Consider the following 54,244-nt stretch of genomic DNA (forward strand, 5'->3'; position numbering starts at 1 on the left):
ACGCCGTGCGGTCAACGCCCCGTGCTCTCGTGACCTGCGGAGACCTTCATGAACCCTGATATGCTGCGCGGCAATCTCGATCTGATCCTGCTCACCATTCTGGAACGCGGGCCACTCTACGGCTTCGCTACCCTTCAGGCCGCCAGGAGCGCACTGGCGGCTACTTCGACTTCAGGGAGGGCAGTCTCTACCCGGCGCTGCACCGCCTGGAGCAGGACGGTCAGCTCGCCGGTCAGCTCGGCGAGACGGGGCGCAACGGCAAGCCGCGCAAGTACTACGTTCTCACCGACGCCGGGCGGCAGACGCTGGAGGCCAAACGCACCGAGTTCAACGCGTTCACCGGGGCCGTGCAGCGCCTGAGCGGCCTGTGAACGCTGCTGCCAGCACCACACCGACCTTTCACCCGCTCTCCACGCTTACCTGCGCCGCGCCACCTGAGGGCTCCCCAGAGCGCGGCAGCAGGAGCTCTGGGACGAGCTGGAAGAACACCTGCTGACGCGCGCCGGACAATTTCAGTTGCTCGGCGCGTCCCCACCCGAAGCCCTTGCTCGTGCGCTCGCGGAGCTGGGTTCGCCCGCCCGCGTGAGTGCCGGAATGACCCAGGTGTATCTGATGCCCAAACTACTCATCGCCGCCGGAGCCGCCGCCCTTGCCCTGAGCGGCGTGCTGTATGCGGCTGCCGGTGGCAACGACGGCCTCACCTTGTCATTGCCGGTCTTAACGACTCTTCCGATGACACCTTCTTGCGTACGCGGTACGGCACCAGCCAAAGCTGGCATCACTATCGTCAGTCGCAAAGACGGCGTGACTTGCTATACCTTCACTGATCCAAAGTTCTACCAGGGCGCTTACCTGAGCCTGACAAGCCTTAAGGACGCCGTAAATAGCCAGGGTGGAACAGTTGAAATATTGAACTCTGGAAAGGTCAGGCTCCATTTACCAACGTCAACAGGAATGTACGAAGCCGACTTGCTGCCGGGTTTCAACGTCAACAGTGAGGAATACTTCCCCGCCGCTTCGATCGCTACCAGCCTTTACCAAAATCAGGAAAGCTCAGTCCGTTTTCAAGGCTATCACCGCCCAACCATTGTGGTTGACCATCTGAGAATTCAATTCGGCAACGGAACCCAGGCTGAAGTGGGACCGAGTTTTTACCGGGGCGTGGTGCCCGAACTTCTCGGCTATATTTTGCCCGCTGGCACGCCAGGCAGCATGTTGATGTACAGGGCTTCTTCAAGCGTTCCGGTCAGCGGCGGCAGAACGCACAAGGTCACAACGACACTCAACGGCGACGAAGTGGCCATGCTGGTGACCCGCCGCGCCGGACAGAATTACGATCTGGATGTTGCTCCAGTAGGATCAAACGGTCAGGTGACGTTCAGCAGCGCTCAGCAACGCCTCCACTTTGTCTCCGATCCCGCTCAGCTTGGCCCCGATCCAGTCGGCGGGCGCATTAATGCTCTCCTCATGCGCGTCACCAACATTCCGCTCAGCAATCTCAAATCCGGCATCTTCGTTCCGGCCCAGCCCAACTCGGACGCTCAGTAATTGATTGACGCCCCAAACTGCGCCCGTGCCTGTGCGCCGGGATTGGCTGGCTTGCTGGGCAGTGTGCCTCCGTCCTCTGGGCCGTCTGGGTAGGCGTGCACGCCAGCCGACACCGGGAAGACTGAAGCACCGGTTCGGCACACGAAAAAGCGCCCACCTTGATGGATGGGCGCTTCTGCATTACCGGATTCAGAGGCCGAAAAACTCGTGGTTCTTGGCGATGAAGAGGGTCTCGCCGTCCGGCACGTCTTCCTCGGGGAAGATGGCGCTGACCGGGCAGGCGGGCACGCATGCGCCGCAGTCGATACACTCGTCGGGGTGGATGAGGTACTGGTCGCCGCCGTCGTAGATGCACTCGACGGGGCACACTTCGGTGCAGGCCTGATCTTTGACACCGATGCAGGGGCTGGTGATGATATGCGTCATGGAGCCATATTGCCGGATTCACCTGCGCCTGACAAGGGCCAAATCCTAAGCTGGCGCGCGGGTGAGTACCTCTGCTGCCAGTGCCAGATCGCCGGGCTTGTCGATGTCGGTGCCGACGGCGGCGTGCGGCGTGATCAGCGCCCGCGCCTCCACCCCCAGAATCTGACTGACCCGCGCCTCGAGTTCGGCGATTTTCAGTTGCCCCAGCAGCATCTTGACGATGAACACCGGGCCGACGATGCCCGCCAGCTTGAGCGGTTGCTTGCGGGCGTCTAGCACGGCCCGCAGGCGTGGCAAAAACTTGCCGATCAGCGCGGGGTCGAGCAGAAACAGGTTGCCGCCGGTAAAGGTGCCGTCCTTCAAGCGGGCGTAGGTGCGCTTCACACCGGGATAGCTGGCCTCACAGACCGACTTCTCGACCACCGGGTAGACTAGGCCCACGTCGGGAGCGCTCTCCAGCACACCCCGCACCTGCTCGCCGCTGAGCATCGGGATGTCTGCCGTGACGACCAGCACCCGGCGCGTGGGGGTGCCGCCTTCGGCCCGGCCCGGTTCACGCAACGCCGCCACCCCCGCCTCCAGGTTGGCGATCAAGGTGCCCCGGTCCGTGACGCGCACGTCCACAAACTCGGCCATCTCGGGCGTCAGCGGCCCCACGTAGGCCACCCGCGCCACCTGCCCGGAGTCGCGCAGGGCACGCAGCACCCACGCTCCCATCGGGCGGCCCGCCACCTCGATCAGCGGTTTCACGGCCACCCCGTGGGCGGCGGCAAAATCGTCACCGGGGTCGCCGCCGCCCAGCACCACCGCGTTCCAGCTCGTGTTCGGACCCTCATTCATGAGGAGTAAGGTAGCATCCCGGCGCGGCCCTACAAGTTGCTCAACAGACGTGTCAGCGCGTAGATCAGCACCCCCACCAGCAGCAGGCCGCCCAGCACAGACGGCCACAGCCAGGGCAGCCGCGCCACCCGGCCCCGCGCCTGAAGCAGCACCGGAGTGGGCAGGCGGCGGGCCGCGTAGGCCAGCACGGCGGGCACGATCAAGAGATCGTCGGTGACGCCCAGCAGCGGAATGCCGTCGGGAATCAGGTCGATGGGGCTGAGGGCGTACAGCAGGGCCAGCGCCGCGATCACTTTGGCCTGAAGATTGGTGCGCTTGTCGGTCAGCGAGAGCAGCAGCGCTAGCGCGTCTTGCCAGACACTTTGAAAGCGCCCCAGCGGGACCGGGCGGGCAGGCGAGCGGTTCATGTCAGGGAATACGCGGTGGGCAGGCAAAAGTTCCATTCTAGAGAGAATTCCGGCCGAGGCGCTCAGGTGAACTGCGCCTCAGCGCTCCACCGTCACCTCGCCGTCGCGCACCCGCAGGTGGTGGTCGGCCAGCGCAGCCACGTCGGCATCGTGGGTGATCAGCACCACCGTCTTGCCCTCGCGGGCCGGGCGGGTCAGCAACTCCAGAATGATCTCGCCGCTGCGGGTATCGAGGTTGCCGGTGGGTTCGTCGGCCAGCAGCACCGCCGGATTGCCCACCAGGGCGCGGGCAATCGCCACCCGCTGCGCCTCGCCGCCCGACAGGTGCGAGGGCAGGTGGTGGGTGCGGCCTTCCAGCCCGACCTGCGAGAGCAGCGCCCGCGCCCGCTCGCGGCGCTCTCGGGGCGGCACCCCAGCCAGCATCAGCGGAAATTCCACGTTCTCCTGGGCGCTGAGAATGGCGACCAGATTGTGGCTCTGAAACACGAAGCCGTAGTGCTTGAGCCGGAAGTCGGCCCGGCCCGCCTCGCTGAGGCTGTGGATGTCGGTATCGCCTACCCGCACCGCACCGCTGCTGGGCGTGTCGAAGCCCGCCAGCAAGTTGAGCAGGGTGCTCTTGCCACTGCCCGACGGCCCCACCACCGAGGTCATGCCCGCCGCGAAAGTGTGCGAGAAGGGCCGCAGCGCCGTGATCTGGCCGTCGCCGCTGGGATAGGTGCGGCTCAGGGCCTCGGTCTGGAGCTGAATACTGGACGTGACCAGGAGAGCGGACGGCGAAACAGCGCTCATACCCGCCCCAGCGCTTCGTTGATGCTCAGCCGCGAGGCCGAGCGGGCGGGCAGCAGCCCGGCGATCAGGCCCAGCAGCAGCGAGATGACCAGTGCCAGCAGTGTCAGGCGCGGGGTCAGGGCCGCCGCGTCGAAGCCCGCCAGGTTTTGGGTATACAGGTTGACGCCCCAGATGCCCACCAGCCCCAGCAGCAGCCCACCGACGCCGCCCACCAGCGAGAGCAGCAGCGACTCGGTGAGCACCAGTTCGCGCACGAAACCGGGCCGCGCCCCGATGGCCCGCAGGGTGCCGAACTCGCGGGTGCGCTCGAAGACGCCCATCATTACGGTGTTGGTGACGGCCAGCCCGCCCACGATCAGCGAAATCAACGAGATGCCGAAGCGCACCGCGTCGCTGATCTTGAGTGCCCTATCGGCAAAGCTCAGGAAATCGCCCTGGGTCTGGGCCTCGAGGTTGAGCGTCTTGGCGAGCTGATCGGCCACCCGGCGGGCCGCCTTGGGGTCGTCCAGCTTGACCGCCACCATCGAGACGCGGTTTTGCGCGCCCTCAGCGGCCTGCATGGTCACGAGTGGCATGAAGATGAACGAATCGTTGAGGCCACCCGACTTGGCCAGAATGCCCACCACCTTCACGGCACTGCGGCGGTTGAGCCGCAGCGTGCTGCCGAGGCTCAGCTTGAGGTTGGTGGACGCCTTGGCCCCCACCACCGCCACGCCGCTGTCCCCGGCCCTGAGCAGACGGCCCTGGGCAATCGCCACGTTCGAGAACACCGCGTTGATGCCCTGCTCGGCGGGCAGGCCGTAGAGGACGGCACTCTGTGAGGGGTCGAGGCTGCCCCGCACCGACATGATGACCGGCGTGACGCGGGTGATACCCAGCTCCGGCGCGAGCTTCTCGATGTCGCCCACAGTGCTCTGCGGCAAATTGGGCTGCGGCGCGAAGCCCTGGGTAAAGCCGCTCAGCGATACCTGCACGTCGGGGCCGATACCGCCGAGTTCGTCGTTGAAGACCTTGCGGATGCCCTCGCCCAGCGACAGGAAAATCACCATGCTGGCGACCGCCACCACGATCCCCAGGGTGGTCAGCAGTGTTCTGATGGGCCGCCGGGTCAGGCCGCGCCGCGCCAATATCCACAAATCTCGCCTCTGCACGCCAGCCAGCCTAGCGCCTGGGCCACGCCGGGATGTAGGCCAAATGCTACCGACTCTGCTGGGCCGCTTTGCAGTCAGAGTGCAACTTGCAGTTTCCCTGACCTGTCCGAAAAGTGCTAGAAGAAGGGCACCATGACCCCATCTTCCAGCACTGCTCCGTCCAGGACTGCCGCGTCCGGCCTGACCCTCCGCTTTCTCGGCCACTCGGCCTTTCTGCTGAGCGCGGACGGCTTTCAGGTGCTGATCGATCCGTTTCTCCAGGGCAATCCCAAAAGCCCGGTCAGCCTGGAAGAAGCGCTGGCCTGGAAGGTGGACGCCGTGCTGATCAGCCACGCCCACGGCGACCACTGGGGCAACGCCCTCGACTTCGGCAAATCGGGCACGCCGATCATCGGCACGGCGGAAATCGGCGGCTACGCGGCAAAGCACGGCGCGGCCAATGCTGTCGGGGCCAATATCGGCGGCACGGTGCGCGGCGAGTGGGGCGCGGTGACGTTCACCCCGGCCTGGCATTCCAGCAGCTTCCCCGACGGCAGCTACGGCGGCATGCCCACCGGCCTGATCATCGAGATGGGCGGCAAACGGGTGTATTTCGCGGGCGACACCAGCCGGTTTTCCGACATGGCCCTGATCGGCGAGGGCGGCCTCGACCTGGCGATCTTGCCCATCGGCGACCACTACACCATGGGTCCCGTCGAGGCGGCCAAGTGCCTTGATCTACTCAAGCCCACAGCGGCCATGCCAATGCACTACGGCACCTTCCCAGGGCTGACTGGGGACCCACAGGTGTTCGCCATCGAGGCCGGGCAGCGGGGCGTACAGGTGTACCTGCCCCAGCCAGGCGAGGAAATCAGCTTGTAGGAGGAGCTGCTCCCTTGGCCCGGCTTCATCCGGGCATTATGTTCATTTCGGTCGGTGCACGTTTCGTGACAGAGTGCTGTAACCTGCTTCTTCCTAGACTCAGTGGTCCCAGACCCCGTCCTCGATCCCCCACTTCCTCTGCCGCTTCAGGACCCGCCTTACTATGACAATGCCCGATCTGCCACAACTCAGCGGTTACACCCTGACGCGCTCGATCGGCCGCGGCAACACGTCGCTGGTGTTTCTGGGCAGCGCCAACAACGCCCCGGAGCGCCAACTCGCCGTCAAGCTGCCGCTGGGTACCACCCTGGCCAACCGCACAGCAGCCGAGCGCTTCGGCAACGAGGTGCGGCTCTCGCTGCAATTTCGCCATCCCTACCTGGTGCGCGGCCACGCGGGCACACCGTTCGGACCGGGCGCCTACCTCGCCATGCGCTACTTTCCGGCAGGCACCCTCTCCGAGCGCCTCGAGAGAAGCCTGCTGCCCCACGACGCGGCCCTGCGGGTGCTGGCCGACGTGGCCTCAGGTGTGGCCTACCTGCACCATCAGGGCGCGGTCCACCAGGATATCAAGACCCAGAACGTGTACCTGGACGGGGAGCGCGCGGCGCTGGGCGACTTCGGCAACACCTATTTCGTCTCGGCAGGCGGCAACGTGTCGGGCAGTCCCTTCTACATGGCCCCGGAGATCTACCACGGCGAGGCCAGTAGCGCCCAGAGCGACGTGTACAGCTTGGGCGTACTGGCCTACGAACTGCTCTCGGGAACGCGGCCTCACCTGGGCAAGAACTACGAGGAGCTGATGATCTCGCATTTGACCCGGTTTCCCTCGCCGGTGACGGCCAGTAACCGTCAGGTGCCGCGCCCGCTCTCGCGCCTGATCGAGCTGGCGATGGCCAAAAAAGCGCAGGACCGGCCCAGCTCGGCGGCGCTGCGCCGCGCCCTTCTGGAAGCGCTGGGTGAGGAAGACGAGCAGTTGGAGCCGGAAGAACTGCACCTGCCCGAGGCCGCCTCGGCCCCCGCCGCCCGCGCCATCATGGGCCGCCACCAGCATCTGCCCACCGTGACCGCGCCGCGCGACCTGACCCCTGGCGAGCCGGAGAGCCGGGACAGCAAGCCCGAGCCGAAAAGCTGGAATCCCTTCAAGCGCAAAAAATAAGCTTCAGCGGTGGTACGGCTCGCCCGCCGAGATGGTCGCCGAGCGGTAGAGCGCTTCCGCCAGCACGACCATCGCCAGATCGTGCGGCAGGGTCAGGCGGCCCAGGCTCCACAACACCCTGGCCGCCGCCCGCAGCTCATCACTGTGCCCGTCGGGGCCGCCAATGCAAAAGGCCAGCTCACCGGTGCCCTGCACGCCCTGGCGCTCGATGTAAGCGCTCAGCTCCTCACTGCTCCACTGCTGGCCGCGCGGATCGAGGGCGATGATGGGCGCGCGGCCTGCCGCTTTGAGCATCGCCTCGCCCTCCTTCGTCGGCGTGCTGCCCGCCAGCTGGGTCACCCTGAGTTTGTGGTAGTGGCCCAGCCGCCCGGTGTACTCGGCCCACCCGGCGCGGGCGTAGGCGAGCTTGGGCGCGCCGACGGTGATCAGGTGCAGACGCATGGCGAGCGGTTAACGTAGCCCTCTAGCGTTCCGGGGCCTTTGCGGCAGGTGAAGGTGCTCGCGGTGCAGGGCTTCGAGTTCAGTCAGCTCGGCGCTGTAGTCGTGATCGGCGGGCCTGGCAGGGTCGTAGGCGAGTTCGTCCAGCACCTCCAGCCCGAAGGCGTCCGGGCCATCTGCTGTCCAGCGCCGCTGAATGTCCTTGTCGGGATACAGCCCGGCGTCGAGCTGAAAGCGCAGGCGGTTGAGGCTGCCCTCCACGTGCGGACTCCAGTCGGTCAGTACCTGGCCCGTCGAGGCAAAACGCAGCGCATACACGCCCATTCTGGGGGTGAAATTCTTGTAGGCGCGGGGGCGGGGCGTCTGGTCAATCCGGTCTGGGGTCATACGGCAGGCTCCTTGGTGGCTCAGTTCAGCGGCACTCAGAGGGTCAGGCCCTTGACGGCCCACTCGCCGCCGCGCATCAGGACTTCGCGGCGGCCATCAGCGTGCAGGCCGTCCACGCTCATGCTGGGCGTGCCAATCATCCAGTCCACGTGAATCAGGGAATCGTTGCCGCCGCTGGCGGCCTTGTCGGCACTGAAGGTAAATTCGTAGGCGCGGCCCAGGGCGAGGTGCGAGGCGGCGTTCTCGTCGAAGAGGGTGTTGTAAAAGAGCCGCCCGGTCTGGGCGACCGGCGCACTGGCCGCCACCAGGGCCACCTCACCGAGGCGGCGGGCACCCTCGTCGGTGTCGAGGAGCTTCAGAAAGGTGGCCTCGCCCTGGCTGGCACTGGCCTCCACCACCTTGCCGCCCGCGAAGCGCACCCGGATGCCCTCCACGATCTCGCCGCGCACCAGCAGCGGCTTACTCGCCACCGCCACTCCGTCCACCCTGTCGCGGTGCGGCGCAGTGAACACCTCGTCGGTGGGCAGGTTCGGCACGATCCGCACGCCTGCTGCCGTGGTGTCCTCCACCCCGGCCCACACGTGGCCGTCGGCCAGGCCCACCGTCAGATCGGTCTCGCCTTTAGGGTCGGAGAAGTGCAGCGCGTGGAAGTGACGGGTGTTGAGCCAGTCGCGCACCTGGCCCAGCCGCGCGATGTGGGCCTGCCACGCGGCCACCGGGTCGGGCACGTCGGCCCGCGTCACCTTGAAGATGTCGCGCCACAACGCCGACTCCGCCTGCGCCTCATCCAGTTCGGGATACACCTTGGTGGCCCAGGCCGGAATGCTGACGGCCCCGATGCTCCAGGCGGCCTCGAAGCCCATCATCTTCTGGCTGACCACCTGCATGGCCTGCGCGCGTACCTTGGCGTTGATGGCCTGGCGCTCGGGATCGGCCCCGGCCATGACATTCGGGTCCGAGCCGTCGAGCGTCAGAAATGAATACCCGTCCTCGATCATCTTGAGGCTCTCGTCGGCCAGCCAGTCCGGCACATAAGCAATCGCCGCGTCCGATGCCTCGTCAATTCGCAGGCGGGCCAGCTGCTCGTCAATGTAGCGCACCACCACGCTCTCGGCCCCCGCGCGGTAGGCGCTGCGGGCCACCAGTCGGGCCAGTTCGGTGGCCTCCAGCGGCGCGTTGACCAGCAGCTTGCCGCCCGGCTGAAGGTTGACGCCCACCCGGACAAGCAGTTCGGCGTATCCGGCGAGCTGGAGCTGGAAGTTCTGGTCGGCGGACACATTCGGAGCAGTCATGTTGTTCATGCTACCCGCCTTGTACCGTGCTGAGGGGTCGCCGGTAGATGCCGCTGTCGCGTTCCAGCCAGCCGCGCATGACGAGTTCGCGCCGCAGGGTGAAGAAATCGGGGTGAAACGCGCCCAGCAGTTCGTTGACCTCACGCTCCGGATACGCGCGGCCCGGCTCGAAGGCCGAGCGCAGCACCTCCAGAATCACGTCCCGCTTTTTACGCTGGGCAGGAATGGAAATCAGCGTGCCGCCCTTCATGAATGTCCGCAGCACCCTGGCCCGGTAGCGCTCATCCTCGGTCTGCACCTCGGTTGGCGCTGCGCCCGGCACGGTCAGCGGGGGCCGCAGCAGCTCTGCCAGTGAGGGCGCGAGCGCGGCCACCTGTGCCCGGTAAAGCCGGTGGTGGCCCTGCTGCTGCGCCGTCATCAATCCCGCCGCGTCGAGCTGCGCGAGGTGGTGACTGACGGTGGCCGCCGAGAGGTTCAGGAGCCGGGCGAGGTCCTCGCCGCTGCGGGCCTCGTTCCAGGTCGAGCGCAGCAGCATCACGCGGGCCGGGTGCGCGAGCGCCTTGAACAGTTCGGCGGTGTCCTGGGCCGTGCTCACGATCCTGCCTGGGAAGCGGGTTCGGGAGTGATCTGGGGTCGTGTCCGGGCTCGGTCGGGATGTTTGGTCATTTCGATATTCCTCGAAACGAATCTAACTCACTTCGGACTTTATCGAAATGAGCCGACTGGCTTAGCCGGGGCGACGCTAGGCTGGCATCATGTGGCACCAGACCGAACTGACTCTGCGCCCGCAGCCGCGCGGCTTTCACCTGATCACCCGCGAGGTGCTGAGCGCCCTGCCGGAGCTGGCTGGCCTGCGCGTGGGCCTGCTGCAGGTGTTTATTCAGCACACCAGCGCCTCGCTGACCGTCAGCGAGAACGCCTCACCAGACGTGCGGTGCGACTTCGAGCGTTACTTCAACCACGCGGTACCGGACGGCTGGACCGACTTTACGCACACCCTGGAGGGCGACGACGACATGGCCGCGCACATCAAGGCCAGCGTGCTGGGAACCAGCCTGAGCCTGCCCATTCGGAGCGGCAGACTGGCGCTCGGTACCTGGCAGGGACTGTATCTGTGTGAGCACCGGGACAGGGGCGGCCCGCGCCGCTTGGTGCTCACGCTCACCGGCGAGCCTTGAAGGCGTGATAAGCTCAGGGAGCCGCGCCGCACCATGCGCCGAGCCGCTTTGCCCGTGACAATTCAGCCGTTTTCCCGCTCCCGGCTTCTCCTACATCCAAGCGGGCCGGGACACCACGCTCCTCTGCTTGCTGACGCCGTTCGCTTGGCCGGACACCTGCAGCCACTGCTCCTAACCGACCCACCGGGTGCGCCCCAGGCCGCGCTGCCCTCTCGCCTGGCCCCCGCCCCTCCCCTCATTTCCCGCGCCATTCCCAGGAGGAAGACGCCACAAGGAGCCTTGCCATGTCTCACCCCACTGAGCCGACCGCCCCCGAAACCGCCGCCACCCGCACGCCGGGCCGCGCCCCGCTGCGCAAACTGCGCGGGAATTACCGGGCCACCCAGCGCAACGGCGGGTACTACCTCCAGATTCCCGAGGCGTACTCGCCCGCCGGAGTGGACACTGACGATTGGGCCGCCGATCTGCTGACGCTGCGCGAGACGCTCGACGCCCGGCTCGATCCGCGCGTGGAAGTCAGCACCCAGGTGGGCGAGTTGCTGTGGCGCTTCAGCGCGACCAACGGCAGTCTCAACACCAGCGCCAGCTTCCAGGGCCGGGCGCAGGCGTTGCCCAAGTCGGTGGCGTAAACCAGCTCAGCCGCCCGCGCCCAGCTTGCCCAGCCACACGCCCACCGCAAACACCACGCCGCCGCCCACGATGACCTGCCAGATGGTCTGAGCCAGTGGGCTTTTCATAAAGTGGAATCGGATGTAGGCGATGATCAGCAGCTCGACGACGACCACGCCGTAGGCCAGCATCAGGGCAGTGTGAAGATCGGGCAGCAAGAAGGGCAGTGTGTGCAGCATCCCGCCGAGCAGCGTCGCCACGCCGGTGATGACCCCGCGCCCGATCGGCGTGCCGCGTCCCGAAACCACCCCGTCGTCGGACAGGGCCTCGGCCAGCCCCATGCTGATGGCCGCGCCCACAGAGGCGGCCAATCCCACGAAGAAAGCGTCGATCGGTTTGCCGGTCAGCCCGGCGGTGGCGAAGATCGGCGCGAGGGTGCTCACGGAGCCGTCCATCAGACCCAGCAGGGCAGGTTGCACCTTTTGCAGCACAAAGGTCTGGTTCTGGCTGGGCAAAACAGGCGAGGCGTCCAGGGAAGGGGCGGCCTCGACTTGGGGCGGCTTGTCAGTCATGCTCCGATTCTATGCTTGTTGGGAATCATTCTCAATAAGACATTCCGAGCGGATTAGGGCGGATTGAGTGCAAATCGTATGGGGCGTATAGAGCAGCAGCAAACCGGCGCGGTCCTTCAACGGGACCGCGCCGATTCATTGCGCTGGGTTGGGTGACACGGTCTGGCTTCTCACTCCGTTCAATGCCCTCTTAGGCCTTGCCCAGCGAGATGCTGCTCAAGGTTCCCCCGGCCAGCACGGTGGCGAACTCGTCGCCCGATAAGGTCTCGTGCTCGATTAAGGCCGTGACGATGTTGTGGGTGCGGTCGAGGTGGGTGCGCATCAGCTCCAGCATCCGCTGGTACTGCGCCTCGATCAGCGCCGAGACCTCCTCGTCGATGAGGCGGGCGGTGCGCGGGCCGTAGTTGCCGCTAATTGAGCCGCCCATGTACGGGCTGGCGTCGCTGCTCAGGGCCACCTTGCCAATCTTCTCGCTCATGCCCCACTCGGTCATCATCCGGCGGGCGATGCTGGTGGCCTGCTGGAAGTCGTTCTGCGCCCCAGTGGTCACTTCCCCGAAGACGATTTCCTCGGCGGCCCGACCCGCCAGCGCCACTGCGATCATGTCTTCGAGCGCCGCCTTGACGTAATGCACCCGGTCTTCCCGCAGCGGCATCATGTAGCCTGCGGCCCGGCCACGCGGCACGACGGTAAGTTTGTGAACGCGGTCGGCGTGCGGCAGCAACTGGGCCGCCAGCGCGTGTCCGACCTCGTGGTAGGCCGTCACCCGCCGGTCCTTCTCCCCGATCACCATGCTGCGCCGCTCCGGACCCATCAGCACCCGGTCCCTGGCCTCGTCGATGTCCTTGTTGGTGATCCGGCTCCGCTGCTCTCTGGCCGCCCCCAGCGCCGCCTCGTTCAGCAGGTTCTCCAGGTCCGCCCCCACCATCCCGGGCGTCTGCTTGGCGATGGCCGCCAAGTCCACGCTCAGATCGAGGGGCTTTTTACGGGCGTGGATCTTGAGGATGGTTTCTCGGCCCTTGACGTCCGGCGCGTCCACCACCACCTGCCGGTCAAAGCGTCCTGGGCGCAGCAGAGCCGCGTCCAGGACGTCGGGTCGGTTGGTCGCCGCCAGGATGATGATCTCGTGCGTCGTGCCGAAGCCGTCCATCTCGACCAGCAATTGATTGAGGGTCTGCTCGCGCTCGTCGTTGCCGCCCTGCATCCCCGAACCACGCTTGCGCCCCACCGCGTCGATCTCGTCGATGAACACGATGCAGGGTGAGGCCTTGCGGGCCTGCTCGAACAGATCGCGCACGCGCGCCGCACCGACGCCGACGAACATCTCCACGAAGTCCGAGCCACTGATCGAGAAGTAAGGGACTTTGGCTTCCCCAGCGACCGCACGGGCCAGCAAGGTCTTGCCACTTCCAGGGGGACCGACCAGCAGGATGCCGTGGGGGATGCGGGCGCCGAGAGCATGGTACTTCTCGGGATGCTTGAGGAAATCGACGACCTCGGTGAGATCGGCCTTGGCCTCGTCACACCCGGCCACATCGCCGAAGTTCACCTTGATCTGCCCTTCCTGAATCACGTTGGCCTTCGACTTCCCGAACTGACTGGCCCCGCCGCCCTGGTTGCCGCGCGCGCCGCGCCACACCAGCAGCAGCACCAGCCCGATCAGGATCAACGGCAGCAGCTGGGTGACCCAGCCGAACGGCGAGCCGCCGCCCACGATCTGGGTCGGCACATTGGCAGCCCGCAGAATGCCCAGCGTCTGGCCGGTGGGCGGCACGACCACGTCAAGCGGGCGGCCCTCACCCTGCACAGTGGCGCGCAGATTGCCGTCGCCGTCGAGCACCACGTTGCTGACCTTGCCCGCCCGCACGTCGGCCAGAAACGCCGAGGCGCTGTAGCCCTGCTCGTTCTGCGACGCCTGAACCGCTTGCTGCACCGGAGAAGTCTGCGCCTGTGCCGCGCCCGGCCCCAGGCTGCTCAGCCCCACACTGCCCAGCAAGGCCGCGCCCAGCAGCACTCTCCGCAAAACGCAGCGGCTGCGCCCGCCCACTTCGCCCGTTTGCCACCTGCTGCCGCTCCGTCCGCCCCGTGTCATACGCCATACTACGGCGCAGGGTGGCCCGGCGGCGAACCAAGTATGACAATTGCTGCCCGCCGAGAACGGCGGCCCTGACTGAAATGTGTGGGAAAACCCTGAGCACGCTTCAGATTGAAATCAGCCCGGCGGCATATGCTGATTGTATGCGTACTGCCTTTTTGCTCGGCTCACTGGCCCTCGGCCTCAGCGCCTGCACCGTCTCGGTTCAGTCCAACACGGGCCTCAGCGGCTCGCGCAGCAACCTCATCAGCAGCCTGCGCCCGGACCGGGGCGAGGGAGCCAGCTACGCGGTGGGCAGCCAGGTGCGTTTCAGCCTGACCACCCGCACGCCCGGCTACGTCACCCTCATCTCGCTCGATCCCAGCGGGCGCGGCAACGTGCTGATTCGCGGCGCGGCCGTGAACGCAGGCACGACCACCTTTCCGCGTGCCGAGGACGGCGTGAGCTACGACGTGGCGCCGCCGCTCGGCCTTCAGCGGGTGCGGGCCATCTTCACGCGGGTGCGCCCCACCGTAGACGTGGTGCTGCAAGGCCAGTACAGCGGCGACAGCTGGAACACCGTGACCACCTCGTACCTGCGCCCTTACGCTGCGCCCGACCGCGACGTGCAGGAGACCTTCTTCTACATCCGCTGAGCCTGCCGCCTCGCCAAGCGCCCCCACCCTTTTGCGGCTGGGGGCACTTTTTCGTGGCCCGCAGCGCAGGCGCTAAACTGAACGGATGACCGCGCCCGAGAATTCTGCTCCACACCCGCTCAGCTTTGCCGCCGCCAGTGCGCGGGTCGACGCCTACGTTTCGCAGTTCGAGGAAGGCTACTTCCCACCGCTCTTGCTGCTGGCCCGCCTCAGCGAGGAAGTCGGCGAGGTGGCCCGCGTGCTCTCGCACGAGAACGGCAAGACGCCCAAGGCCGGCGAGGCGGTGGGCGACTTGGAACTCGAACTCGCCGACGCCCTGTTCGTGATGATTTGCCTAGCCAACCAGCGCGGTTTGAACCTGGAGCAAGGCTTTGAGCGAATGATGCAGAAGGTGGAAACGCGCGATGCCCAGCGCTGGACCCGCAAGGACGCCAGCGAACCAGCCGGCACCCATGTGGCCGAGCCGCTGCACCCGCAACCCGCCGCCGATCCCCGCTACCCGATTGGCCCAGCGCCGGAACTGTCGGAGGTCTCGCCACTGGCCCGCGAACAGGCGGTCCGGGCCATCGCCGCGCTGCCCGCCGGGTTGCGCGCGGCGGTATCAGGCCTGGGCGAGACGCAGCTCGACGTGCCGTACCGGGAGGGCGGCTGGACGGTACGCCAGCTCGTTCACCACGTGGCCGACAGTCACATGAACGCCTACACCCGGCTCAAGCTGGCACTGACCGAGGAGCGGCCCACCATCAAGCCCTACGAGGAGCAGCTGTGGGCTGAGCTGGCCGACTCGGCGCTGCCGGTGGACCTCAGTTTGAAGTTGCTCGACAGCCTGCATCAGCGCTGGGCCAGCGTGCTGGAGAGCCTGAGCGAGGCGCAGTGGCAGCGCGAGTTCGTGCATCCGGGCAGCGGGCAGACCTTCACGCTGGCGCAGGCCGCCGTGCTGTATGAATGGCACGGCCAGCACCACACCGCCCACATCCTGCGGCTGCGCGAGCGGCGCGATTGGCGGTTGGAAGTCGGCTCGGCGAACGGATGACCGATCGACAGGTGGAAAGCAGGTGAACTACGACGATTTCGCCGATCTCTACGACCACCAGTACGACCTCTACCGCGACGATCTGCATTTCTACGGTCAGCTCGCTGAGCGCGTCGGCGGCGCGGTGCTGGAAATCGGTGCGGGCACGGGCCGGGTCACCGCTTACCTGAGTCGGCGCGGTGCGGACGTGACGGGCCTGGAGCCGAGCACCCGAATGCTGGACAAGGCCAGGACGCGGGCCGAGCGGGAGCAGCTGAGCCTCAAGCTGGTGCAGGGCGACGTCAAGACCTTCCAGCTGGAGCAGCGCTTCGAACTCATCATCGCCCCGTTCAATGCCCTGATGCACCTCTATACGCCCAACGAGCAGTTGCAGGCGCTGGAAAACATTCATGCCCACCTCGCACCCGGCGGCCAGCTGGTGTTTGACCTGAGCGTGCCGCGCTACGGCGCTCAAGCCACCCTGCGTCACGAGGGCGAGACCTTCTACGTGGGCCGCGAACGCACTGACGTCTTTCTGGTGCAGCGACTCGATGAGGTCAAGCAGCGCGTGACCACCGATTACTACGTGGATACGGTGGGCGACGACGGGGTGCTGCGCCGCCGATTCTTCAGCCTGGAGCAGCGCTACTTCAGCCGCTACGAGGTGGAATGGCTGCTCAGGTGCGCAGGCTTCGAGTCGCCGCGCGTGCAGGGCGGCTTTCAGGGTGGCCCGTTGACGGCGGCCACCGAGACCATGGTGTTTCTGACGCGGCGCAAATAAAGACCGGGAGCCGCCCAGCGCGCGAGCGGCTCCCGGTCTTTCTCAGGCAGCCTACTTTTTCTGCAACAGCGCAATATACGCTTTTAGGGCGTCGGCCTGCCGCCCCTGCTTGAAGGGATTGAAGGGGCCGCTGCCGGGACTGCCCCGTCCGGCCTGCTGGCCCTGGCCGTTCTGGCCCTGAGCGGTCTGACGCGGGCGGTTCTGGCCGCCAAACGCCCCGCCCGGCAGCCCCGGAATCCGGAAGCCGCCGCCCTGGCCGCTGCCGCCTGCCTTCTGCCGGGCCACGCGGCGCGCTTCCTGGCGCTTGAGGTCGAGGTCATCGAGGGCCGTCACCTGCTTGTCACTCAGGATCTTGTCCTCGATCTGGCTGAGGGTCTTGGTGGCGTCCGCCGCCGTGAGGCTGGCTGCGCTCTGGAGCTTTTGCAGCAGCGGCACCAGTTGCTTGGCCTGCGCCTTAGTCACGGCGTTGGCCTTGTCTTTTTCCAGTTCGGACAGCAGACTCACCCGGCTGGCGAGATCGAAGATGGACTGCATGGCCTGGAAGCGGGCGCGTTGGGCCGGGTCGAGCTGGCGCTGACCCGGCCTGTTCTGGCCCTGGGCAGGCTGGGTTTGCTGGGCCGAGGCCGCACCGAGCAGCACCGCGCCGAGCAGCAGGATTCTGGAGGCTGATTTCAACATGTCGTGAGCTCCTTGAACGGAAAAAGGATGGGTGCTGAACTGAACTGCTCAAGTCTTGGGCCGCCCTGTGCAGAAACCGCGTACATCCGGCGCTGAGACGGCGAAGGGCTTTTCCTGGCGGCGTTACTCGTACCGCAGACTGTCCACCGGGTCGAGCCGGGCCGCCTGCGCCGCCGGGTAGTAGCCGAAGAAGATGCCCACCAGGGCGCTGAAGAGAAAGGCAACGCCGACGGTCACCGGCGAGAAGACCGGGCTGATGCCGGCCAGCTTGCCCAGATACGCCGCACCCACACCCAGCACCAGCCCGATGACGCCGCCGCCCACTGACAGCACGAAGGCCTCCACCAGAAACTGGGTCAGGATGTCGCGGGGTTTCGCGCCCAGCGCCTTGCGAACGCCGATCTCGCGGGTGCGCTCGGTGACCGACACCAGCATGATGTTCATGATGCCGATGCCACCCACCAACAAGCTGATTCCAGCAATGGCACCCACCAGCAGGGTCAGGGTGGTGGTGATGCTGCTCAGACTTGCCAGCGAATCGGCCTGGTTCTGAATCTGAAAATCGTCGTTGGCCGGGTCGTCAATCTTGTGGCGGGTTTCTAGCAGGGCGGTGAGTTCGTCTTGCAGCGGGGTCAGGTCGGCGGCGGTGTTGGCCTGCACGTAGACGCTCTGCACGGTGGGCTGGCCGTTGCTGCGGGTGTTGGCAAAGCGCTGCTGATAGGTGGAGAGCGGCACCAGCACCTGCCCGTTGGGGTTGCCGAAGCCGCTGGCTCCCTTGTCGGGCAAGGTGCCCACCACCGTGAAGCTGACGCTGCCCAGCTTGATCTTCTGGCCCAGCGGATCGCCCTCGCCGTACAGATCCTGCGCCACCTGATACCCGATGACGGCCACCCGCTTGCGGCCCTTCACGTCGGCGTCGGTGAAGTAGCTGCCGGTTGCCAGTGGGCTGTTGCGCACCGTCTGGTAGGCAGGCCAGGTGCCGATGACGCTGGCCTGGGTGTTGGTGCTGCCCGCCTTGGCCTGCACGCTGCTCTGGGAAGTGGGGGCCACGCCTGCAATGCGCGCCGAGTAGAGTGCCGCGACGGCCTCGGCGTCTTTAAGGGTGATGGTCTGACGGGGGCCGCCGCGCACCAGCGAGCCGCCACCAAAGCTGCCGCGCACGCTGCCCACCGTCAGCAGGTTGGTGCCGAGCGCTTCCAGATTCTTGGTGACACCCGCCGTGCTGCCTGCGCCGATGGCGGTCAGGGCGATCACGGCGGCTACCCCGATGATGACGCCCAGGGCCGTGAGCATGCTGCGCAGCGGCGAACCCAGAATGGCCCGCCAGGCGATCGTCACCGCTCCGGCGAGGCCCAGGCCGCCGCCGGAGTGGGCGTGCGGCGTGGAGGGCTGAACCTGCACCGTCTCGCCGGGAAGGGGCCGGACCGTCACAGTCTGGCCTTCACAGTGCGGCCACCTCTCCCGGTTGGGCCGCGAAGCCGCGCCGGGGCGATTGCCGCACGTCACTCTCGATCAGACCGTCGCGCACCCGCACCACCCGCTCGGTGTACTCGGCGATGTCGGCCTCGTGCGTCACGATGACGACCGTGGTGCCCTCGGCGTGCAGCTCTCCGAACAGATTCATGACTTCCTCGGAGGTGTGCGAATCCAGATTCCCGGTGGGTTCGTCGGCCAGCAGCAGCCTCGGCGAGAGGGCAAGAGCGCGGGCCACCGCCACCCGCTGCTTTTGCCCGCCGCTGATCTGCGAGGGCAGGTTTCTCGCCTTGCTCTCCAACCCCACCCGGCTCAACACGTGCATGGCCCGCTCACGCCGCTCGGCCGCCGGGTATCCGGCGTAGGTCAGCGGCACCTCCACGTTTTCCAGCAGGTTCAAGCGCGGCAGCAGATGAAACGCCTGAAACACGAAGCCGATCTCCTGGTTTCTGGCCTCGGCCCGCTCGTTCTCGCTGAGAGAGGTCACGTCGCGCCCACCAAGGATGTAGCGGCCCTCGGAAGCGCGGTCGAGCAGGCCGATAATCTGCATCAGGGTGGTCTTCCCGCTGCCCGACGGCCCCATCAGGGCGACCATCTCGCCCGGGTTGATCATCAGGTCCACACCCCTGAGCGCCTCGAACACCACCTCGCCGGTCTGGTAGATCTTGCGAACGCCGCTGAGTTCCAGAACCGGCGTGCTCACCGTCCGCCCCCGAGGCCGCCGGGCGCACCGAACCCGCCCTGATTACGGGTGCCGGACGCCGCGCTGCCCGAATTGCCGGATGCCGCCCTCGACACCGTGCCCGGCAACTCCACCACGTCACCTTCCTTGAGGCCCGAGGTCACGATGATGTTGGTCCCGTCGTCCTCGCCGGTGCGAACGCGGGTGCGCTCGGCACTGCCGCCGGGCGTCTGGAGCTGCACATAGCTGCGGGTGCGCACCGACTCCACCGCCTTCTTGGGAATGATCAACCCGCTGGCCTGGCTCTGGATGACCTCGGCCTCGGCGGTCATGCCGGGGCGCAGCAGACCGTCCGGGTTGGGCAGCCGCACCGTGACCGTGAAGTAGGCGATGCCCGACTCGGTGGTGGCCTCGGGGCTGATGCGCGTCACCTTGCCCGCAAAGGTCTGGTCGCCCAGGGCGTCGAGCGTCACGTCGGCTCTTTGCCCCACCTTGACCGCGCCGATCTCGGTTTCGTCGACCTGCACTGGCAGATCGATCTGCGAGGCGTCAATCAGGGTGGCGATCACGGTGCCGCCCACGCTGCTGCCGGTCACGCTCTGCCCGGCGCTGACCGGCACGGTGGCGACGGTGCCGGTAATCGGCGCGTAGAGCTTGATTCCGGCGCGGGTCGTCTGGGCGTCCTGAAGGCCCACCTGCGCCTGCTGCACGGCGAGCTGGCTGCTGCTGAGGTCCTGCGCGCCGCTGGTCAGCCGGGCGCGCTGCTGGGTGCGCGCCGAGTCGAGCGCTTGCTGAGCAGTCGTGAGGCTTTGCCGGGCGTTCTGAACGGCAAGCTGGGCCGCCTGCAAATCCTGGGCGCTGAGGCCACCCACCGCGTAGAGCTGCTGCTGGTTGCTGAGCGTCTGCTGGGCCGCCGCGAGGCTGCTCTGGGCACTCTGCACCGTCTGAGACGCGCTAACAATGCTCTGGGCATCCTGGGCGCGGCTGCTGACCTGTGAGGCGCGCAGCGAGGCGAGCTGGGCCTGGGATTTTTGCAGGGCGAGCTGGGCGTTCTGCACCCCAGTGTCGGCGGTGGCGCTGCTCAGGCGGGCGATCAACTGGCCCCGGGTGACCTGATCGCCCACGGTGGGCACCAGCGTCAGCGTGCCGCCGGTGGTGGCCGAAACGCTGCTGCTGCTGGCCGCCGCCAGCGTGCCGGGACCGCTGACCGACACCCTGACCTCACCCTGGCTGACGGTGGCCGTCTGCACGGTGGGCACGTCAGCCGCCGCTGTCTTGCCGCGCTGAACAGAGTAGACGCCCGCGCCGCCGATCAGCAGGGCCGCCACGATCCACGGCCAGACCCGGCGCTTGCGGCGCTGCGGGATGCCCAGCGGTGCGGGCCGGGCGGGCGTGGACATTACAGCCCGCCCACTCCGGTGAGGTTATTGCCCGACGCCACCGAGAGGGCGGCCAGCGTATTGAGGGCGCTGGCTTGGGCCGCGACGCGGTTTTGCTGCGCCTGGGCGAGTGCCAGCTGCGACTTGAGCAGGTCCACCGCGCTGATCACGCCGGTCTTGAGGCGGGTCTGGTCCTGCTTGAAGTTGGTCTGGGCGTTGCCTTCTTTTTGCAGCGCCACGCCGAGCAGTTGCTGGGCATTGGCCGCCGACTGGTAGGCGCTGCTGAGCGCCGTGGCCGCGTTCTTGTTGGCGCTGTCGAGACTGCGCTGGGCGTTGGCGAGCGTGACCTTGGCGCTGCTGAGCGTCTGGGCGGGGGTAAAGTCGTTGCTGTACAAGGTCACGTTGAGCTGGGCCGCCGCCACCGCCTGCTGGGCCTGCACCACGTTGGGTAGGCGTGAGGTGAGGCCGTTGGCGAGGCTGGCCTGCGAGACCTTGAGGGCCGGAATGCTGCCCAGCCCGGTGGCCCGCACGTCGCTGCTCAGGCCGGTGAGGGCGGCGAGCTTTTGCGCGGCGATATTCACCTGGGCCTTGGCATCGGCCAGATTCTGTGTGCTGGCGTCGAGGCTGCTCTGGGCGTTCTTGAGATCGAGCGCGGTGGCGTTCTTGACATTGAGTTTGACCTGCACGACCTGCAGGTTCTTGGTGTCGCTCTGCACCTGCAAGGTTTGGAGGTCCACGTTCTGCTGGGCGGTGTAGAGGGCTGTGTAGGCGCTGAGGGCATTTTGCAGCCCGCCGATCCGGGCGCTCTGAAGCTGCACGGCGGCCAGCGCGGCGGCCTGCTGAGCGGCCAGGGTGTCGGCGGCCAAAGCACTGGGGTCGGCCAGGGTGGCTTTGAGGCTGGCCTGGGCCTTCTCCAGATTGGCCTGGGCGGTGCGCACGTCCGCGCCGTTACTCAGGGCAGCCTGGGTGGCGGCGCTGAGAGTGGTGCTGGTGGCCGCCTGGGCGGTGGCGAGCGGCAGCAGCCCGAGCGCGAGCGTGAGGGCAGTACGGCGGTTGAGGGTACGGCTCAGGGCAGGATGGGTCAGGGCAGGATGGGTCAGGGCAGGATGGGTCAGGGCAGGATGGGTCAGGGCAGGATGGGTCAGGACGGTGCGGTTCATTGGGGGCCTCCGGCGGCGAGTTGAAGTTTGAGAATACTCAGGGCGGCGGCGGCGCGGGCCGCCTGGGTATCGCGCCGGGCCTGGGCGTCGGCAGCCTCGGCACTGGTCACGTCGTTCTGGGTGCCGGTGCCAGCCGCGAGCCTGGCCCGCGCCGTTTGCAGGGCCACGTCAGCGCGCTGCTCCAGCGTCACCTTGGCCGTCACCGCGCCGAGCGCCGTCAGGGTATCGCCGTACTGCTGGCGCACCGCGAGTTCGGCAGTCTGGCGGGCCAGCGTCAGGCTCAGCTCCGCCTGCGAAACCTGCGCCTGGGTGCTGGCGATCTGGGCGTTGGCGGCGGGGCCATACACGGTATACGAGCCGCTCAGCGACAGGCTCAGGCTGCTGGCGGCGCTGCTGGCCTTCAGCGGCTGGGTGTAGCCCACATTGGCCGTGCCGTCTCTGAGGCTCAGGCCCGCGCCCAGCCCGCTGCCGCCGGGTCCGTAGTTGGCGCTCAGGGTCAGGTCCGGCAGCGTGCGGTTGCGCTGCTGCTCGGCCAGCGTGTCCTGCGCCGAGGCCAGGGTGTTGCGCGCCTGAACCACGTCGGAGCTGTTGGCGATGGCCTGCGCCACCAGCGCGTTCACGTCGCCGAGTCCCAGCGTGGTCAGGCCCGCCGCGTCGAGACTGGCGGGCAAGCTGGGTGGCGTGTCGAAGGTCGCCGCAGTCAGATCGGTACCGAGGGTGGCCGACAGCGAGCGCCGGGCCGTGTCGAGCGCTGCTGTGGCCGCCTGCTGGCTGGCCTGGGCGGTCTGAAGGCTGGCCTGGGCCTGCAACTCGCTTTCCTGGGTGGCGTTTTGCTGGCTGCGCTGAAGCTGCACAGCGCTGAGCGTCTGCTGGGCGCTTTGAAGATTCTGGGCCGCCACCTGAAGGTCAAGCTGGGCCAGATACGCGCTCTGGTACTGCTGCACCACGTTCGAGCGGGCGCTGTTGATGTTTTCCTGGCGCACCGCCTTGGCGTAATTCAGCGAGCGCTGGGCAGCAGCCAGGGCCGTGCGGTTACTGGCCCAGGGCAACACCCCGGCGGTGGCCTTGAGGTTGAGGCTGCCGTTCAGGCCGCTGCTGCCGGAACTGCTGCCAGTCCCGCCACTGTCCGTGCCACCACTCGCGGCGTCACCGCTGCCCGCCGCGCTGCTGTAACTGGCGTTGCCGCCGACCGTCACGTTCAGGCTCAGGCCTGCCTGCGCGGCGTCGAGGTCGCGCTGGGCACGGTTGAGCGCCAGGTTGGCCTGCACGACCTGCGGCGCACTGCCCAGCCGGGCCAGGGCGTCTGCGAGGCTCAGGCTGGTGGCGGGCGCGGGCGCGGCGGTTTGGGTTCCGGTGGGCCGGGTTCCGGTATTCTGGGCCAGGGCCTCTGGCAAACTGACCGCGCCGAGCAAGAGGGCAAAAGTCAGGGCTAGCGGGCGCATCGGGCCGCCTGAATGAGCGCAGGAAGCGCGGGTTGAGCAGCTGACTGAGCAGACACGGAGCACTGGACATTCATACACCGTATTCAACGGTTCTTTCGCCAACACCCCGCGCAGGCTTTGTGAAGATTTGTCGCAGACGATCTGCGCCGATGTGCGCCGAACCTTGATGCAGCTGACTTAAGCTGCCTTTACTTATGAGCGCGCTGATCCTGATTGTCGAAGACGAGCCGCACCTGGCCGATGTGCTGGAAGCCTACGCCAAGCAGGAGGGCTTTCGCAGTGAGCGGGCCGCCGACGGCAACGCGGCGCTGACCCTGTACCGGGCCGCCAAGCCCGACCTGGTGCTGCTCGACATCATGCTGCCGGGCAAGAACGGGCTGGACGTGCTGCGGGCCATTCGCGCCGACAGCGCCACCCCGGTCATTCTGGTGACGGCCCGCGCCGAGGAAAGCGACCACATCGTCGGCCTGGAACTCGGTGCGGATGATTACGTGGTCAAACCGTTCCGGCCCCGCGAGGTGATGGCGCGGGTGCGGGCGGTGCTGCGCCGGGCATCTGCCGTATTAGAAAGCGGCCAGGACACCCCGCTACGGGTGGGGCCACTCGACATTGACCGCCGGGCGGTGAGCGCCACCGTCAACGGCAAGGAACTGCAACTGACCCCCACCGAATTCCGGCTGCTCTCGCACCTGGCCGCCGCACCGGGCCGGGCCTACAGCCGCGAGGAACTGCTCGAAGCCGCCCTGCCCGACTCCGACGCCCTGGAGCGGGTGGTCGACGCCCATCTGGCAGGTGCGCGGCGCAAACTCGAAGCGGCGGGCGCGGCAGGGCTGCTCCACACTGTGCGCGGCGTGGGCTACCGCCTCTCGGAGATGTAAGCGGAGGGGCGAAGTGGGAAGCGTATAAAGGGCAGATGACCGAGGTGAACTTGTGAAACCGACCGCCAGCACCGTCAGCAGTGCGCCGGCGCTGACCGCTGCGCCAGTTGCGGAGAGCGAGGCGGTGCGGACCTGGCCGTGGCAGCGGCTGTCGGTCAGCATCATCGCGGCCATGCTGCTGATGATGGTGATCATGGCGCTGAGCATGATGGTTGTCTCGAACTACTCGCTGCACCAGCAGTTCGACAACATGCCGCCGGACGTTCGCGCCCAGTTCAACCAGGGCGACCCGGCGGGGCCGAGCGACGACGGCGACGCGGGCCGCAAGCTGGCCCAGGGCGTGACCCGGTCGTACTTCGTGCTGGTACCGCCTCAGGTCGAGAGCGGGCCGGGCAACCCGGCGGGCGGCCCCAGCGCGAGCATTCAGCCGCCGCGCTTGAGCCGGGTCGAGCGCGTGCGACGCGACCTGCTGAATAACCTCACCTGGGCCGTGGCGATTTCCGGTGTGGTGGCGGTGCTGATCGGCGCGCTGCTGGCCCGGCTGATCTCGCGCCCGGTGGACGAGGTGTCCAGGGCGGCCCAGCTGGTGTCGGGCGGCGACCTCTCGGCGCGGGCGCGGCAGTGGCCCGGCACTTCCGAACTGGTTCACCTGACGCGCAACTTCAACCGCATGGCCGGAAGCCTCGATCTGCTGGAGCGCGAGCGCCGCGCGATGATCGCCGACATTGCCCACGAGCTGCGCACGCCACTGGCGGTGGTGCAGGCCCGCCTCGACGCCTTCGAGGACGGGGTGCTCGATCCCACCCCGGCAGAGCTGGCGCTGGTCTCGATGCAGATCGGACTGCTGACCCGGCTGGTGGGCGATTTGCGGACCCTGTCATTGGCCGACGCCGGGCGGCTACCGCTGCAACTCGCGCCGCTCGACCTCTCGGCCCTGGTCTTGCGCATCAGCCAGTCGTTTGCCAGCAAGGCGCAGGCGGCCAACATTCACCTGGCCCTCCAGGTGCCGCCCGGCGAGCTGCCCACCCTTGCCGACCGCGACCGGCTGGGGCAGGTGCTGATCAATCTGCTGGAAAATGCCCTGCGTTACACCCCGGCAGGCGGCCAGATCAGTGTCTCGACGCGGGCCTACTCGGGGCAGGCACAGACAGGTCAGGCGGTGCTGAGCGTGCGCGACTCCGGCCCCGGCTTTCCGGCGGGCAGCGAGCAGCAGGTCTTCTCGCGCTTTTTCCGGGGCGACCAGAGCCGCACCCGCGATTCGGGCGGCAGCGGGCTGGGGCTGGCCATCGTCTCGGCGCTGGTGCAGGCGCACGGCGGCGCGGTGGTGGCCCGCAACGCCCTCTCCGGCGGCGCGGAAGTCGAGGTGAGGTTGCCGTTGCACGAGGAGCCGCCCGAGCAGGTGTGGAGCGACCTGCCCGCCCAATCAGCAGCGCGTCAGCCAGGATAGAGCAGCGCCACTGCAACAAGACTTGATCGCTACACTGCTTTCATGCTGCTGAGCTTTGATTGGGACGCTGCCTCGGGCTGCCGCGAACTGGTCTTCGACGCGCCGATCTGGGGCAGCCCCGACCGCGAGTCTGACCGGCTGGCCGCCTGGCAGCTGCGCGCCCTCAAACGCGACGCGGGAGCGGAGGGCTGGGCCGCCCTGGGCACCGACTTTCCGCTGTATCCCGGCTGGGAACTGTTCAGTCAGTACGCGGGCCTGCCCACCTTCGTGGCCTGGAGCCACGCCCACGCCTGGGCCTGGCTGGAAGCCTTTCCGGGCCGAGAAGTGCTGAACATCGACAGCCACCACGACCTGACGGCGCTCAGTGGCAACCCGGCTAGGCTGCGACCCGGCAACTGGGCGGGCCTGGGCTTGGCGAAGGGGCTAATCTCGCGCTACGAGGTGCGCTATCCGGCCTGGCATGCCGAGCTGCCGGTGACCGAGGGTTTTGATCTGGCGCGCACTGAGCGGGAACTTGCCGCGCTGCTGAGCGCCGAGGTGCTGAACCGGGTGGCGCTCAGCCGGGCCGACCCGCCCTTGCAGGGCGACGCCTCCCCCCTCCCCCCGAAGCGTGAAGTCGAGGCACTGCTGCTGGTGCAGTCGCCGTCGTGGACGAGTCCGGCGCACGATCCGGCCTTCATGGGGTTGGCCTCGGCGCTGGGGGCACAGGTGCTGAGTGAACCGTACCGGCGGCCCTGGCCGGGCGCTCAGCGGCTAAACTGAGCGGACTTCGGGAGTCGGCTCGTCGCCGCGCTGTCCCGGAGGGCTACCTATGTCCGTTTGCTTTTTCCGCTTCCTGAGAGGCTCAATCCACCCATGCCCGGCGTTTCGAAATCCAGCACACCCGGTCCCCTCTACTATCAGGTGGGCGTCTTCGCGCTGGTGCGCAGCAAGGACACCTACCTGACGGTCGAACCGCCGCTGCCGCTGCTGCCGGGAACCGTGCAGTTGCCGGGCCTGCTGCTCGGCAGTCCCAGCGGCGCGGGCCTGGCCGAGACCGGGCTGCGCCGCGCCCTGCTCTCACAGGTGGGCCTCTCGATCGGCCCACTGAATCTGGTGGGCAGCTTCGCCGTGCGGCTGCCGGAAGGCGACTCGCGCCTGAGCCTGATTTTCGGCAGCGAGTATGTGTCGGGCATTCTCAACCCCAGTTCGGAGGTGCGCGGCGCCCAGTGGCACTCACCGCCGGAACTGCGCGATCTGGGCGCGCCCGAGTGGCTGTTTTCAGCGATTCACGAGTATCAGCTGCTCAGCGGCGCGCTGCCCGGCGAGGACGATAAGCGCCCGCGCAAGCTGCTGCTGCGCTCGATTCTGGGCCGCAGAGAAGAGTAGAGCGTCGAGTAAGCGCCTCAGCTCTGCTCGCCGCGCAGCCAGTCCCACACCGCCGCGCGCGCCAGGGGCCGGAAACCGAATGCCTGCACGGCGGGCGCGGCGATGTCCAGCACACTGTAGGGATTGTAGAAAGCCAGGTGAAGGTCGGGCGCGGCACTCCTCAGGGCAAGCTGGCGCTGGCGCTGGGTGGTCGCCAGGATCAGCGGGCGCGCCCCGGCGTCCCGGCGCACTTCTTCCCAGTCCAGCTCGGCGGGGTCGTCGTAGGCGTGCAGTTCGACGTCGTACCACGCGCCGAGTTCGTCGGCCAGCATCTGGGCCTCCACGCTGGCCTCGCTGACGTTCTCGCGCACCGTGCGGCGCTGGGCCACCAGAACCAGACGGCTCCCCGGTGCGATCGGCTGCGGGTCGCCCACCAGACCCAGCCCCCGCGCCCAGGCCCGCTGGAAGAGAGCCTCGTCGCCCGAATCCACCGCGCCTTCTTCGATCCGCACCGGGAACTGCCGGGCCAGTGCGGAGAGCCGGGCCAGCTTGTCGGACACGTCCAGCCCAGCGTCCAGCGCGGCCTGCACCGCGTCCAGGGTGGCCTGCTGGGCTTCCCTGCGGCCCAGCGCCATCACCATGTCAGCCCCAGCGTTCAGGCTCATGACTGCCGCCTCGCCGCGCCCGTAGTGGGCGTCGATGGCCTGCATGCCCATGCTGTCGGTGATGATGACGCCTTCGTAGTGCCACGACTCACGCAGCAACCCGCTCAGAATGGGCCGTGAGAGGGTGGCGGGCTGCTCAGGATCGAGGGCGTCGTAGATGATGTGGGCGGTCATCACGGCGGGGGCGAGGTCGAGGCAGGCCCGGAACGGCGCGAGTTCCAGAGCATTGAGTTCGGCAAGCGGTTTGCTGACCCTCGGCAGGGCGCGGTGCGAATCGAGTCGGGTGTCGCCGTGCCCAGGAAAGTGCTTGACGCAGCCCGCCACCCCTTCACGCGTCAGTCCGCGCAGGGCCGCCGCGCCGTGCCGGGCCACCACTTCCGGCGAGTCGCTGTAGGCACGCTCGGCGATCACCGGATTCTCGGGATTCACGTTCACGTCGAGGACCGGGGCGAAGTTCCAGTTGATGCCCACCGACACGAGCTGCCGGGCCAGGGCCGCTGAGACGTCCTCGGTGAGGGCCAAGTCGCCCGCGTGGCCGAGACCCATGGCGCTGGGCGCGGCGGACCAGAAAGTGGGCCGGATAATCGCGCCGCCCTCGTGATCTATGGCGATCAAGGCTTCTTCGCCCATCACGGCGCGCAGCTCCCGGCACAGGGTGCGGAGCTGCGATTCGCTCTCCACATTCTTGCCGAACAGACACACTGCCCGGATGCCATTGGCACGCAGGTACCCGGCCGTTTCGGAATCGAGGCGGGGACCGGGAAGATCCACCATCAGGAGGGCACCGGCTCGCGGCGCAGGGGAAGAGCGGGTCATGGCGGCAGGCTAGCAGACGGTGCAGCACCGGTTGACCACTCGTCGCCCGACCGCTCAGCCCCGCCGCACCAGCAGCGGCCCGGCTGGACCGAGCGTCACGCCGGGGCGGGGGGTGGGGTTGCCGCGCACGGCCACCAGCGGCGGCAGAGTGCCCAGCGCCGTTTCCAGCATCAGGTTGGCCAAATGCATGCCCAGGCACAGGCGTTCGCCGCCGCCGAACGGCAGGTAGGCCCAGGCGGGGGGTTTGAATCCGGCCTGCCAGCGCAGGGGCCAGAACTCGCCGGGTCGCGCCCACAATGCCGGGTCGCGCCCACTCAGGTAGGGGCTGTAAAGGGCCAGCGCGCCTCTGGGCAGCCTGACGCCCTCGAATTCAGTGTCGTGGGCCAGGCGGCGGCTGCCCATCCAGCCGGGCGGGTACAGCCGCAGGGTTTCCTTGACGACGGCCTTGTGGTGCTGAGGCGGCTGCCACTCGGGATGGCCCGCCAGAAACCAGCTGGCCCAGGCCAGGGTGTGGGTGGTGGTGTCGTGGCCCGCCGCCAGCGAGATGCGCGCCTCGCGCACGCCGCCGGGCAGCCGGGCCAGCAGCGAGAGCAGATCGTCGCCGCCCGCCCTCAATCGCCGCCCGGCCAGCCGCTGCAACTCGGCGTCGAAGCGGGCAAACAGCAGCGGGCGTGGCCAGGCCGGAGCCGGGAAGGGTCGGCGCAGCGGAGCCAGAAAAGCGTGCATGAGTTCCTGGGGAAACTCACCGCTGAAATAGGCCGCGTTCAGCATCGCCAGCACCGCGCCGTCGGCCCAGGCCAAAGCGTCGAACTCGGGCGCGCTGAGGGCGCGGCGGTTGTAATGCTCCAGCGCCGAGACGATTCGCTCCTGCAACACGTCCAGGTGCTTTTTTCCGAAGCCCGGATTCATACTCTGGCGGCGCGGACCGTGCCCCGGCGCGTCGGTCAGGATGACGCCGCCCGAGAGGTACGGCACCACCGCCGAAAAGCTGCCCGCGCTGCGAAAGGTGGCGAGATCGCTCAGCAGCCGCTTGTTCCAGGCGGGCGAGTAGCCGACGACGGTTTTGAGGCCCAGTCGCAGCCCGAACAAGCGCTGGCCCGACCCCGATTGGCCCAACGCCACTCGGCTCAGCGCCGCGCCCTCCTCGATGAGTGGGAGTGGCGCGCCGCCCCAGCGTTGCAGGTGGCCGGAAACCGGCAGGGACCGGGGCTGCGGCAGATCACGGAAATTCAACGCGTCGCGCCCACTGGCCCGTTTGCCTGACCGCCCAGGTCGTCGTAGGGCAGCCCGAAGAGCTGGCCCGCACCGTTCCAGCCGCTGAGCAGACTGAGCGGCACGCCGCCGCCGGGGTGAACCGTGCCGCCCACCTGCACCAGATTGCGCGCGCCGGGGTGTGTCCAGCCGGGGCGCAGGCTGCCCGTCAACCCGTGCGGGGCCTGACCGTAGAGTGCGCCGCGCTCGCCGGTCAGGGCGTAGAGCGCCGGGTCGATCGGCAGCCAGCTCGTGATCGGCAGCGGTCCATATTTCTCGCCGTAGCGGGCCTGGAGTGTGCCGAGCAGCGCCGCACCATAAGCGTAGGAATCGGCCACCGCGCGCGGATCGGGCGGCGCGTTGACCAGCACGAAGGCACGATTGCCGTCGAGATGCAGGTACAGCGCCGGATCGCCGGGCAGCTGGCCCGAGGCGATATCGCGCCACTCCTGGCGGTACTCTGCCGGAAAGAACAGATGGTGGGCGCGGCCCAGGTCGCCTTCCAATCGCAGTTGCAGGGCAAAGCCGCTGACACCGCGCGGTGACTTGTCGGACGGCTGGCCCAGCCAGCGGGCGGTCAGGCTACGGTCCACGGCACTCACCCAGCGCTCGGCGCTGAAGGCCCCCTGGTCGGTGTGCACGCCCATGATCCGGCTGCCGGAGCGGATCAGGTGCTTGACCGTGACGCCGTACTCGAATCTCACGCCCGCTGCCCCCGCCTGCTCGGCCAGACGCTGCGCCAGCGCGCCCAGTCCACCCGACTCACCCTCGCCCAGATGCCAGACGCCCAGCCCCAGTTCTACCCAGGCGACGTTGTGCAGCACCGCCGGGGCCTTGTAGGGATTGGCCCCCAGATAGGTGGCAAAGCGCAGCCAGAAGGGAGTGAGCAGCGGCCCGCTCTGCACCAGCTGCGAGAGCTTGGCCCAGGGCGCGGCGCGGCCTCCTTTCGTCAGGGCATAGCGGGCCAGCTTCAGCTTGCCCGGCGGCGGCCCGAAGATGAAGGTGGGCGCGGCGTCGCGGTACATCCGGCGGGACAGCTCTAGCAACCGGGTGTACTGGCGGGCCTCGCGGCGGCTGAGCTGCGCCAGGGTGCTGTCCAGGCTTCCCGCCACCTCCAGCGCCTCGGGGGCGAAGGTGCGGCCAGCGAGTTTGCCCGCATAGTGGTAGGTGGTGGTGGGCCGTGCCGGGGTCAGGAGCGGCTCGGGTAAGTTCAGGCGCTGGTACAGGCCCCGGAAGATATTCGGCATGGTCACGACAGTGGGGCCGCTGGAAAAGTCCGGCCAGCCGAGCGCCGCCTTGCCGCCGGGGCGCTCGAGCTGGTCGAGCACCGTTACCTGCGCCCCGGCCTGCGAGAGCCGCAGCGCCGCCGCCAGTCCGGCAAAGCCCGCGCCGATTACGATGACGCTGCTGGGCCGTGAACGGGTCATGGCTGCCAAGATACACGGCCCGGCTCCGCGAGACTGAAGGAGAGCATGCTCAGGGCGGAAGCGCGTCACCTTGACCTGAGGCGGCTCAGGGCTGCGCTTTATCGCTCAGGGCTGCTCGTTGCCGCCGTTGACGCCGTAAACCTGTCCGGTGGCGTAGCTCGATTCCTGCGAGGCCAGCGTCACGTAAGCCGGGGCCAGCTCCACCGGCTGCCCGGCGCGGCCCATCGGTGTCTGGGCACCGAAGGTCGGAATCTTGTCGGGCGCCTGCCCGCCAGTAACTTGCAGCGGTGTCCAGATCGGCCCCGGAGCCACCGCATTGACCCGGATGCCCCTGGGCGCAAGCTGCTTGGCCATAGATTTGGTAAACGACACGATGCAGGCTTTGGTCTGGGCGTAGTCCACTAGATTGGCCGAGGGGTCATACGCCTGCTCGGAAGCGGTGTTGATGATAGCCGCGCCTGCCGTCAGGTGCGGCAAGGCCGCCTTGGTGATCCAGAACATGGCGTAGACGTTGGTCTTGAAGGTGGCGTCGAACTGCTCAGTGGTGATGTCGATCAAAGAGGGCTGCTGCTGCTGCTTGCCCGCGTTGTTGACCAGAATGTCCAGCCCACCGAGTTCGCGCACGGCGTCGGCCACCAGCTTGATGCAAAAGGCCTCGCTGCGAATGTCGCCGGGCAGCGCCACACCCTTGCGGCCCGACGCACGAATCAGAGTGATGACCTCGCGGGCGTCACTCTCCTCGGCGGGCAGATAATTGATGGCCACGTCGGCTCCCTCGCGGGCAAAAGCGATGGCGGCGGCCCGTCCGATGCCCGAGTCGCCGCCGGTAACCAGCGCCTTGCGGCCCAGCAGTCGCCCGCTGCCCCGGTAGCTCGTCTCGCCGTGGTCGGGTAGCGGCACCATCTTGCTCGCCAGGCCCGGCCAGGGCTGCTGCTGCTTGGGAAACGGCGGGCGCGGATACTCGGTCAACGGATTGCGCTTGACGCTCAGCGGTGGAGCGGCCTGGGCAGGCTGGGCGGCAGCCTGCTGCGCCAGCACCGAGGGCGTCAGCAGCGGCGCGGTGAGGGCGGCGGCCATTCCACTACCGAGCTTGCCGAGCACCTTGCGCCGGGTGGTGCGGGGAGTCTTCGCATCGTCACTCATCTTCATTCGCTCCTTTCGGCCCGTGTTCGCCCGATGCATCTGCTTGCCGCAGCGGACCGAACAGCCGTCTGGACATATTCTTGAAGGCCGCCTTTCACTCAGCATGAGGCCGCCTTAACCCCCACCTCGGCTGACCTTGGGTCCGGGTTAGCTTTGCTGTGGGCCGGCGCAGGCCCAGACGAACCGGCCTTCAGCTGGTCTCCGAAGCGGCCCTTCGCGCCGCGACTGCGTATTCGGACACCTGGGCTGAACGGCTCGCGGCACGCCCGGCACTTTTCGTATCTCGCGTTCAGCGTTCTCGGCGGCGCGGCGGGCAGCGTCTGTAAGCGCGGAATGGTGGAGGCCGGTCGCTCAAGCTGAGGCCCCGATGGAACCCGAAGCCCGGCAATGAAATGCAGGATGCTTTTGTTGCCTACTGTGATTTGATGGTGTATCTTGTGCCTCGAAACAGACGGGCTACAAGATGTAGTACCCGACCGCCCCGTATCAGCCGCTCCCAAGTCAGAGTGCAGCCAATGCTGGCCGCGGTTTGCCCTGCGAAGTTTACACCCTCCGACGCCTCTTCGCCCTCTTCAAGGAGTGTCATGCACGTCCTGAACTCAAGCCAAACCCAGCATCCCGGCCCGGTGCGGATGCTTTTTCTCTTGCCCGCGGTGCTCGGCTGATGCAGCTCGTCTACGATTCGCTGACCGGCAACGTGCGCCGCTTTGCCGAGGACCTGGCGCGGCAACTCGGCGGCCCTCCGGCGCTCGCCATGCGCGAGGCCCAGCACTTGCCCGGCGATTACCTGCTGCTCACCTACACCTTCGGCACCGGCGGCGTGCCCGCCAGCACCCAGGCCTTTTTGCAGCAACACGCAGCCCGCCTGCGCGGGGTGGTATCGAGCGGCTCGTTTCACTGGGGCCAGAATTTTGCCCGCGCCGCCGATGTGATCGCCGGTCAGTACGGCGTGCCGGTGGTTGCCAAGATCAACAAGGCGGGCAGCGCCGCCAACCGGGTGCAGGTGCTGGAGTGGATCGGCGAGCGCAGAGCATAAAAGCGGCAGGCAACCAAGAACAGGCCCCAAAGGATGTGAACGGATGGAACGCTGGATCGAACTCAACAATAAAGTCATCGCCGGAAACGTGGTGCAGCCGCAACACGACAAAGACGCGCTGCAAGTCTACTTTCAGGAGAAAGTCAATCCCAACACGGTCTTTTTTCACGACCTGAAGGAGAAGATCCGTTACCTGACCGAGCACGGGATCTGGGACGCCTCCCTCTTTGAGCGCTACGCCCCGGAAGATGTGCGGGCGGTGTTCGAGCGGGCCTACAGCTACAAGTTCCACTTTCAGTCGTTCATGGGGGCCAGCAAGTTCTACAACGAGTACGCCACCATGACCCCCGACCGCTCGCGCTGGCTGGAGCGCTACGAGGACCGCATGGCGATCACGGCGCTGGCCCGCTCGGAAGGTGTGGAGGAAGCGCTGGAACTCGTGCACCACCTGGTGACGCAGACCTTCACGCCCGCCACGCCCACGCTGATGAACTCCGGCAAGGCCAACACCGGAAGATTGGTGAGCTGCTTTCTGCTGCAAGACTGCACCGACAACCTCGATTCCATCACCAAAACGCTCTCGTTCGTCGCTGAACTCAGCAAGGGCGGCGGCGGCATCGGGGTGGAGGTCAGCAACCTGCGGGCACGCGGCGAGAGTCTGCGCGGCATTCAGAATGTCACCAAGGGGGTCATGGGCGTCGCCAAGATGCTCGACAACATGCTGCGCTACGCCGATCAGGCCGGGCAGCGGCCCGGAGCCGGAGCGATCTACCTGAGCGTCATGCACGCCGACTTCCTGGACGTGCTGAGCGCCAAGAAAATCGCCTCCGACGAGGATTCGCGCCTCAAAACCCTGAGTGTCGGCGCGACCATTCCCGACATGTTCATGGAAAAAGCCCGGCTGGGCGAGGACATCTTCCAGTTCTATCCGCACTCGCTGTGGAAGGAAACCGGACAGGAGTTCAGCGACATCGACTGGACCCGCGACTATCAGGCACTGGCCGACAACGCCAACATCTGCAAGAAGCGCGTCTCAGCCCGCCGGGTACTTGAAGAGATCGCGGTGACCCAGGGCGAGAGCGGCTACCCCTACCTGCTGTTTGAGGGCAACGCCAACCGCGTCAATCCGATTGCCAACGTGGGCAGCATCAAGATGAGCAACCTCTGCTCGGAAATCTTGCAGCCGACCCTACCGAGTTACTTTCACGCCTACGGTCAGGAAGCCAAAGACCGCATCGGACTGGACGTGTCGTGCAACCTGTCGTCCCTGGTCATTGAGCAGACCATGCACAGCGGCGACATCGGACGGGTGGTCACGGCGGCCATTGGCCTGCTCGACAACGTGGCCCGCTCGACCAGCGTCACCGAAGTGCCCGCCGTCAAGCGGGCCAACGACGAGATGCGCTCGATCGGGCTGGGTGCGATGGGCCTGCACTCGTTTCTGGCGGGCCAGGAACTGATCTACGGCAGCCCCGAGGCGCTGGAGTTCGTGGACGTGTTCTTCGCGGCGGTGCATTACCACGCCCGCAGGGCCAGCATGCAGATCGCCAGGGACACCGGCTTCGTGTTCTCGGGCTTCGAGGGCAGCCGCTACCAGTCGGGCGAGCACTTCGCCCAGTACCTGGAGCGCGACTTCACGCCGCAGGGTGCCGAAATCGCCGCACTGTTCGAGGGTCACGCGCTGCCCACCCGTGCTGACTGGCAGCAGCTCGTCAGTGACATTCAGCAGCATGGCCTGGCCCACTCGTTCGTGATGGCGGTTGCGCCCACCGGCAGCATCAGCTACGTGTCGCACGCGAGTGCCAGCATCATGCCGATCACCGAGCGCGTGGAGACCCGCACCAGCAACAAGGCGCGCACCATCTACCCGATGCCGCACCTGTCAGCCGACACCGAGTGGTACTACGAGGAAGCCTACGACATGGACCAGCGCCGGGTGCTCGACACCGTGGCCGCCGCTCAGAAGCACGTGGATCAGGGCATCAGCTGCACCCTGTTCGTGCCGAGCACCACCAGCACCCGCGCCCTGCAAGCCTATTACCTCTACGCCTACCGGCTGGGCATCAAAACCTTGTATTACACCCGGATGCGCAAGACCAATCTGGAAGAGTGCCTGAGCTGCGTCGTCTGAGCTGTTTTCACTTCAAGGTCTAAGGAGTCCCCATGTCCCCTTTCTCTGCCACCAACTGGTCCGAACCCGAAGACGGGTTTTCGACCACCTTCTACGAGAAGTACACCTCCCAGCTGTGGTTTCCTGAAGAAATTCCGCTGAGCAACGACGCCCTGGTCTGGAAGTCGCTGAGCGACGACGAGCGCTGGACCTACATCCACGCCTCGGCGGGACTGAACGCGCTCGACACCTTGCAGGGCGAAGTCGGCATGCCTGCGCTGCGCAGCCTGATCGACGGGCACATCCGCAAGGCGACGCTGCAATTTCAGGGCGTCATGGAAGATATTCACGCCCGCAGCTACAGCCTGATGAACAAGACCTTCCTCTCCACCAGCGAGGAGCGCGAGGTCTTCGAGTGGGTCAGAACCCAGCCGCAACTGCAATTCAAGATCAGCTTTATTCAGGGTGTGTTTGCCGACCCCGACGTGTCCAACCTGGGGTTGTGGAAGAAGCTGGCGGTGTCGTGCATGCTGGAGACGGCCCTGTTTTACAGCGGCTTCTTTTACCCGCTTTACATGGCCGGGCAGGGCCGGATGGTCTCGGCGGGCGAAATCTTCAACCTGATTATTCTGGACGAGGCGCTGCACGGGGTGTATGTGGCGCTGCTGGCCCAAGAGAAGTTCGGGCTGATGAACCCCGCTGAGCAGGCCTACGCGAGGGCCTGGTACGCCCAGACCTTGCAGACCCTCTACCAGAACGAGCTGGCCTACACCGACGTGCTGTACGCGGGCGTCAACCTGATCGGCGAGGTCAAGCGCTTTATCCGCTTCAACTGCAACGTGCTGGCCGACAATCTGGCCCTGGAGCGCCCCTTCCCCGACAAGGAGATCAACCCGGTGGTGCAAAACGGCATCGAGGCACGCGGCACCACCCACGATTTTTTCAGCGCCAAGGGCAGCAGCTACAGCAAGGTGCGGGTCGAAACGCTGAGCGACGCCGATGTGGAAGCCATCTGGGCCGGCGGCTTCCCCGATCTGAACGTCTCAAACCAGGTTGTGCGGGTGAGCCATGACTGAACCCATGACCCGGCCCTTCGTTCTGCTGACCCAGAACGACTGCCCCAACTGCGACCGCTTGAAAATGATGCTCGCCAAACCACTCAAGGGCCAGTTCGACGACCGGATCGTAATGCTTCACCGCCAAAACGACGCGGACGAGTTCGCCGCCCTGACGGCCGCCCACCACATCCAGACGACCCCGGCGCTGCTCCACCTGCCGTCGGGCCGGGTGCTGCTCAACACGGGCGGGCTGGGCGAGGTTCAGCGCTTTCTGGCAAGCTGAGCTTTTCTCCTTCTGCCAGCGCCCGGCAGCGCTTGGCCAACGCGCCAAAAATGACGTAGAGCTGCGGCGGCTGTTCAATCCGGATATCGCAGCCCAGGCCCAGCAGCATGGCGGCAAACGCCTCCAGATGCTCGCGCTGGGCCTGCAACCGTGTGCCGCCGCCCTCCTCCGTCAAGGTGGTGCCCCAGCTCGACACCCGCCCGCGCAGTTCGCTCATCGGCAAGCCCAACCACACGCTGACCTTCTGACTTTCGGGCGTGGCGGGCAGGGTAGCGCGCAGGTAGCTCAGCGCATCGAAGTCTTCGGGCGGAGTGAACGTGGCGTCCAGCACCCGGAGCGCCGATATCCGGTCGAGCCGGAAGCAGCGCAAAGCCCGCCGGATATGACACTGGCCCACCGCGTACCAGCTGCCGCCAAACTGGGCGACCCGGTAGACGTCCACGTCGCGCAGCGAGTCGGCGCTGAGGCGCGAGCGGTAGGCAAAATGCACTGCCCTGTGTTCGCGCACCGCCCGCAGCAGCGTTGCCAACAGTGCAGCGTCGGTGCTGACCACCCAGTCCGAGGCTTCGAGTTGCACGGCGGCTTCCAGCGCCTCCATTTCCTGCCTCAGCACGTGCGGCAGGGTGCGCCTGAGCTTGGCTCCCGCGCCCTGCACCGCCGGGGTCAGCGACGTGAGGCCCAAATGTTGCAGCGCCTTGAGGCCCAGCGCCAGGCTGAGCGCTTCCTCGCCGCTGAACATCAGGGGCGGCAGGCGGAAGCCGGGCCTGAGGCGGTACGCGCCGCCCACGCCCCGGCGCGATTCCACCGGAATGCCCAGGTCTTGCAGCCGCGCCACGTAGCGCTGCACCGTGCGCGGGCTGACCTCCAGCCGGCGGGCCAGCTCCGGCCCGGTCACCTGTTCACGGGCCTGTAAGAGTTCCAGCACCGTCAGCACCCGCATGGATGGGTCGTACATGCAGCTTATGCTGCCACATAAACACGACACCTCCTGACGGGTATCGGGACTAAGCTGTAAACAGAACCACCCGAACCCATTTGGAGGTAACGATATGACCCAGACCGCGAGTGCTCCCGCCCTGCTGACGCCCGAAGACTTGCTCTCTCATTGGCAGGGCCACCGCCGCCTGACCCGCCGGGTGATCGAGGCGTTCCCAGAAGACCAGCTGTTCAGCTTTGCCATCGGCAGCATGCGCCCGTTCGGGGTGATGGCCTGGGAGATTCATCAGGTGAGCGAGCTGACCCTGACGGGTTTGCTGAGTGGTGAGTGGGCCATGCCTCAGTGGCGCGACGGGGTAGCGTCCAACCGCCGCGAGTTGCTGCACGTCTGGGACGCCCTGACGGCGCAGCTCGACCGGGAGTTCCTCAAGGTGGACCCCGCCTTCTACACCCAGCAACACAGCTTGCCCTGGGGAGAGATGCCCGGCTGGGTGGCGACGATCTACTGTATCGACAACGAGATTCACCACCGGGGCGAGGGCTACGTGTACCTGCGGGCGCTGGGCACCGAGCCACCCGCCTTCTATGAGCGCTGAGCACCCGGCGCGGGTCGCCACCGGAACCTTCACGGTCCAGCCGCGCAGCGATGCCCCCGCGCCGCTGGTGCCTGAAATCGGGCGGACGCTGCTCGACAAGACCTGGAGCGGCGACCTGACCGGGCAGAGCGTGGTGGAGATGCTGAGCTTCATGACGCCTGTAGAAGGCTCGGCGGTGTACGTGGCGATTGAAGTCGTGCAGGCCACGCTCGGCGGCAAACCGGGCCACTTCGCCTTCTACCACGCGGGCATCAGCGAACGCGGCGAGCAGAGTCTGACCTACCGCGTGGTGCCCGATTCCGGCAGCGGGGAACTCGTCGGCCTGGGCGGTGAGCTGCAGCTGGAGCGGGCAGGCGGCGTGCACCATTACACCCTCAGCTACACGCTGCCCGAAGGTTGAGAGGCGAGGTGACCTTTGAATTCAGCGGTCCGCTGTGGTTCTGGAAAGGCCCGGCTCCCCATTACTTCGTGACGGTTCCAGCGGCAGAGTGCCTAGACATCAAAGCCGCCGCCCGACTCGTGACCTACGGCTGGGGCATGGTCCCGGTTCGCGCCGTGGTGGGCGATACCGAATGGACGACCTCGCTGTTTCCCAAAGACGGGTCGTACATCTTGCCCATCAAGGCCAGCGTGAGGCAATCAGAGCATCTGGCGGAAGGCGACGTGCTGACCATTCAGATGGCGCTGGGCCGCCACTGAGACCACATCCTGAATCTCGATCCACCCGGAGGCTTCCATGCCCGATCTGACCCTGCTCCACGAATCGTTTCGCCGCAACGGGCGCGTCAACGACATTTTGCTCAGCGCCCTCACTCCGGCAGACCTTGCGCTGTCCGATGGGCACGGCGGCTGGACGGTGGGCCACCACCTGACCCACCTGGCGGGCTTCCGTCAGGATTGGCTCTCCAACATCTCGCCGGAACACGCCGATGGGCTGTTCGCCCCGGTCAAGGGAGGCGAGCTTCCCGACACGCAGACGCTGGCCGCCGCCTTCCAAGCTGGAGACGCAGCGGCACTGAGGGCGGTGCGGGCCGCGCTGGACGAGAACCGCAGCTTCCCCGATCCCTGGAATGAGGGCACCTACCAGAGCAGCCCGGCTCACTTCCTGCAACACATCATCGTCCACGACAGCCACCACCGGGGCCAGATCATGGCTCTGCTGCGGGCGGGCGGCCACACAGCGGAAGAAATGGACGCGCTCGACCACCACTGGGCCATCTGGCGGGAGTGAGATGGTCTCCGATTTGCTGCCTGCCCTGCTGGACTCCTGGGACCGGAACAGCACCCTGCTGCTCAACCTGCTGCGTCTGCTGCCGGAAGGCGGGCTGGGCGTCCGGGCCACGGCAAGCGGACCGACCGTCGCGCAACTGCTCACCCACATTCACTCGGTTCGGCTATCTCTCGTCGCCGAGAATGCCCCGGAGTTCCTGCCGAGCCTCCCGCCGGACCTGTCGCCCGCCGAGGAGTGGACTGACGAACGCGACCCTGCCCAGATTGAGCGAATGCTGGCCGCCAGCGCTCAGGTGGTGCACGACGCCGTGCAGGGCCGGACCCAGGCAGGTCAGGCCATGAACCTTCACTACGATCACCCGCTGCTGATGCTCCAGCACCTGATCTGGCACGAGGGCTATCACCACGGTCAGATCAAGCTGGCCCTCAAGCTCGCGGGTCAGGCCATCGCCGACGAGGACGCCGGACCGGGGACCTGGGGCGTCTGGATGAATAAGGAGCCGAAATGAACATTCCCGAAATGTACGACTACGTCATGCGTGCCCGCCGCGACCTCTGGGCCACGCTGGAAGCGGTGCCGGACGAGGTGCTGTCGCGCCCACTGCTTCAGGGCGAGCGATTTCACTGCATCAAGGATCTGGTGGCCCACACCGCCGGCGTGGAGGACGGCTGGCTGCACTTCACCATTCTGCAAGACACGCCAGTCGAGGACGCCTTTCCCGCCATCAGAGATGCCGGAAACGGCCCGGTCTACGCTGAGTTCTCACTCTCGGCGCTGCTGGACTACCGGCGGGCCGTCGAAACCAGCACCCTGGCTTACCTAGCCGCACTCACCGACGCCGACTTGGAGCGCGTTGTGGAGGACTCGCCCACCGAATCTTTCAAGCTGGACGGCCTGCTGTGGCACGTCATGCTGCACGAGGTCCGCCACACCGCCCAGATCTGCGCCCTGCTGCGGACCCAGGGCATCAAACCACCCTCGCTGGACCTGCTGTTTTATCTGCCAAACCTGGGCGCTCAGCCCCGGACCTGACGGCGGACCGTTGCCGCCCGAGTTCCCGCGCCCAGGTTTACGGCCCGGTATTCACGACCGCTTTGTTGTCGCGCAGCTTGTAGGACTTGCCCGCCGCATCACGGAAGGTCAGGACGACCTGCACGGCGTCGCGCGGTGAGAGGTCGGCGCTGCCGCGCCCCACCGCCTGCAAGCATCCTGCCCCCTCCGGCCCGGCGGCGCAGCGGCGGCTGTCCTGGGCCGCCACCCCGGAGCGCCACACCCCGCCCTCGGTAATCACGTACACCCCCGTCACCTTCAAGCTGGGCAGGGTCAGACCCTTCGGATCGCTGCTGGCACGCAGCTTGACCGGCACCACGAAATTCACGGCGCAACTCTTGCCGGAGCAGGGCAACCCGGCACTCAGGACAGGCGCGGCCTCGGCGCTGAGCTTGACCCCGCCGATGGTGAGCTTGGTCGGCGCGGCCAGCAGTTCGCCAGCACTCAGCAGCGGCGCACTCGGGGCTGGACCGGTCGCCGTGCCGCAGGCCCACAACAGGGGCACGAGCAACAGAGCGAGGGCGGGACGGTTCATGCCGCTCAGTTTACCGTATTGAAGTTAACGTTTGACTGATGATTCTTACAGAGTCCAGCGCCACCACAATGTCTGCCAGCGGCAGCGTTGAAGCTGACATGCCCCCAGTTGCTTCAGATGGCCGCCTGATCATGGACGGGAAACAGAACAACCCCATACCTTCTCCGCACGTCTTTACATTCACCAACCGATTTGCGATGGTGCAGTAGCCCTCTTTCGAAGTGGAGCGTCAGCAAAAAACCTGCCCCGGTGAGGGAGCAGGTCTGGGAAATGACGGGCAGCGAAACGTTACCAGCGAATATCTGGCGGCGTCAGGATCTGGTCGGCGGGCAGGCTGGTCAGCAACTGATAGGTGAGGGTGTAGGTGCCGGGAATGACCCGCGACAGGGTGATGATGTCGCCGTCGATGCGCGGCGAGAGGTTGGCGAGGCTGGGGCCGTTGACCGTCACCGGGCCGCGCACCAGTGTCTGCGAGCCGCCGGGCAGCGGATCGGTGATCTGGACATTTTCCAGGGTGCTGTCGGCGGTGATCTGCAAGGTCACGGTGTAGCCGCCCTCGCTGGCCTCGATGCTCTTGGCGACGCCCGCGCGAGCGCCCTGCTCGACGTTGCGGGTGATGTTCGAGCCGCCGGGGCTGCGGACCCTGGCCTGCCCGGTGGTGCGCAAATTGACCGGATCGAGGGCCGCCTCGGCGCTGTCGGTGCGGCAGACCCGGACCGGCACCTTGAGGCGCAGCGGCGCGCTGGCCGACAGATCGCCGCGCAGGCTCAGCGGATAGTCGCTGCTCCAGCCTGCCGGAAGGTTGAGGTTGAGGGTGGCGGGCAGCTTGTAGGGAAAGTCTGTCTTGGCGGTGGCGGTGAGCTGCGTCACGTCGCAGGCGTTGAGCACGTCCGGGGTGGTCAGCAGCGTGACCTCGGTGCGCGGGGTGTACTCGATGGTCACCCGTCCGGTCGTGCCGTCCACCACGTGTCCGGGCGGCGGGGTGCCCACGCCGCTGCCGGGAATCTGGGTCGGTCCCACCGGGTAGTCGCCCGGCTGGAGCGGCAGGGTCACGGGGGTGCTGTAGGTCTTGCCGCCGAGCGTGAACGGCACGCCGGTCAGCGGAATGCGCTGGGTGCCGTAGATCGCCACCGAATCGACGCTCAGTGCGCCCTCGGGGGGCCGGGCCACAAAGCGCAGCTTCACGTCACCGGGGGTGTAGCGCAGCTCGGTCGGCGAGATCACGTTGCCGCTGCCCTGAATCACGGTGGCGCTCACCGGCACGTAACCGGGCGGCAGCACCGGGCGCACCGAATTGTCCTTGGCCTCCACATAGCTCGCGCCGGGAATCGGGCGGCCCTGGGGATCGACCACGTCGACCAGCAGTTTGTAGGGCGGGCGGGCCACGAAGCGCAGCTTGACGTCGCCGGGGGTGTAGCGCAGCTCGGTCGGCGAGATCACGTTGCCCTTGCCCTGCAGTACGGTGGCGCTCACCGGCACGTAGCCGCCGGGCAGCACCGGGCGCACCACATTGTCGCCGCCCACGGTGTAGCTCGCGCCAGGGATCGGCTGGCCCTGGAGGTCGACGACATCGACCAGCAATTGGCTGTTGATCTTGACGTTGGTGGGCGGGGTAAAGCCGCCGACCCGGGCGGGAATCGGCTTGTCGTCGAGCCGGAAACTGTAGGTCACGGCGTTGGAATACTGCTTGGTGGTGGGCAGCACCTTGATATACACCGCCCACTCGCCCACCATCGCGGCGGTGAGGGGGAACTTGACGGTGGCGTACTTGCCGTTGTCGCTGCTGGGCAAGTCGATGCGCTTGTTGCCGGGCTGGGCGACCCAGGTCTGGGCCTCACTGGGGCCGTCCACGTCGTAATCGGTGACGCTCAGCGTCTTGCCGACCCACTCGGCGGGCACCGTCAGGCGGGCCACCAGCAGATCACGCTGCTCGGTGTCGCGGGCGTTGATCGTGAAGTCGCTGGTCTCCAGGGTAAACGGGGAGGTCACCCGCAGAGCGAAGCTGTTCTTGCCGTCGCCGCTGCTGTTGACTTTCAGGGAGTAGGTTCCGGCGGGCAGACCCGATGCCCACAGACTTTCCCAGGTGTGCTCGCGGTTCATGCCGAAGGTGCGCTCAAAGACCTGCCCCGTGGTGCTGCTCAGCGTGAAGGTGGTCGAGAACTGGATGTTTTTCTGGTACAGCTCGTCGCCAAAGTAGCCTTCCGCCTTGGTCCGACGTCCGTCGGCGTAATCGGTGAGGTTGAGGGTCGGGCTGTAGACTTCCAGGCCGATGGGCTTGCCAGCGTCTTGGGCGGAGACCCGGATGACGTAGGTTTCGATGTCGATGGGCCACTTCTCGCCCACCGAGGCCAGGGGCAACACCCCGCCGGTCTGGGCCAGGGCAGGCGCGCCCAGCAAGGAGAGGGCCAGGAGCGAGAGCGGCAGGGCCTTGCCGAGTCGCAGGCGGGGCAGGCGGGTCAACCATCGGGCGTTCGGATCAGGCATGTGGTCTCCAGAAACTAAAACAGCTCACTGAGCGGGCGGCGGGCCGGGCGGCCACAGGGTGAGCACCGGGCCGGGGCGGCAGAAAAGGCGTACTTCTGCCAAAGCATACACGCCGCCTTCATATCGACGGTGAACCCCGCGCCTGCTCGAACCATTTGTTCTGGCGTCGCCGCAGCGGGGCTGACGACCCGCGCCGACTGCTCTATGCTGGGCGGTATGTTGGCCCGCGCCCGTGCCGAAATCTCCGTCTCTGCCCTGAAGCACAACGCCGCTCTCCTCGCCCGCCAAGCAGGGGCGCAGCTGATCGCCCCGGTCAAGGCCAACGCCTACGGACACGGGCTGGCGGTGGTGATGGGGGCGCTGCGCGAGTCGCCCGACGTGTGGGGCTTCGCGGTGGCCCTGCCGCGCGAGGCCCAGGCGCTCAGCGCCCTGAATCCCGGCAAGCCGGTGCTGCTGCTGACCCCCGCCGCGCCGGAGGAGTTCGCCGAACTCAGTGACCTGGGTGTGCGGCTGAGCGTCGGCACCGCTGCCGAGGTCGCGGCCCTGCCGAAGCACGCCCGCGTTCACCTGAAAGTCGAGACCGGCATGAACCGCAGCGGCGCGAGGCCCATCGAGGCCGTGCGGCTGGGCCAGCAGCTGGCCGATCTGGGGATGCTCGAGGGCGTCTACACCCATTTCGCCCGCGCCGACGAACCCGATCTCGGCCCGACTTACCAGCAGCTCGCTGTCTTTCAGGAAGTGCTGGCGCAGCTGCCCCCGGTGCTGGCGCACGCGGCCAACGGCGGCGGCGTGCTGGGGCTGGGCGCGGTGGACGGCTTGCCACTGGCCCGCCCCGGCCTGGCGCTCTACGGGTACGCGCCCGGGCACCTGCGAGACTCGTTCGCGCTGCGCCCGGCCCTGCGCCTCACGGCCCGCGTCGGCTCGCTTCACCGGGTCTACAGCGGCGAAACCATCAGCTACGGCGGCCTGTATACCGCAGGGCACGACCAGGACATCGCCACCGTGCAGTTCGGCTACGCCGACGGCTACCCGCGCAATGCCACCCTCAAAGCGCACTGCGTCGTGGGCGGGCAGGTTCGCCCGGTGCGGGGCCGCATCTGCATGGACCAGTTCATGCTGGACGTCAGCGGCCTGAACGTGCAGCCGGGCGACTGGATCGAGGTCTGGGGCGACGGGCCCGTCACACTCGGCGACGTGGCAGCCTGGGGCGAGACGGTGGACTACGAGGTGCTCACCGGCCTGGGCGAGCGGGTGGAGCGGGTGGCCGTGGAGTGAGCCTCAGACGGGCGCGGCGAATCCGGCGCTCTCCAGCAAAGCCCCCAGCGTCGTGAACGCTTCCAGGCGCGGCCAGTTCGGCCCGAACGGCTGGCTGGCCGTGACCTCGTTGGGCACCACCACCACCCGGACGCCCGCTGCCAGAGCCGCCGTGGCTCCGTTGAAACTGTCCTCGACAGCCAGGCAGTCCTCGGGCCGCAGGTTCAGGCGCTGGGCGGCCAGCGCGTAGAGTTCCGGGTCAGGCTTGACGCGGGCCACATCACCGCGCGTCGCCGTCACCTCGAACCAGGTCAGCAGGCCGTGTTGCGAGAGCCAGCGCGTGACCCACTCACGGTCACTGCTGGTCGCCAGCGCCAGCCGCAGCCCCGCGGCCCGCGCTTCCTCCAGCACCACCCGCACGCCGGGTCGTAACTCGGCGGCCTCGATGTCGGCGTGAATCAGGCCGCGCAGCTCCGCCTGGACCTCGGCTTGCCTGGCCTGCACCGCTTCCGGCAGACCCAGCCAGGGGTCGAAGGCGTCCCAGGTGCCGATGCCCTGCTGCCAGTCCGAGAGTGCCAGCGTTCGCCCGTGCTGGCTGTAGAGCGCTTCCCAGCGCCGGAATTCGTGCGTCTCGGTGTCGAGGATGGTGCCGTCGAAGTCGAAGATCAGGGCTTTGGGGGTGGGGCGAGCGTGGGTCATGGCCTCAGTTTAGGGCGGCACAAGTCAGGGCAGGGTGTCCGTTTCATTCATCTCCGCCATCGCCCTGAGCACGTTCGCCATGTGGGTGTCGAGGTCCACGCCGAGTTCTGATGCGCCCTGCACGACCTCCTCGCGGTTGACACCCCCCGCGAACGCCCTGTTCTTGAAGCGCTTTTTCAAGCTGGCGAGTTCGACCTGCTTCACGTCGCGGTCTGGCCGTACCAGGGCGGCAGCCTGCACCAGCCCGGTCAGTTCGTCCACTGCGAAGAGGGTTTGGGCGAGTTTGGTTTCGCGGGCCACACCGCTGTAGGTCGCGTGACCGAGAATGGCCGTCAGCACGTCCTCGCCCACATCGGTGTGCTCGCGCAGGTAGGTCACCCCCCAGAAGGGATGCTCGCCGGGGTAGCGCTCGTAGTCGAAGTCGTGAAGCAGCCCGGTCACAGCGTAGGTTTCCTCGTCTTCCTGCCAGAGCCGGGCGTAAAAGCGCATGGCCGCCTCCACGTTGAGCATGTGACGCTGCAACGACTCGGAGGGTGTGAACTGGGTCATGAGCTGGTAAGCTTCGTCGCGCTGCATGACCCCATGCTAGCGCGGGCCTCGGCCAGACGGTCCTGGCTGGACTGCCTCCGCTAGACTGGCAAGCATGCTGCACTTCTCTTTGCCCGACCCCACGCCCCGTGCTCTGGGCTTTGCCATGCCGCCGGAATGGGCCCCCCACGCCGCCACCTGGCTGGGCTGGCCCCAGGACGACGAGCTGTGGTTCGGTCATCTGGCGGGCGTGCGCGGCGAATTTGCCCAGCTGGTGCGCACCATCGCCCGCTTCGAGCCGGTACAGCTGATCGTGCGCGACGAGGAAAGCGAATCGGACGCCCGGACCCGGCTGGCCGGAGCCGATGTCACCTACCACCGCCAGCCGCTCGACGACGTGTGGCTGCGCGACAGCGGCCCGATCTTCGTGACACGCGGCCAGCAGCTCTCACTGATCAACTGGCGCTTCAACGCCTGGGGCGGCAAGTTCGAGTATCAGCATGACAATCAGGTGCCGGAATACGTGGCGGGAGCGCTCGGCCTGAGCCACTGGGACCGCCCCGAAGTGCTCGAAGGCGGCGGTCTGGAAGTCAACGGCGCGGGCGTGGGCCTGACGACCCGCTCGTGCTTCCTGACCGACACCCGCAATCCCGGGATGACTGAAGCGGACTACGCGGCGCTGCTGCAAGACACCCTCGGCATCGAGAAGCTGCTGTGGCTTGGCGGCGGCCTGGAAAACGACCACACCGACGGCCACATCGACACCATCACCCGCTTTACCGACCCGACGACCATCGTGACCAGCGTGGAGCGCGATCCCCGCGACGCCAATTTCGCGCCGATGCAGCGCAACCTGGCCGACCTGCACCAGATGACCGACGCGCACGGCCGGCCCTTCCGGGTCGTGGAGTTGCCGCTGCCCGCCGCCCGGCTGGAAGGGGCCGAGGGAAGGTTGCCGCCCACCTACGCCAACTTCTATATCGGCAACGGCTTCGTCGTGGTGCCGCAGTACGGAGACGTCAACGATCAGGCGGCGCTGGACAGCCTCAGCCCCCTCTTTCCGGAGCGCAAGGTGATCGGCCTGCCCAGCCGCCAGATCATCGAGGGCGGCGGCTCGTTTCACTGCGTGACGCAGCAGCAGCCGCTGGGCGAGGCGTGGCAAGGCGAGTAGAGCGTAACTGGGTCAGCTCGCCCACTGCTCAGCTGACCCACTGGGCGAGCAGATATTCCAGCCGCGTCTGTGCGCCCTCCTGCGAGCCGTAGACGCTGCGCAGCAATTCGCCGCCCGGCGCGAAGGCCAGCCAGTGCGGCGTGCCCTCGGTCTGCCAGTGCTCGGCCACCGAGCCGTCCAGATCGAGGGCCACCGGGAATGGCAGCCTGGCGTAGTCACGGGCAAAGTGGATCAGTTGCGGCTCGACCTGCCCGCGCGGGTACAGGCGGTGGCCCCGGCTGGTATGAACAGCGACGAAGTTGATTGACCCGCCGAACTCGGCGTGCAGACGTTTCATGAACGGAATGCCGCGCGACACACAGCCAGAACATTCCAGGTTGAAGAACTGCACCAGGCCGGGCCGGGTCCACGTCAGTGGGTCGGCCACCGGGTCCAGATGCACGAAATCGGCGAAACCAGGCCAGCGCATTTCGGCAGTCTTGCACGCGGTATCCTGCCCACCATGAACCGTTTTGCGCTCCTGCTGTCCACGCTGCTGATCGTTTCCTCCACGCTCGCCGCCAGCGTGGCCGACGTGAAGAAAAAAGGGGTGCTGGTGCTGGGCACCGACCCCACCTTCCAGCCGTTCGAGTTCAAGGGCACGGACGGCAGCATTCAGGGCTTCGACATCGACATTGCCAAGGCCATCGCCAAGGACCTCGGGGTCAAGCTTCAGATTCAGGCGGTGGGCTTCGGCGCTTTGATGCCGCAGTCGGTGACGTCCGGGCGGGTCGATCTGGCGCTGAGCGGTATCACCATCACGCCCGAACGGGCCAAGGTCGTGAGCTTCAGCAGTCCGTATTACCGCTCGGCGCAGGTGTTCATCGTCCGGGCGGGCAACCCCGGCAAGTTCGCCTGGCCCGCCGACGTCAAGGGCAAGACCATCGGGGTGCAGGCCAACACCACCGGGCAGTTCGCGGCGGGCGACAGCCTCAAGCCCAAGGGGGCCGTGATCAAGGTGTACGACGACTTCGCGGCGGGCCTGGCCGACGTGCGGGCCGGGCGCATCGCCGCCCTCATCGGTGACGCCCCCACCGTGACCGACCTCAAGAAGCGCTTGCCGGGCCAGTACGACCAGGCGGGCCAGGAACTCGTCGCCGAGGACTACGGCGCGGTGTTCAAGAAAGGCAGCGACCTGGCCGCCGCCGCCGACAGGACGCTGGCCCGCATGAAAAAAGACGGCGAATACCAGAAGCTGCTCGACAAATGGATCGTGCAGAAGTAACGCAAAAGCAACGCCGCACACTGGGAGCACGTGCCGGATCAACCGCTGCGCGTTTCCTCACCTGTCGGCTGCTAGATTGACGCTTGATGGCTGTTCGTCTCCTGCTGCTGCTGGCCCTGGCGGGCCTGCTGGCCCTGATTGCTCCCGCTTTGCCCGCGCTGTCGAAATACGGCGCGTTTCCCCGGACGCCCGAGCGCCCGGTCAATGTGCTGTTGGCGGGCGTGACGCCCGAATACGACGAGACCGCGGCGGTGTGGCCCTGGCCCGCCAAGCCTGAGGCGTTTACCTACCTCACCGATACCATCGTGCTGGCGCAGCTGCGGGCGGGGGGTCAGGTCGAGTTGCTGAGCATTCCGCGCGACACCTGGGTTGATCTCCCCGGCTTCGGCTACAGCAAGATCAACGCGGCCAATCGGCGCGGCGGCCCCGACGTTCTGGTCAAGACGGTGCAGAACCTGACCGGCCTACCGATCGACGGCTACGCCCTGCTGAGCCTCAACGCCCTGCGCGACCTCACCAACGCGTCCGGCGGCGTGACCCTCAACGTCCCGGAGGTCATGAAGTACGACGACAACGCCGGACATCTGCACGTTGATCTGCAACCCGGCAGGCAGCAGCTCAGCGGCACCCAGGTAGAGGGCTTTTTGCGCTTTCGCCACGACAACCTGGGTGACATTGGCCGGGTCACGCGCCAGCAGCTCTACCTCCAGGCGCTGGGCCACAAGCTGACCAGCCCGCTGAACGTCTGGCGCTGGCCCAGTGTGGTAAGCGCTCTGGACCGCAACACCAAGACCGACCTCAGCCGGGATGTGGTGGGCCGGACCCTCGGCGCGCTGATGGGCGGTCCCAAGATCAACACCCAGACCCTGCCCGGCAACTTCGGTCCCTCCGGCACCTGGACGCCGGACCGCAGCGGCATCCGAGAGCTGGTCGCCAAATCGTTCAGCGACCCGAACGATCCGCGCAGCCGCAGCGTGGCGATCGCCAATATCGACGCTCCGGCAGGCGCGGCCCGCGCCCTGCAAAACAAGCTGATTTCCGGCGGCTACAGCAATGTCTGGATCGCCAACTTGCAGCGGGTCAGCGCGCCGACCACCTTGATCACGGGTGCGGCGGGCGCGGCCCTAAGCAGCCTCAAAACCGATCTGGGCTACGGGCAGGTGCAGCCGGGCAGCGGGGCGCAGGGAGCCGACATCACCATTTTGCTCGGACGTGATACGCCGGTGCCGAATTGAAGACGAGCTATGGGGCGGAACGTTCAGACCCCATGCTGGCGCGTCAAACCCTCAATTCGTAGAGCACCACATCGTAGCCGTGAACCGTTTTGCGCCCACGCTCCTCGAAGCCGAACGTATCGTAGATGGCGCGCAGTTTGGGCCGGTTCCAGGCGGTGTCCAGGCGCAGAAATGAACAGCCGCTGGACCTCGCCTCGCTGAGCGCCGCCTCCAGCATCCGGCGGGCCAGGGCGCGTCCCTGAAATTCGGGCCGCACGCCCAGCTTGTGCAGGTACAGCGCTTCTCCCGGCGCGGCGTCGGGCCAGAACTCAGGGTCGGCCGTGAGCAGAATCATGGTGGCCACCGCCTGAGTATCCAACCAGCCGAGGCGAAAGCCCTCGGGCGGGTATTGGCGGGTGAGATGCTCAGTGGTGAGGGCCGAGGGCGGCCACAGCGGCTCGCCGCGCACCTGCCTATCACGGGCGGTGGCGGCCAGAATGCCCGCGCACAGCGGCAGCTCGGCAGGGCGAGCGGGCCGGACGCTCCAGCTCGGAGCCGTCATGTTCCCAGCACCGGGGCCGCCTCGATGCCGCTGGCCCACAGCGCCGCGCCGCGCACTTCAAGCCGGACGCGGGGCAGCGGGGCACGGGCCTTGCCGAACACCGCCTCGCCGGAGCGCAGCGGGTCGAACACGCTGAAGTGGCAGGGGCAGCCGAGTTTCGGTTCGCCGTCGGGCGGGCGGTAGCTGAAGCTGAAGGCCAGCACTTCCGGGTCCTTGACGAGGTTGACGGTGCAGCCTAGATGCGTGCAGATACGGCTGAAGGCGGCGTAGTGCCGATTGCCGACCTGCAGACTGCCGGAAGTGGCGGTGGGCAGCCGCAGCAGAATGCAGGGGCGCTTGCCGTAGATAAATTCCCGCTGCGCCCACACGCTGCCCAGCTCGCTCAGGGCGGCGACGCGCACGGCTGGCCCGGCCAGGTAGTCGGGTGCGCCCGGCTTGGCTTTGCCAAAAGTCACGCGGCTGGCGTAGTAGCCCATGTAACCGAACACGCCCACCGTCGCGCCGACCGGCAGCAGCCACCACTTTTCGAGCAGCTGTCTCCGGGTGGGCATCACGGCCTCCCGCTCACTGCTGCCACTCCTCCAGCCGGGTCAGCAGCGCCGAGAGTGGCGCGCCCTTGATGTTGGGAAAGGCGGGCATCGCGCCCTTGCCGTTCTGAATGACCGATTGCAGCGCGGCGCGGCTCAGGCGGCTCTCGTGGAGGTTAGGGCCGATGCCGCCGCGACCGCCCGCACCATGACAACTGGCGCAGTTGGCGGCGTAGACCCTTGACGCCGGGTCGGCCTGATCGCTGCTGGCGCGCAGGGTGGCGATCAGGTCGTCGGCGTCGCGCCCGGTGGGGTCGAGGCTGCGGTAGCGCTCCAGCGCGGCCAGGGCCAGCTTGCTCTCGCCGAAGTTGTTGAGGGCGTAGCCGAGCAGCAGCTGGCTTTCCGGGTCGCTCGGCGCCAGCTGGGCGGCGGTGCGCACCAGCAAGAAGGCCTGCGAGGCCTGCTGCTCACTCTTGGGCGCGGCACTGCCCTGGCCGCTCAACAGCATGATGCCCAGCCGCCGCAGCGCTTTGGGCTGCCGGGGGTCGAGCTTGAGCGCACCGGCGTAGGCCGCACTCGCCTGGTCGTACACGCTGGCGCTGAAGGCCGCGTCGCCCCAAGCCAGATAATCGGCCTTGTCATTGCTGCGCTGCGCCCGCGCTTGCAAGCCCGGCAAGCTGAGGGCGTCCTGAACCGCTAGGCGTTCGCCCGTATCGAGCGCCGCCAGTTGCCACTTCGGTACGAAAGTCACGGCTCCCACACCCACGACCAGCAGGGCCAGCACCACGCCGATCACGGCAGGCGGCAGCACGTTGCCGCGTCTGGGAGCAGGCGGCAGGCCGTCGAGGGCGCGCAGGGTGCGGGCGGCGCGGTGTTCCAGGTCGGGGCGGCGCACCTCGTCGCCGGAGCGGGTCAGCTCGGCCAGCAAAGCGTCGCGCTCGGCTTCCAGACGCAGGCGCTCGGCCGCATCCGGGTCGAGGGGGTCTGTGCCGGAGGGAGCGGCGGCAGTGGCGGGGCCACGCAGTGGCGACACCACTGCCACCAGGGCGGCCAGGGCCAGCAGCGCCAGCACACCGATCAGCACGGCACTCACGTCCCCCCCCGGCGCTCACGGGCCGTCTGTACCTGGGCGCGAATCTCGGCGAGGTAGGGGTCTTCGGGATCCTCGGCGTTGAGGGCCGGGTCAGCCGCCGCCAGCGAATCCACACCCGCAGCGCGCCGCTGACCGGCGAGGTACCGCAGCAGCGCCCCGCCGCCCAGCAGCAGCGCCAGCACTGGCAAGGCCCACAGCAGGGTTCCGGCCCAGTCGACAGGCGGCCTGAGCAGCACCCGCTGGCCGTAGCGCTCGCGGAAGTAGGCGTAGATCTGGTTATCAGTCTGCCCGGCCCGGGTCTGGGCACGGATCTCAGCGAGCATCTGGTGGCTGATGTCGTTGCCGCTCTCGGTGATCGGCAGCACGTCGCGGCAGATCGGACAGCGAATGCTCTCGCCGATGCGCGACACTTGCGCCTGCTGAAGCGGAGTCAGCGGTGCTGGCGCGGGCGACGCGGCCAGCACCGAGGCGCTGAGCAGCACGGCGAGCAGTACTGGCACCCAACGCAGCGACCGGCAGCGCACTTAGAAGGTCACCCCGATGGTTTTCAGGCCCGCCGAGAGCCGCTCGCGGGTCAGGCCGCCCCGGTCCACCGACTTGATCAGGCCGTCCGCGCCGATGAAGAAGGTTTCCGGCACGCCGGTAATGCCGTAATTGATCGACGTCTTGAGATCACTGTCGAGGAGGTTGGGGTAGGCCAGACCGTAGTCGGCGATGAACTTGCGCATGCGTCCCTGGTCGGGGTCCTGAAACAGCACGCCCACCACGTTGAGGCCGCCCCCGCCCTGCTGCTCGCTGACCTCGCGCAGCAGCGGCGCCTCATCGCGGCACGGCACACACCACGAGGCCCAGAAGTTGAGGATAAGCGGCTTGCCCCTGAGCTGGGCCAAGCTGAGCGTGCCGCCGTCGAGCGTCCTGAGTGCGAAGGTCGGCGCGGTCTGGCCCAGCAGCGGATCGCCGGTGCCGCTGGAGGTGTCCTTGGGCCGCAGCAGGGCAGCGCCCAGCGCCGCCACCAGCACGAAGGCCAGGGCCGGAGGGGCGAAGCGCCGCCAGGTGGGGGGAGTGAAGTGGAGTCTGGTCATGAATGGGATTTCCTTTGTGAACTCGGGCAGCGGGTGATCTCAGGCGGTGGGCGAAACTCAGTCCGCCGCCACCGCGCCGCCCGTCACCTTGCGCACGGCGGGCCGCGCCGGGGAGAGCAGGGTCACGCCCGCGCCCAGCACGATGATTAGGGTGCCCGCCCAGATCCACGACACCAGCGGCGATTTGATGAGCCGGATGCTGGCCCACTTGCCAGTCTTGTCGTCGATGGCGGTGGTCACCAAGTAGGTGTCGCCCAGCACGCTGTAGCGCACGGCGGGGGTGGGAAAGGTGGTGCCGGGGTCCTGGGCATAGATGTTCATGCGCGGCGTCGAGAGGGTCCCGTCGACCCGGATCTGGGCGATGGCGCTCGAACCATAAGCGTAGTTGGCCTGCCGCAGACTTTCCAGCCGCAGGGTGTTGCCCAGCACCTGTTTATCCTGACCGAGATTGAGGGTGGTTTCGCTGCTCTGCTTGTAGGCTCCCGAGAAGGCCAGCCCCAGCGCCAGCACGACCAAGCCCAGATGGGCGGTGTAGGCCCCGTAACGGCGAGGCTGCTCGGCGAGCAGGGCCGCGAAGTTGCCGCGCTGCCTTGCCGCCCGGACGGTCAGGCTGGCGAGGCCCGCCACGTTGTAGGCGCACAGCGCCAGGGTCAGCAGCACTGCCACACTGCGCACCCCCAGCACCAAGGCGACCAGCGCCGCCAGCAGCCCCGCTCCACCCGGCAGCCGCAAAGCTTTCAGCAGGCTCTCGCCGTCGGCGCGACGCCAGGGCAGCAGCGGCCCCACGCCCATCAGCAGCAGCAGGCCCAGCCCGATCGGCACGCTGAAGGTGTTGAAAAACGGCGCGCCGATACTGCTCTTGCGGCCCGTCACGGCTTCCACGATCACCGGAAAGAGGGTGCCGAGCAGCACCACCGCGCTGAAGACTAGAAACAGCCAGTTGCCTGCCAGAAACGCGGCCTCGCGGCTCAGCGGTGCGGGCGCTTCGCCCAGGTCGCGCAGCCTGGGGGTGCGCCAGGCGGTCAGGGCCACGCCGCCGATCAGCAGCAGCGCCAGAAAGCCCAGGAACACCGGCCCGACCGGTCCGCCCGCGAAGGCGTGAACGCTCTGTACGATGCCGCTTCTATTCAGGAAGGTGCCCAGCACGGTGGAGGCGTAGGCCAGCACGATCAACCAGATGTTCCAGCCACGCAGCAGGTTGCGTTTTTCCTGAATCTGAATGCTGTGCAAAAAAGCGGTGGTCAGCAGCCAGGGAATGAAGCTGGCGTTCTCGACCGGGTCCCAGGCCCAGTAGCCGCCCCAGCCGAGCGTTTCGTAGCTCCACCAGCCGCCCGCCACAATCGCGGCAGTCAGGAAGACCCAGGCCATTAGGGTCCAGCGGCGGGTCACGCTCAGCCAGTGGTCGGAGAGCCGTCCGGTGATGAGGGCGGCCACCGCGTAAGCGAACGGCACGCTCAGGCCCACGAAGCCCAGGTAGAGCAAGACCGGGTGTACCGCCATCATCCAGTGGTTTTGCAGCGCCGGATTGGGTCCCTGGCCCTGAAGCGGAATCTGCGAGAGCGG

Annotated in this window: 60 protein-coding genes and 1 pseudogene (1 of these 61 cut by a window edge); 28 read left to right on the top strand and 33 right to left on the bottom strand. The window is 67.3% G+C overall.

All coding sequences use genetic code 11. The features are described from left to right. Positions 1–197: 197 nt before the first annotated feature. The 3 genes and pseudogenes from GUI70_RS24245 (at position 198) to GUI70_RS05225 (ending at position 1,548) form a co-directional block, all read left to right on the top strand. On the top strand, positions 198–371 hold the full coding sequence (locus tag GUI70_RS24245) for a PadR family transcriptional regulator (RefSeq protein WP_237724723.1): 174 nt from the start codon (positions 198–200) through the stop codon (positions 369–371). A gap of 85 nt (positions 372–456) precedes the next feature. Next, positions 457–585, top strand: a pseudogene (locus tag GUI70_RS25205) (permease prefix domain 1-containing protein); the annotation flags it as partial. A 9-nt stretch (positions 586–594) separates the two neighbouring features. Further along, positions 595–1,548: a hypothetical protein gene (locus GUI70_RS05225; RefSeq protein WP_161881240.1), complete on the top strand. Its 954-nt coding sequence runs from the start codon at positions 595–597 to the stop codon at positions 1,546–1,548. Between the two features lie 189 nt (positions 1,549–1,737). Here GUI70_RS05225 and GUI70_RS05230 read toward each other — a convergent pair whose 3' ends face one another. From GUI70_RS05230 to GUI70_RS05250, 5 genes are read right to left on the bottom strand one after another with little or no spacing between them, the layout of a single operon-like run. Beyond that, positions 1,738–1,974, bottom strand: a complete 237-nt coding sequence (locus GUI70_RS05230; protein WP_161881241.1) for a ferredoxin — start codon at positions 1,972–1,974, stop codon at positions 1,738–1,740. Between the two features lie 45 nt (positions 1,975–2,019). Next, complete coding sequence (locus GUI70_RS05235; protein WP_161881242.1) at positions 2,020–2,814, bottom strand: NTP transferase domain-containing protein; 795 nt, start codon at positions 2,812–2,814, stop codon at positions 2,020–2,022. 29 nt (positions 2,815–2,843) lie between these two features. Further along, positions 2,844–3,248, bottom strand: a complete 405-nt coding sequence (locus tag GUI70_RS05240; RefSeq protein ID WP_237724711.1) for a YkvA family protein — start codon at positions 3,246–3,248, stop codon at positions 2,844–2,846. A 51-nt stretch (positions 3,249–3,299) separates the two neighbouring features. Beyond that, positions 3,300–4,010 carry an ABC transporter ATP-binding protein gene (locus GUI70_RS05245; RefSeq protein WP_161881243.1) on the bottom strand — a complete coding sequence of 237 codons (711 nt, stop codon included), beginning with the start codon at positions 4,008–4,010 and terminating at the stop codon, positions 3,300–3,302. Then, positions 4,007–5,161, bottom strand: a complete 1,155-nt coding sequence (locus GUI70_RS05250; protein ID WP_161881244.1) for an ABC transporter permease — start codon at positions 5,159–5,161, stop codon at positions 4,007–4,009. The genes GUI70_RS05245 and GUI70_RS05250 overlap by 4 nt, the downstream gene beginning before the upstream one ends. A gap of 132 nt (positions 5,162–5,293) precedes the next feature. On the opposite strand from GUI70_RS05250, the gene GUI70_RS05255 reads away from it, so the two are divergent. Together GUI70_RS05255 and GUI70_RS05260 are read left to right on the top strand one after the other, a co-directional pair. Next, positions 5,294–6,022, top strand: coding sequence for a metal-dependent hydrolase (locus tag GUI70_RS05255; RefSeq protein WP_202630405.1), 729 nt, complete (start codon positions 5,294–5,296; stop codon positions 6,020–6,022). Between the two features lie 169 nt (positions 6,023–6,191). Then, a complete protein-coding gene (locus GUI70_RS05260) occupies positions 6,192–7,181 on the top strand; it encodes a serine/threonine-protein kinase (RefSeq protein ID WP_306468265.1) in 990 nt (329 codons plus the stop codon). 3 nt (positions 7,182–7,184) lie between these two features. Here GUI70_RS05260 and GUI70_RS05265 read toward each other — a convergent pair whose 3' ends face one another. From GUI70_RS05265 to GUI70_RS05280, 4 genes are read right to left on the bottom strand one after another with little or no spacing between them, the layout of a single operon-like run. Beyond that, the gene (locus tag GUI70_RS05265; protein WP_161881246.1) at positions 7,185–7,622 is read right to left on the bottom strand and encodes a 23S rRNA (pseudouridine(1915)-N(3))-methyltransferase RlmH; all 438 of its coding nucleotides are present in this window, start codon (positions 7,620–7,622) and stop codon (positions 7,185–7,187) included. Between the two features lie 9 nt (positions 7,623–7,631). Beyond that, positions 7,632–8,006 carry a GIY-YIG nuclease family protein gene (locus tag GUI70_RS05270; RefSeq protein ID WP_161881247.1) on the bottom strand — a complete coding sequence of 125 codons (375 nt, stop codon included), beginning with the start codon at positions 8,004–8,006 and terminating at the stop codon, positions 7,632–7,634. A 35-nt stretch (positions 8,007–8,041) separates the two neighbouring features. Then, a complete protein-coding gene (locus GUI70_RS05275) occupies positions 8,042–9,298 on the bottom strand; it encodes an aminopeptidase (RefSeq protein ID WP_161881248.1) in 1,257 nt (418 codons plus the stop codon). A 10-nt stretch (positions 9,299–9,308) separates the two neighbouring features. After that, positions 9,309–9,893: a DUF2087 domain-containing protein gene (locus tag GUI70_RS05280; protein ID WP_161881249.1), complete on the bottom strand. Its 585-nt coding sequence runs from the start codon at positions 9,891–9,893 to the stop codon at positions 9,309–9,311. Between the two features lie 160 nt (positions 9,894–10,053). On the opposite strand from GUI70_RS05280, the gene GUI70_RS05285 reads away from it, so the two are divergent. Together GUI70_RS05285 and GUI70_RS05290 are read left to right on the top strand one after the other, a co-directional pair. Then, positions 10,054–10,476: a secondary thiamine-phosphate synthase enzyme YjbQ gene (locus tag GUI70_RS05285; RefSeq protein ID WP_161881250.1), complete on the top strand. Its 423-nt coding sequence runs from the start codon at positions 10,054–10,056 to the stop codon at positions 10,474–10,476. A gap of 284 nt (positions 10,477–10,760) precedes the next feature. Then, positions 10,761–11,105, top strand: a complete 345-nt coding sequence (locus GUI70_RS05290) for a hypothetical protein (protein ID WP_161881251.1) — start codon at positions 10,761–10,763, stop codon at positions 11,103–11,105. A gap of 6 nt (positions 11,106–11,111) precedes the next feature. On the opposite strand, the gene GUI70_RS05295 is transcribed toward GUI70_RS05290, so the two are convergent. Together GUI70_RS05295 and ftsH are read right to left on the bottom strand one after the other, a co-directional pair. After that, positions 11,112–11,657 (bottom strand): VIT1/CCC1 transporter family protein, encoded by a 546-nt coding sequence (locus tag GUI70_RS05295; RefSeq protein WP_237724712.1) that lies wholly within the window; start codon positions 11,655–11,657, stop codon positions 11,112–11,114. 190 nt (positions 11,658–11,847) lie between these two features. Next, the gene (ftsH, locus tag GUI70_RS05300; protein WP_161881252.1) at positions 11,848–13,749 is read right to left on the bottom strand and encodes an ATP-dependent zinc metalloprotease FtsH; all 1,902 of its coding nucleotides are present in this window, start codon (positions 13,747–13,749) and stop codon (positions 11,848–11,850) included. A gap of 146 nt (positions 13,750–13,895) precedes the next feature. Here ftsH and GUI70_RS05305 point away from each other — a divergent pair, with 146 nt between their 5' ends. The 3 genes from GUI70_RS05305 to GUI70_RS05315 all read left to right on the top strand — a co-directional run bounded on the left by GUI70_RS05305 (position 13,896) and on the right by GUI70_RS05315 (position 16,180). After that, positions 13,896–14,387 carry a DUF4384 domain-containing protein gene (locus tag GUI70_RS05305; RefSeq protein ID WP_161881253.1) on the top strand — a complete coding sequence of 164 codons (492 nt, stop codon included), beginning with the start codon at positions 13,896–13,898 and terminating at the stop codon, positions 14,385–14,387. A gap of 85 nt (positions 14,388–14,472) precedes the next feature. Beyond that, complete coding sequence (locus GUI70_RS25140) at positions 14,473–15,420, top strand: YfiT family bacillithiol transferase (protein ID WP_161881254.1); 948 nt, start codon at positions 14,473–14,475, stop codon at positions 15,418–15,420. A gap of 22 nt (positions 15,421–15,442) precedes the next feature. Then, positions 15,443–16,180, top strand: a complete 738-nt coding sequence (locus GUI70_RS05315) for a class I SAM-dependent methyltransferase (RefSeq protein WP_161881255.1) — start codon at positions 15,443–15,445, stop codon at positions 16,178–16,180. Between the two features lie 51 nt (positions 16,181–16,231). Here the strand turns inward: GUI70_RS05315 and GUI70_RS05320 are convergent, their stop codons facing one another. The 6 genes from GUI70_RS05320 to GUI70_RS05345 form a co-directional block, all read right to left on the bottom strand. Beyond that, positions 16,232–16,858: a hypothetical protein gene (locus GUI70_RS05320; protein ID WP_161881256.1), complete on the bottom strand. Its 627-nt coding sequence runs from the start codon at positions 16,856–16,858 to the stop codon at positions 16,232–16,234. Between the two features lie 123 nt (positions 16,859–16,981). Then, positions 16,982–18,289 (bottom strand): ABC transporter permease, encoded by a 1,308-nt coding sequence (locus tag GUI70_RS05325; RefSeq protein ID WP_202630406.1) that lies wholly within the window; start codon positions 18,287–18,289, stop codon positions 16,982–16,984. 10 nt (positions 18,290–18,299) lie between these two features. Then, on the bottom strand, positions 18,300–19,034 hold the full coding sequence (locus tag GUI70_RS05330) for an ABC transporter ATP-binding protein (RefSeq protein ID WP_161881257.1): 735 nt from the start codon (positions 19,032–19,034) through the stop codon (positions 18,300–18,302). Continuing rightward, complete coding sequence (locus GUI70_RS05335) at positions 19,031–20,413, bottom strand: efflux RND transporter periplasmic adaptor subunit (RefSeq protein ID WP_161881258.1); 1,383 nt, start codon at positions 20,411–20,413, stop codon at positions 19,031–19,033. The genes GUI70_RS05330 and GUI70_RS05335 overlap by 4 nt, the downstream gene beginning before the upstream one ends. Next, complete coding sequence (locus GUI70_RS05340; RefSeq protein WP_161881259.1) at positions 20,413–21,552, bottom strand: TolC family protein; 1,140 nt, start codon at positions 21,550–21,552, stop codon at positions 20,413–20,415. Before GUI70_RS05340 ends, GUI70_RS05335 begins: the two co-directional genes overlap by 1 nt. Beyond that, positions 21,549–22,994, bottom strand: coding sequence for a TolC family protein (locus tag GUI70_RS05345; RefSeq protein ID WP_161881260.1), 1,446 nt, complete (start codon positions 22,992–22,994; stop codon positions 21,549–21,551). The genes GUI70_RS05340 and GUI70_RS05345 overlap by 4 nt, the downstream gene beginning before the upstream one ends. Positions 22,995–23,188: 194 nt before the next feature. Here GUI70_RS05345 and GUI70_RS05350 point away from each other — a divergent pair, with 194 nt between their 5' ends. The 4 genes from GUI70_RS05350 (at position 23,189) to GUI70_RS05365 (ending at position 26,687) form a co-directional block, all read left to right on the top strand. After that, positions 23,189–23,872, top strand: coding sequence for a response regulator (locus tag GUI70_RS05350; protein ID WP_161881261.1), 684 nt, complete (start codon positions 23,189–23,191; stop codon positions 23,870–23,872). Positions 23,873–23,924: 52 nt separating this feature from the next. Further along, the gene (locus GUI70_RS05355; protein ID WP_161881262.1) at positions 23,925–25,319 is read left to right on the top strand and encodes a sensor histidine kinase; all 1,395 of its coding nucleotides are present in this window, start codon (positions 23,925–23,927) and stop codon (positions 25,317–25,319) included. A 42-nt stretch (positions 25,320–25,361) separates the two neighbouring features. Then, on the top strand, positions 25,362–26,081 hold the full coding sequence (locus GUI70_RS05360; RefSeq protein WP_161881263.1) for an arginase: 720 nt from the start codon (positions 25,362–25,364) through the stop codon (positions 26,079–26,081). Between the two features lie 93 nt (positions 26,082–26,174). Then, positions 26,175–26,687 carry an NUDIX hydrolase gene (locus tag GUI70_RS05365; protein ID WP_161881264.1) on the top strand — a complete coding sequence of 171 codons (513 nt, stop codon included), beginning with the start codon at positions 26,175–26,177 and terminating at the stop codon, positions 26,685–26,687. 17 nt (positions 26,688–26,704) lie between these two features. Here the strand turns inward: GUI70_RS05365 and nagZ are convergent, their stop codons facing one another. From nagZ to GUI70_RS05385, 4 genes are all read right to left on the bottom strand, one after another. Then, complete coding sequence (nagZ, locus tag GUI70_RS05370) at positions 26,705–28,147, bottom strand: beta-N-acetylhexosaminidase (protein ID WP_237724713.1); 1,443 nt, start codon at positions 28,145–28,147, stop codon at positions 26,705–26,707. A gap of 54 nt (positions 28,148–28,201) precedes the next feature. Continuing rightward, positions 28,202–29,380, bottom strand: coding sequence for a cytochrome P450 (locus GUI70_RS05375; protein WP_161881265.1), 1,179 nt, complete (start codon positions 29,378–29,380; stop codon positions 28,202–28,204). Continuing rightward, positions 29,377–30,837: a phytoene desaturase family protein gene (locus GUI70_RS05380; protein WP_272952835.1), complete on the bottom strand. Its 1,461-nt coding sequence runs from the start codon at positions 30,835–30,837 to the stop codon at positions 29,377–29,379. The genes GUI70_RS05375 and GUI70_RS05380 overlap by 4 nt, the downstream gene beginning before the upstream one ends. A gap of 93 nt (positions 30,838–30,930) precedes the next feature. After that, positions 30,931–31,968 (bottom strand): SDR family oxidoreductase, encoded by a 1,038-nt coding sequence (locus GUI70_RS05385; RefSeq protein WP_272952822.1) that lies wholly within the window; start codon positions 31,966–31,968, stop codon positions 30,931–30,933. A gap of 664 nt (positions 31,969–32,632) precedes the next feature. Here GUI70_RS05385 and nrdI point away from each other — a divergent pair. The 4 genes from nrdI to GUI70_RS05405 are packed head-to-tail and all read left to right on the top strand — an operon-like array spanning position 32,633 to position 36,455. Then, entirely contained in the window at positions 32,633–33,004 is a 372-nt protein-coding gene (nrdI, locus tag GUI70_RS05390) for a class Ib ribonucleoside-diphosphate reductase assembly flavoprotein NrdI (protein ID WP_202630407.1), read from the top strand. A gap of 43 nt (positions 33,005–33,047) precedes the next feature. Continuing rightward, positions 33,048–35,135 carry a class 1b ribonucleoside-diphosphate reductase subunit alpha gene (nrdE, locus tag GUI70_RS05395; protein ID WP_161881267.1) on the top strand — a complete coding sequence of 696 codons (2,088 nt, stop codon included), beginning with the start codon at positions 33,048–33,050 and terminating at the stop codon, positions 35,133–35,135. 32 nt (positions 35,136–35,167) lie between these two features. Continuing rightward, positions 35,168–36,190, top strand: coding sequence for a ribonucleotide-diphosphate reductase subunit beta (locus GUI70_RS05400; protein WP_161881268.1), 1,023 nt, complete (start codon positions 35,168–35,170; stop codon positions 36,188–36,190). Then, positions 36,183–36,455, top strand: coding sequence for a YbbN family protein (locus tag GUI70_RS05405; RefSeq protein ID WP_161881269.1), 273 nt, complete (start codon positions 36,183–36,185; stop codon positions 36,453–36,455). The genes GUI70_RS05400 and GUI70_RS05405 overlap by 8 nt, the downstream gene beginning before the upstream one ends. On the opposite strand, the gene GUI70_RS05410 is transcribed toward GUI70_RS05405, so the two are convergent. Then, positions 36,409–37,410: a helix-turn-helix transcriptional regulator gene (locus GUI70_RS05410; RefSeq protein ID WP_161881270.1), complete on the bottom strand. Its 1,002-nt coding sequence runs from the start codon at positions 37,408–37,410 to the stop codon at positions 36,409–36,411. The two genes, GUI70_RS05405 and GUI70_RS05410, sit on opposite strands and share 47 nt — an antisense overlap. Before the next feature lie 94 nt (positions 37,411–37,504). Between GUI70_RS05410 and GUI70_RS05415 the strand changes: the two genes are divergently transcribed. Genes GUI70_RS05415 through GUI70_RS05440 form a run of 6 tightly spaced genes read left to right on the top strand, consistent with a single transcriptional unit; the run spans position 37,505 to position 40,250 of the window. After that, the gene (locus tag GUI70_RS05415; protein ID WP_161881271.1) at positions 37,505–37,987 is read left to right on the top strand and encodes a DinB family protein; all 483 of its coding nucleotides are present in this window, start codon (positions 37,505–37,507) and stop codon (positions 37,985–37,987) included. After that, on the top strand, positions 37,977–38,387 hold the full coding sequence (locus tag GUI70_RS05420; RefSeq protein WP_161881272.1) for a DUF3224 domain-containing protein: 411 nt from the start codon (positions 37,977–37,979) through the stop codon (positions 38,385–38,387). The genes GUI70_RS05415 and GUI70_RS05420 overlap by 11 nt, the downstream gene beginning before the upstream one ends. 8 nt (positions 38,388–38,395) lie before the next feature. Then, positions 38,396–38,686 (top strand): DUF1905 domain-containing protein, encoded by a 291-nt coding sequence (locus GUI70_RS05425; RefSeq protein ID WP_161881273.1) that lies wholly within the window; start codon positions 38,396–38,398, stop codon positions 38,684–38,686. A 37-nt stretch (positions 38,687–38,723) separates the two neighbouring features. Next, on the top strand, positions 38,724–39,218 hold the full coding sequence (locus tag GUI70_RS05430; protein ID WP_161881274.1) for a DinB family protein: 495 nt from the start codon (positions 38,724–38,726) through the stop codon (positions 39,216–39,218). A 1-nt stretch (position 39,219) separates the two neighbouring features. Continuing rightward, positions 39,220–39,726: a DinB family protein gene (locus GUI70_RS05435; RefSeq protein WP_161881275.1), complete on the top strand. Its 507-nt coding sequence runs from the start codon at positions 39,220–39,222 to the stop codon at positions 39,724–39,726. Then, positions 39,723–40,250, top strand: coding sequence for a DinB family protein (locus tag GUI70_RS05440; protein ID WP_161881276.1), 528 nt, complete (start codon positions 39,723–39,725; stop codon positions 40,248–40,250). The genes GUI70_RS05435 and GUI70_RS05440 overlap by 4 nt, the downstream gene beginning before the upstream one ends. Positions 40,251–40,287: 37 nt before the next feature. Here GUI70_RS05440 and GUI70_RS05445 read toward each other — a convergent pair whose 3' ends face one another. Both GUI70_RS05445 and GUI70_RS05450 read right to left on the bottom strand, forming a co-directional pair. Then, a complete protein-coding gene (locus GUI70_RS05445; protein ID WP_161881277.1) occupies positions 40,288–40,803 on the bottom strand; it encodes a hypothetical protein in 516 nt (171 codons plus the stop codon). A gap of 288 nt (positions 40,804–41,091) precedes the next feature. Continuing rightward, positions 41,092–43,287, bottom strand: a complete 2,196-nt coding sequence (locus GUI70_RS05450; RefSeq protein WP_161881278.1) for a hypothetical protein — start codon at positions 43,285–43,287, stop codon at positions 41,092–41,094. A 216-nt stretch (positions 43,288–43,503) separates the two neighbouring features. Here GUI70_RS05450 and alr point away from each other — a divergent pair, with 216 nt between their 5' ends. Further along, the gene (alr, locus tag GUI70_RS05455; RefSeq protein ID WP_161881279.1) at positions 43,504–44,562 is read left to right on the top strand and encodes an alanine racemase; all 1,059 of its coding nucleotides are present in this window, start codon (positions 43,504–43,506) and stop codon (positions 44,560–44,562) included. A gap of 3 nt (positions 44,563–44,565) precedes the next feature. Here the strand turns inward: alr and GUI70_RS05460 are convergent, their stop codons facing one another. Both GUI70_RS05460 and GUI70_RS05465 read right to left on the bottom strand, forming a co-directional pair. After that, positions 44,566–45,240: an HAD-IA family hydrolase gene (locus GUI70_RS05460; RefSeq protein WP_161881280.1), complete on the bottom strand. Its 675-nt coding sequence runs from the start codon at positions 45,238–45,240 to the stop codon at positions 44,566–44,568. Between the two features lie 24 nt (positions 45,241–45,264). Next, positions 45,265–45,816 carry an HD domain-containing protein gene (locus tag GUI70_RS05465; protein ID WP_161881281.1) on the bottom strand — a complete coding sequence of 184 codons (552 nt, stop codon included), beginning with the start codon at positions 45,814–45,816 and terminating at the stop codon, positions 45,265–45,267. Between the two features lie 67 nt (positions 45,817–45,883). Between GUI70_RS05465 and GUI70_RS05470 the strand changes: the two genes are divergently transcribed. Then, positions 45,884–46,939 (top strand): agmatine deiminase family protein, encoded by a 1,056-nt coding sequence (locus GUI70_RS05470; RefSeq protein WP_161881282.1) that lies wholly within the window; start codon positions 45,884–45,886, stop codon positions 46,937–46,939. 28 nt (positions 46,940–46,967) lie between these two features. Here GUI70_RS05470 and GUI70_RS05475 read toward each other — a convergent pair whose 3' ends face one another. Next, a complete protein-coding gene (locus GUI70_RS05475) occupies positions 46,968–47,408 on the bottom strand; it encodes a TlpA family protein disulfide reductase (RefSeq protein WP_161881283.1) in 441 nt (146 codons plus the stop codon). A 33-nt stretch (positions 47,409–47,441) separates the two neighbouring features. On the opposite strand from GUI70_RS05475, the gene GUI70_RS05480 reads away from it, so the two are divergent. Both GUI70_RS05480 and GUI70_RS05485 read left to right on the top strand, forming a co-directional pair. Further along, entirely contained in the window at positions 47,442–48,203 is a 762-nt protein-coding gene (locus tag GUI70_RS05480; RefSeq protein ID WP_161881284.1) for an ABC transporter substrate-binding protein, read from the top strand. A gap of 86 nt (positions 48,204–48,289) precedes the next feature. After that, positions 48,290–49,438 (top strand): LCP family protein, encoded by a 1,149-nt coding sequence (locus GUI70_RS05485; RefSeq protein WP_161881285.1) that lies wholly within the window; start codon positions 48,290–48,292, stop codon positions 49,436–49,438. Between the two features lie 43 nt (positions 49,439–49,481). Here GUI70_RS05485 and GUI70_RS05490 read toward each other — a convergent pair whose 3' ends face one another. The 6 genes in view from GUI70_RS05490 to GUI70_RS05515 are tightly spaced (at most 57 nt apart) and all read right to left on the bottom strand, a layout consistent with a single transcriptional unit that may run on beyond the window. Then, positions 49,482–49,979 (bottom strand): GNAT family N-acetyltransferase, encoded by a 498-nt coding sequence (locus GUI70_RS05490; RefSeq protein ID WP_161881286.1) that lies wholly within the window; start codon positions 49,977–49,979, stop codon positions 49,482–49,484. Continuing rightward, on the bottom strand, positions 49,976–50,530 hold the full coding sequence (locus GUI70_RS05495; RefSeq protein ID WP_161881287.1) for a QcrA and Rieske domain-containing protein: 555 nt from the start codon (positions 50,528–50,530) through the stop codon (positions 49,976–49,978). Before GUI70_RS05495 ends, GUI70_RS05490 begins: the two co-directional genes overlap by 4 nt. Positions 50,531–50,543: 13 nt before the next feature. Further along, positions 50,544–51,599, bottom strand: a complete 1,056-nt coding sequence (locus GUI70_RS05500; RefSeq protein WP_237724714.1) for a c-type cytochrome — start codon at positions 51,597–51,599, stop codon at positions 50,544–50,546. Then, on the bottom strand, positions 51,596–52,099 hold the full coding sequence (locus GUI70_RS05505; RefSeq protein WP_237724715.1) for a cytochrome c-type biogenesis protein: 504 nt from the start codon (positions 52,097–52,099) through the stop codon (positions 51,596–51,598). The genes GUI70_RS05500 and GUI70_RS05505 overlap by 4 nt, the downstream gene beginning before the upstream one ends. A gap of 24 nt (positions 52,100–52,123) precedes the next feature. Then, positions 52,124–52,681, bottom strand: coding sequence for a TlpA family protein disulfide reductase (locus GUI70_RS05510; protein ID WP_161881289.1), 558 nt, complete (start codon positions 52,679–52,681; stop codon positions 52,124–52,126). Positions 52,682–52,738: 57 nt separating this feature from the next. Next, positions 52,739–54,244: the 3' portion of a heme lyase CcmF/NrfE family subunit gene (locus tag GUI70_RS05515; protein WP_161881290.1), read on the bottom strand. The gene runs 468 nt beyond the window's last position; only the last 1,506 of its 1,974 coding nucleotides appear in the window; the start codon falls outside the window, past its right edge; the stop codon is at positions 52,739–52,741.

Origin of the sequence: Deinococcus alpinitundrae, from assembly GCF_009982895.1 — a bacterium.
GTDB lineage: Bacteria > Deinococcota > Deinococci > Deinococcales > Deinococcaceae > Deinococcus > Deinococcus alpinitundrae.

Coding starts and splice junctions, on each gene's coding strand:
- GUI70_RS05225 (WP_161881240.1), top strand. CDS start 595: ATGACCCAGGTGTATCTGATGCCCAAACTACTCATCGCCGCCGGAGCC.
- GUI70_RS05230 (WP_161881241.1), bottom strand. CDS start 1,974: ATGACGCATATCATCACCAGCCCCTGCATCGGTGTCAAAGATCAGGCC.
- GUI70_RS05235 (WP_161881242.1), bottom strand. CDS start 2,814: ATGAATGAGGGTCCGAACACGAGCTGGAACGCGGTGGTGCTGGGCGGC.
- GUI70_RS05245 (WP_161881243.1), bottom strand. CDS start 4,010: ATGAGCGCTGTTTCGCCGTCCGCTCTCCTGGTCACGTCCAGTATTCAG.
- GUI70_RS05255 (WP_202630405.1), top strand. CDS start 5,294: ATGACCCCATCTTCCAGCACTGCTCCGTCCAGGACTGCCGCGTCCGGC.
- GUI70_RS05260 (WP_306468265.1), top strand. CDS start 6,192: ATGCCCGATCTGCCACAACTCAGCGGTTACACCCTGACGCGCTCGATC.
- GUI70_RS05265 (WP_161881246.1), bottom strand. CDS start 7,622: ATGCGTCTGCACCTGATCACCGTCGGCGCGCCCAAGCTCGCCTACGCC.
- GUI70_RS05270 (WP_161881247.1), bottom strand. CDS start 8,006: ATGACCCCAGACCGGATTGACCAGACGCCCCGCCCCCGCGCCTACAAG.
- GUI70_RS05275 (WP_161881248.1), bottom strand. CDS start 9,298: ATGACTGCTCCGAATGTGTCCGCCGACCAGAACTTCCAGCTCCAGCTC.
- GUI70_RS05285 (WP_161881250.1), top strand. CDS start 10,054: ATGTGGCACCAGACCGAACTGACTCTGCGCCCGCAGCCGCGCGGCTTT.
- GUI70_RS05290 (WP_161881251.1), top strand. CDS start 10,761: ATGTCTCACCCCACTGAGCCGACCGCCCCCGAAACCGCCGCCACCCGC.
- GUI70_RS05295 (WP_237724712.1), bottom strand. CDS start 11,657: ATGACTGACAAGCCGCCCCAAGTCGAGGCCGCCCCTTCCCTGGACGCC.
- ftsH (WP_161881252.1), bottom strand. CDS start 13,749: ATGACACGGGGCGGACGGAGCGGCAGCAGGTGGCAAACGGGCGAAGTG.
- GUI70_RS05305 (WP_161881253.1), top strand. CDS start 13,896: ATGCGTACTGCCTTTTTGCTCGGCTCACTGGCCCTCGGCCTCAGCGCC.
- GUI70_RS25140 (WP_161881254.1), top strand. CDS start 14,473: ATGACCGCGCCCGAGAATTCTGCTCCACACCCGCTCAGCTTTGCCGCC.
- GUI70_RS05320 (WP_161881256.1), bottom strand. CDS start 16,858: ATGTTGAAATCAGCCTCCAGAATCCTGCTGCTCGGCGCGGTGCTGCTC.
- GUI70_RS05335 (WP_161881258.1), bottom strand. CDS start 20,413: ATGTCCACGCCCGCCCGGCCCGCACCGCTGGGCATCCCGCAGCGCCGC.
- GUI70_RS05340 (WP_161881259.1), bottom strand. CDS start 21,552: ATGAACCGCACCGTCCTGACCCATCCTGCCCTGACCCATCCTGCCCTG.
- GUI70_RS05345 (WP_161881260.1), bottom strand. CDS start 22,994: ATGCGCCCGCTAGCCCTGACTTTTGCCCTCTTGCTCGGCGCGGTCAGT.
- GUI70_RS05350 (WP_161881261.1), top strand. CDS start 23,189: ATGAGCGCGCTGATCCTGATTGTCGAAGACGAGCCGCACCTGGCCGAT.
- GUI70_RS05360 (WP_161881263.1), top strand. CDS start 25,362: ATGCTGCTGAGCTTTGATTGGGACGCTGCCTCGGGCTGCCGCGAACTG.
- GUI70_RS05365 (WP_161881264.1), top strand. CDS start 26,175: ATGCCCGGCGTTTCGAAATCCAGCACACCCGGTCCCCTCTACTATCAG.
- nagZ (WP_237724713.1), bottom strand. CDS start 28,147: ATGACCCGCTCTTCCCCTGCGCCGCGAGCCGGTGCCCTCCTGATGGTG.
- GUI70_RS05385 (WP_272952822.1), bottom strand. CDS start 31,968: ATGAGTGACGATGCGAAGACTCCCCGCACCACCCGGCGCAAGGTGCTC.
- nrdI (WP_202630407.1), top strand. CDS start 32,633: ATGCAGCTCGTCTACGATTCGCTGACCGGCAACGTGCGCCGCTTTGCC.
- nrdE (WP_161881267.1), top strand. CDS start 33,048: ATGGAACGCTGGATCGAACTCAACAATAAAGTCATCGCCGGAAACGTG.
- GUI70_RS05400 (WP_161881268.1), top strand. CDS start 35,168: ATGTCCCCTTTCTCTGCCACCAACTGGTCCGAACCCGAAGACGGGTTT.
- GUI70_RS05405 (WP_161881269.1), top strand. CDS start 36,183: ATGACTGAACCCATGACCCGGCCCTTCGTTCTGCTGACCCAGAACGAC.
- GUI70_RS05410 (WP_161881270.1), bottom strand. CDS start 37,410: ATGTACGACCCATCCATGCGGGTGCTGACGGTGCTGGAACTCTTACAG.
- GUI70_RS05415 (WP_161881271.1), top strand. CDS start 37,505: ATGACCCAGACCGCGAGTGCTCCCGCCCTGCTGACGCCCGAAGACTTG.
- GUI70_RS05420 (WP_161881272.1), top strand. CDS start 37,977: ATGAGCGCTGAGCACCCGGCGCGGGTCGCCACCGGAACCTTCACGGTC.
- GUI70_RS05430 (WP_161881274.1), top strand. CDS start 38,724: ATGCCCGATCTGACCCTGCTCCACGAATCGTTTCGCCGCAACGGGCGC.
- GUI70_RS05435 (WP_161881275.1), top strand. CDS start 39,220: ATGGTCTCCGATTTGCTGCCTGCCCTGCTGGACTCCTGGGACCGGAAC.
- GUI70_RS05440 (WP_161881276.1), top strand. CDS start 39,723: ATGAACATTCCCGAAATGTACGACTACGTCATGCGTGCCCGCCGCGAC.
- GUI70_RS05445 (WP_161881277.1), bottom strand. CDS start 40,803: ATGAACCGTCCCGCCCTCGCTCTGTTGCTCGTGCCCCTGTTGTGGGCC.
- GUI70_RS05450 (WP_161881278.1), bottom strand. CDS start 43,287: ATGCCTGATCCGAACGCCCGATGGTTGACCCGCCTGCCCCGCCTGCGA.
- alr (WP_161881279.1), top strand. CDS start 43,504: ATGTTGGCCCGCGCCCGTGCCGAAATCTCCGTCTCTGCCCTGAAGCAC.
- GUI70_RS05460 (WP_161881280.1), bottom strand. CDS start 45,240: ATGACCCACGCTCGCCCCACCCCCAAAGCCCTGATCTTCGACTTCGAC.
- GUI70_RS05465 (WP_161881281.1), bottom strand. CDS start 45,816: ATGCAGCGCGACGAAGCTTACCAGCTCATGACCCAGTTCACACCCTCC.
- GUI70_RS05470 (WP_161881282.1), top strand. CDS start 45,884: ATGCTGCACTTCTCTTTGCCCGACCCCACGCCCCGTGCTCTGGGCTTT.
- GUI70_RS05475 (WP_161881283.1), bottom strand. CDS start 47,408: ATGCGCTGGCCTGGTTTCGCCGATTTCGTGCATCTGGACCCGGTGGCC.
- GUI70_RS05480 (WP_161881284.1), top strand. CDS start 47,442: ATGAACCGTTTTGCGCTCCTGCTGTCCACGCTGCTGATCGTTTCCTCC.
- GUI70_RS05485 (WP_161881285.1), top strand. CDS start 48,290: ATGGCTGTTCGTCTCCTGCTGCTGCTGGCCCTGGCGGGCCTGCTGGCC.
- GUI70_RS05490 (WP_161881286.1), bottom strand. CDS start 49,979: ATGACGGCTCCGAGCTGGAGCGTCCGGCCCGCTCGCCCTGCCGAGCTG.
- GUI70_RS05495 (WP_161881287.1), bottom strand. CDS start 50,530: ATGCCCACCCGGAGACAGCTGCTCGAAAAGTGGTGGCTGCTGCCGGTC.
- GUI70_RS05510 (WP_161881289.1), bottom strand. CDS start 52,681: ATGACCAGACTCCACTTCACTCCCCCCACCTGGCGGCGCTTCGCCCCT.